Source organism: Vagococcus elongatus, from assembly GCF_003987645.1.
Taxonomy (GTDB): Bacteria; Bacillota; Bacilli; order Lactobacillales; family Vagococcaceae; genus Vagococcus_A; species Vagococcus_A elongatus.
The window spans coordinates 57,672-102,375 of the sequence record NZ_NGKA01000010.1 but is presented as its reverse complement, the minus strand read 5'-3'; the positions used below and the strand labels follow the sequence as shown (position 1 = coordinate 102,375).

The 44,704-nt window shown below is 37.9% G+C and carries 49 protein-coding genes (1 of these 49 running past the window's edge); 40 read left to right on the top strand and 9 right to left on the bottom strand.

The annotated features are described in order from the left end of the window. Window positions 1-278: 278 nt before the first annotated feature. The 5 genes from CBF29_RS08050 to fdhF all read left to right on the top strand — a co-directional run bounded on the left by CBF29_RS08050 (window position 279) and on the right by fdhF (window position 6,084). On the top strand, window positions 279-848 hold the full coding sequence (locus CBF29_RS08050) for a molybdenum cofactor guanylyltransferase (RefSeq protein WP_245987314.1): 570 nt from the start codon (window positions 279-281) through the stop codon (window positions 846-848). Window positions 849-989: 141 nt separating this feature from the next. Further along, window positions 990-1,541, top strand: a complete 552-nt coding sequence (locus CBF29_RS08045) for a hypothetical protein (RefSeq protein ID WP_126809241.1) — start codon at window positions 990-992, stop codon at window positions 1,539-1,541. Between the two features lie 26 nt (window positions 1,542-1,567). Further along, window positions 1,568-2,056 (top strand): NADH-quinone oxidoreductase subunit NuoE family protein, encoded by a 489-nt coding sequence (locus CBF29_RS08040; RefSeq protein WP_126809240.1) that lies wholly within the window; start codon window positions 1,568-1,570, stop codon window positions 2,054-2,056. Window positions 2,057-2,067: 11 nt separating this feature from the next. Further along, on the top strand, window positions 2,068-3,366 hold the full coding sequence (locus CBF29_RS08035; RefSeq protein WP_170170025.1) for a complex I 51 kDa subunit family protein: 1,299 nt from the start codon (window positions 2,068-2,070) through the stop codon (window positions 3,364-3,366). Next, window positions 3,367-6,084: a formate dehydrogenase subunit alpha gene (gene fdhF, locus CBF29_RS08030; protein ID WP_126809239.1), complete on the top strand. Its 2,718-nt coding sequence runs from the start codon at window positions 3,367-3,369 to the stop codon at window positions 6,082-6,084. It abuts the gene before it with no gap. Between the two features lie 229 nt (window positions 6,085-6,313). Here fdhF and CBF29_RS08025 read toward each other — a convergent pair whose 3' ends face one another. Genes CBF29_RS08025 through serC form a run of 3 tightly spaced genes read right to left on the bottom strand, consistent with a single transcriptional unit; the run spans window position 6,314 to window position 9,857 of the window. Continuing rightward, window positions 6,314-7,576 carry a DUF1015 domain-containing protein gene (locus CBF29_RS08025; protein ID WP_126809238.1) on the bottom strand — a complete coding sequence of 421 codons (1,263 nt, stop codon included), beginning with the start codon at window positions 7,574-7,576 and terminating at the stop codon, window positions 6,314-6,316. Window position 7,577: 1 nt separating this feature from the next. Then, window positions 7,578-8,768, bottom strand: a complete 1,191-nt coding sequence (locus CBF29_RS08020; RefSeq protein WP_126809237.1) for a phosphoglycerate dehydrogenase — start codon at window positions 8,766-8,768, stop codon at window positions 7,578-7,580. Beyond that, window positions 8,769-9,857, bottom strand: coding sequence for a 3-phosphoserine/phosphohydroxythreonine transaminase (gene serC, locus CBF29_RS08015; RefSeq protein ID WP_126809236.1), 1,089 nt, complete (start codon window positions 9,855-9,857; stop codon window positions 8,769-8,771). A gap of 253 nt (window positions 9,858-10,110) precedes the next feature. Between serC and CBF29_RS08010 the strand changes: the two genes are divergently transcribed. The 3 genes from CBF29_RS08010 to CBF29_RS08000 all read left to right on the top strand — a co-directional run bounded on the left by CBF29_RS08010 (window position 10,111) and on the right by CBF29_RS08000 (window position 13,644). Further along, on the top strand, window positions 10,111-10,452 hold the full coding sequence (locus CBF29_RS08010) for a cysteine desulfurase (protein WP_126809235.1): 342 nt from the start codon (window positions 10,111-10,113) through the stop codon (window positions 10,450-10,452). A 481-nt stretch (window positions 10,453-10,933) separates the two neighbouring features. After that, complete coding sequence (locus tag CBF29_RS08005; protein WP_425469893.1) at window positions 10,934-13,375, top strand: glycyl radical protein; 2,442 nt, start codon at window positions 10,934-10,936, stop codon at window positions 13,373-13,375. A 44-nt stretch (window positions 13,376-13,419) separates the two neighbouring features. After that, complete coding sequence (locus tag CBF29_RS08000) at window positions 13,420-13,644, top strand: beta/alpha barrel domain-containing protein (RefSeq protein ID WP_126809233.1); 225 nt, start codon at window positions 13,420-13,422, stop codon at window positions 13,642-13,644. Between the two features lie 152 nt (window positions 13,645-13,796). Here the strand turns inward: CBF29_RS08000 and CBF29_RS07995 are convergent, their stop codons facing one another. Beyond that, window positions 13,797-14,276: a DUF1307 domain-containing protein gene (locus tag CBF29_RS07995; RefSeq protein ID WP_170170024.1), complete on the bottom strand. Its 480-nt coding sequence runs from the start codon at window positions 14,274-14,276 to the stop codon at window positions 13,797-13,799. A gap of 232 nt (window positions 14,277-14,508) precedes the next feature. Between CBF29_RS07995 and mnmA the strand changes: the two genes are divergently transcribed. From mnmA to sufB, 8 genes are all read left to right on the top strand, one after another. Then, a complete protein-coding gene (mnmA, locus tag CBF29_RS07990) occupies window positions 14,509-15,636 on the top strand; it encodes a tRNA 2-thiouridine(34) synthase MnmA (protein WP_126809231.1) in 1,128 nt (375 codons plus the stop codon). 316 nt (window positions 15,637-15,952) lie between these two features. Then, window positions 15,953-16,495, top strand: coding sequence for a GNAT family N-acetyltransferase (locus tag CBF29_RS07985; protein WP_126809230.1), 543 nt, complete (start codon window positions 15,953-15,955; stop codon window positions 16,493-16,495). Window positions 16,496-16,966: 471 nt separating this feature from the next. Then, a complete protein-coding gene (locus CBF29_RS07980; protein WP_126809229.1) occupies window positions 16,967-18,652 on the top strand; it encodes a peptide ABC transporter substrate-binding protein in 1,686 nt (561 codons plus the stop codon). Window positions 18,653-18,910: 258 nt separating this feature from the next. Next, a complete protein-coding gene (gene sufC / locus CBF29_RS07975) occupies window positions 18,911-19,678 on the top strand; it encodes a Fe-S cluster assembly ATPase SufC (protein ID WP_126809228.1) in 768 nt (255 codons plus the stop codon). 47 nt (window positions 19,679-19,725) lie between these two features. Continuing rightward, window positions 19,726-21,015, top strand: a complete 1,290-nt coding sequence (gene sufD, locus CBF29_RS07970) for a Fe-S cluster assembly protein SufD (RefSeq protein WP_126809227.1) — start codon at window positions 19,726-19,728, stop codon at window positions 21,013-21,015. Window position 21,016: 1 nt separating this feature from the next. Then, window positions 21,017-22,252, top strand: a complete 1,236-nt coding sequence (locus CBF29_RS07965; RefSeq protein ID WP_126809226.1) for a cysteine desulfurase — start codon at window positions 21,017-21,019, stop codon at window positions 22,250-22,252. After that, the gene (sufU, locus tag CBF29_RS07960; protein WP_126809225.1) at window positions 22,239-22,715 is read left to right on the top strand and encodes a Fe-S cluster assembly sulfur transfer protein SufU; all 477 of its coding nucleotides are present in this window, start codon (window positions 22,239-22,241) and stop codon (window positions 22,713-22,715) included. Before CBF29_RS07965 ends, sufU begins: the two co-directional genes overlap by 14 nt. Before the next feature lie 7 nt (window positions 22,716-22,722). Then, window positions 22,723-24,135, top strand: a complete 1,413-nt coding sequence (gene sufB / locus CBF29_RS07955) for a Fe-S cluster assembly protein SufB (RefSeq protein ID WP_126809224.1) — start codon at window positions 22,723-22,725, stop codon at window positions 24,133-24,135. A 40-nt stretch (window positions 24,136-24,175) separates the two neighbouring features. On the opposite strand, the gene CBF29_RS07950 is transcribed toward sufB, so the two are convergent. The 4 genes from CBF29_RS07950 to CBF29_RS07935 all read right to left on the bottom strand — a co-directional run bounded on the left by CBF29_RS07950 (window position 24,176) and on the right by CBF29_RS07935 (window position 26,785). Next, window positions 24,176-25,414, bottom strand: a complete 1,239-nt coding sequence (locus tag CBF29_RS07950; protein WP_126809223.1) for a tyrosine-type recombinase/integrase — start codon at window positions 25,412-25,414, stop codon at window positions 24,176-24,178. A 106-nt stretch (window positions 25,415-25,520) separates the two neighbouring features. Then, on the bottom strand, window positions 25,521-25,958 hold the full coding sequence (locus CBF29_RS07945; RefSeq protein WP_126809222.1) for a hypothetical protein: 438 nt from the start codon (window positions 25,956-25,958) through the stop codon (window positions 25,521-25,523). Window positions 25,959-25,976: 18 nt separating this feature from the next. Further along, a complete protein-coding gene (locus CBF29_RS07940; protein WP_126809221.1) occupies window positions 25,977-26,399 on the bottom strand; it encodes an ImmA/IrrE family metallo-endopeptidase in 423 nt (140 codons plus the stop codon). Between the two features lie 5 nt (window positions 26,400-26,404). Next, on the bottom strand, window positions 26,405-26,785 hold the full coding sequence (locus CBF29_RS07935) for a helix-turn-helix domain-containing protein (RefSeq protein WP_126809220.1): 381 nt from the start codon (window positions 26,783-26,785) through the stop codon (window positions 26,405-26,407). 301 nt (window positions 26,786-27,086) lie between these two features. Between CBF29_RS07935 and CBF29_RS07930 the strand changes: the two genes are divergently transcribed. The 15 genes from CBF29_RS07930 to CBF29_RS13855 all read left to right on the top strand — a co-directional run bounded on the left by CBF29_RS07930 (window position 27,087) and on the right by CBF29_RS13855 (window position 36,167). Next, the gene (locus CBF29_RS07930) at window positions 27,087-27,284 is read left to right on the top strand and encodes a helix-turn-helix transcriptional regulator (RefSeq protein ID WP_126809219.1); all 198 of its coding nucleotides are present in this window, start codon (window positions 27,087-27,089) and stop codon (window positions 27,282-27,284) included. Then, window positions 27,285-27,548 carry a hypothetical protein gene (locus tag CBF29_RS07925; protein WP_126809218.1) on the top strand — a complete coding sequence of 88 codons (264 nt, stop codon included), beginning with the start codon at window positions 27,285-27,287 and terminating at the stop codon, window positions 27,546-27,548. Window positions 27,549-27,558: 10 nt separating this feature from the next. Continuing rightward, entirely contained in the window at window positions 27,559-27,864 is a 306-nt protein-coding gene (locus tag CBF29_RS07920; protein ID WP_126809217.1) for a hypothetical protein, read from the top strand. A 23-nt stretch (window positions 27,865-27,887) separates the two neighbouring features. After that, window positions 27,888-28,676 (top strand): helix-turn-helix domain containing protein, encoded by a 789-nt coding sequence (locus CBF29_RS07915; RefSeq protein ID WP_126809216.1) that lies wholly within the window; start codon window positions 27,888-27,890, stop codon window positions 28,674-28,676. Between the two features lie 110 nt (window positions 28,677-28,786). Further along, the gene (locus CBF29_RS07910; protein ID WP_126809250.1) at window positions 28,787-30,115 is read left to right on the top strand and encodes an AAA family ATPase; all 1,329 of its coding nucleotides are present in this window, start codon (window positions 28,787-28,789) and stop codon (window positions 30,113-30,115) included. Beyond that, window positions 30,115-31,170, top strand: a complete 1,056-nt coding sequence (locus CBF29_RS07905; RefSeq protein ID WP_126809215.1) for an ATP-binding protein — start codon at window positions 30,115-30,117, stop codon at window positions 31,168-31,170. Before CBF29_RS07910 ends, CBF29_RS07905 begins: the two co-directional genes overlap by 1 nt. A gap of 12 nt (window positions 31,171-31,182) precedes the next feature. After that, complete coding sequence (locus CBF29_RS07900; protein ID WP_126809214.1) at window positions 31,183-31,734, top strand: hypothetical protein; 552 nt, start codon at window positions 31,183-31,185, stop codon at window positions 31,732-31,734. Continuing rightward, on the top strand, window positions 31,734-32,003 hold the full coding sequence (locus CBF29_RS07895) for a DUF3850 domain-containing protein (protein WP_126809213.1): 270 nt from the start codon (window positions 31,734-31,736) through the stop codon (window positions 32,001-32,003). Before CBF29_RS07900 ends, CBF29_RS07895 begins: the two co-directional genes overlap by 1 nt. Continuing rightward, complete coding sequence (locus tag CBF29_RS07890; protein WP_126809212.1) at window positions 31,982-32,392, top strand: replication terminator protein; 411 nt, start codon at window positions 31,982-31,984, stop codon at window positions 32,390-32,392. Before CBF29_RS07895 ends, CBF29_RS07890 begins: the two co-directional genes overlap by 22 nt. A gap of 9 nt (window positions 32,393-32,401) precedes the next feature. Continuing rightward, the gene (locus tag CBF29_RS07885; RefSeq protein ID WP_126809249.1) at window positions 32,402-33,139 is read left to right on the top strand and encodes a hypothetical protein; all 738 of its coding nucleotides are present in this window, start codon (window positions 32,402-32,404) and stop codon (window positions 33,137-33,139) included. A 16-nt stretch (window positions 33,140-33,155) separates the two neighbouring features. Then, complete coding sequence (locus CBF29_RS07880; RefSeq protein WP_126809211.1) at window positions 33,156-34,733, top strand: DEAD/DEAH box helicase; 1,578 nt, start codon at window positions 33,156-33,158, stop codon at window positions 34,731-34,733. 69 nt (window positions 34,734-34,802) lie between these two features. Next, window positions 34,803-35,081 (top strand): hypothetical protein, encoded by a 279-nt coding sequence (locus tag CBF29_RS07875; protein ID WP_126809210.1) that lies wholly within the window; start codon window positions 34,803-34,805, stop codon window positions 35,079-35,081. A gap of 125 nt (window positions 35,082-35,206) precedes the next feature. Next, entirely contained in the window at window positions 35,207-35,539 is a 333-nt protein-coding gene (locus CBF29_RS07870) for a YopX family protein (protein WP_245987311.1), read from the top strand. Beyond that, window positions 35,536-35,763 (top strand): hypothetical protein, encoded by a 228-nt coding sequence (locus tag CBF29_RS07865; protein WP_126809209.1) that lies wholly within the window; start codon window positions 35,536-35,538, stop codon window positions 35,761-35,763. The genes CBF29_RS07870 and CBF29_RS07865 overlap by 4 nt, the downstream gene beginning before the upstream one ends. A 62-nt stretch (window positions 35,764-35,825) precedes the next feature. Then, window positions 35,826-36,167: a hypothetical protein gene (locus CBF29_RS13855; RefSeq protein ID WP_211334261.1), complete on the top strand. Its 342-nt coding sequence runs from the start codon at window positions 35,826-35,828 to the stop codon at window positions 36,165-36,167. 48 nt (window positions 36,168-36,215) lie between these two features. Here the strand turns inward: CBF29_RS13855 and CBF29_RS07855 are convergent, their stop codons facing one another. Further along, a complete protein-coding gene (locus tag CBF29_RS07855) occupies window positions 36,216-36,653 on the bottom strand; it encodes a hypothetical protein (protein WP_245987309.1) in 438 nt (145 codons plus the stop codon). Between the two features lie 151 nt (window positions 36,654-36,804). Here CBF29_RS07855 and CBF29_RS13765 point away from each other — a divergent pair, with 151 nt between their 5' ends. The 9 genes from CBF29_RS13765 to CBF29_RS07815 all read left to right on the top strand — a co-directional run. Further along, window positions 36,805-36,972: a hypothetical protein gene (locus tag CBF29_RS13765; RefSeq protein WP_170170023.1), complete on the top strand. Its 168-nt coding sequence runs from the start codon at window positions 36,805-36,807 to the stop codon at window positions 36,970-36,972. A gap of 50 nt (window positions 36,973-37,022) precedes the next feature. Further along, window positions 37,023-39,281, top strand: coding sequence for an AAA family ATPase (locus CBF29_RS07850; protein ID WP_126809208.1), 2,259 nt, complete (start codon window positions 37,023-37,025; stop codon window positions 39,279-39,281). Window positions 39,282-39,510: 229 nt separating this feature from the next. Next, window positions 39,511-39,924, top strand: coding sequence for a RusA family crossover junction endodeoxyribonuclease (locus CBF29_RS07845; RefSeq protein WP_126809207.1), 414 nt, complete (start codon window positions 39,511-39,513; stop codon window positions 39,922-39,924). Next, window positions 39,924-40,142 carry a hypothetical protein gene (locus CBF29_RS07840; RefSeq protein WP_126809206.1) on the top strand — a complete coding sequence of 73 codons (219 nt, stop codon included), beginning with the start codon at window positions 39,924-39,926 and terminating at the stop codon, window positions 40,140-40,142. Before CBF29_RS07845 ends, CBF29_RS07840 begins: the two co-directional genes overlap by 1 nt. A gap of 7 nt (window positions 40,143-40,149) precedes the next feature. Then, the gene (locus CBF29_RS07835) at window positions 40,150-40,668 is read left to right on the top strand and encodes a hypothetical protein (protein ID WP_126809205.1); all 519 of its coding nucleotides are present in this window, start codon (window positions 40,150-40,152) and stop codon (window positions 40,666-40,668) included. Between the two features lie 237 nt (window positions 40,669-40,905). Beyond that, a complete protein-coding gene (locus tag CBF29_RS07830) occupies window positions 40,906-42,168 on the top strand; it encodes a site-specific DNA-methyltransferase (protein ID WP_126809204.1) in 1,263 nt (420 codons plus the stop codon). Between the two features lie 192 nt (window positions 42,169-42,360). After that, on the top strand, window positions 42,361-42,567 hold the full coding sequence (locus CBF29_RS07825) for a hypothetical protein (protein WP_126809203.1): 207 nt from the start codon (window positions 42,361-42,363) through the stop codon (window positions 42,565-42,567). A 46-nt stretch (window positions 42,568-42,613) separates the two neighbouring features. After that, window positions 42,614-43,477 carry a phage terminase small subunit gene (gene terS / locus CBF29_RS07820; protein ID WP_126809202.1) on the top strand — a complete coding sequence of 288 codons (864 nt, stop codon included), beginning with the start codon at window positions 42,614-42,616 and terminating at the stop codon, window positions 43,475-43,477. Beyond that, window positions 43,461-44,704 carry the 5' portion of a PBSX family phage terminase large subunit gene (locus CBF29_RS07815; RefSeq protein ID WP_211334260.1) on the top strand. It continues 79 nt past the right edge of the window, so only the first 1,244 of its 1,323 coding nucleotides appear in the window; it begins with the start codon at window positions 43,461-43,463; the stop codon falls past the right edge of the window. Before terS ends, CBF29_RS07815 begins: the two co-directional genes overlap by 17 nt.

Below are 44,704 nucleotides of genomic sequence, written 5' to 3'. Positions count from 1 at the left end.
TGCCTCCATAATGAATAAAAGTGCAAGGGATTCGGCCACCTGCCGAGAAAAGTCCTGCACTTATTATACCAAAAAAATATAACAGATACTGTTAAATCAACGAAGATATAGTAATCAGCAGGCATTAGATAGCCAAGATTTATGAAAAGTTGTTGACTACCCACTAAGATAGTCTATAATATAAATAAAAGTTTGGCAGAAAAAATATTTTTTAGCATAAAGGAATCATTGGTTTTACGAAGATTTAAATAACACTTTTAAAAAAGCGGGTGAGAAAATTGGAACCATTGATCGAGGCAACGGCTGCCATCTTATGCGGCGGTAAAAGTTCTCGAATGGGGTTTGACAAATCCCTTTTAAAAATTAGAGGAAATTATGTTTTGCTAGAAACTGTTAAACAGCTAAGACTGCTCTTTAAGGAGGTCATATTGATAACCGATAATAAAGGGAAGTTTCCAGAAGAATTTGGAGATTGTCTTATCTGGGAAGATGATTACATTAATTGCGGACCTCTAGGGGGATTAGTGACTGCTTTAGAGAAAAGCAAGTTTTCCAGCGTGTTTTTGGTTGCTTGTGATATGCCCAAGTTGGATTCCGCTTTGATTAGACAAATGGCGAAAGAAAGATTGGCTTTTGATTTAGTTATCTATGAACATGAAAGGCAACTGGAACCTTTATTTGCTTTTTACCGCAAAACGTGTTTGTCGCTGCTTAAAGAACAGATTTTAGCTGGCGACTATCGAATAAAAAGCAACTTTTCGAAATTATCACAAAAAAAAATCGTTTCCAGCCAAAAGATAGAAATTAAAAATGTCAACTATCCTGAAGACGTTTGTGACTGGTATTGAACACCAAAAAATAGATGATGTTTTATCATATTTTTTTAAAAAGAGTTGGTAGCGATTACATAAATTGTTGTTGATTACTGACTAGCACTAGTTTTATGGTTTAACAAAAAAGTACATCAAAAGGGGAATGGTGGTGAAAAGATGAGAGAATTTGAACATCCGTTGATGATTCAAATAGGTTCCACAGGACGAAATAGCGGAAAGACGACCATGGCAAAAAAAATTATTGAGCGTTACAAAAGTCAACTGCCCATTTATGGCTTGAAAATCATTACGATCAGTGGTGCCAAAGGAACCTGTCAGAGGGGAGTGAAAGGCTGCGGCATTTGCACAAGTATTAGTGAAGGTTATGAATTAGTCGAGGAAACAGAAACTGAAGGGAACAAGGATACGATGCAGCTGCTGAAAGCTGGTTGCGAGAAAGTCTTTTTACTAAAAGTTTTCCAAGGGTATTTGGAAGAAGCTTTTCAAGAGTTTATTTTTGCTATTCCTAAAGAAGCTTTACTTATTTGCGAATCTAATTCTTTAAGAAACGTGATACAACCGGATATGTTTATTATGATGGATAATCAAAGGAAAATTAAACCCTCAGCAGCAGATGTTATCAAAAAGGCAGATAAGATATTAAATCATCCTCTCATTTCAAAAGATATCGAATCACTGATAGAAATGAAAACGGTTCAATTGACTTGATTAATAAATAAAGGAGACTTGAGTTTATGGCTTCATTAAATTTAGCAGAAAAAGAGGCAATAATTTTAGAACATGAATCTGATCCTCAACGCATTTTGAATATTTTGTTGGAGCTTCAATTTCGTTCGGAAGAGGGATATATTGACGAGGAAACAGCAAAGCTTGTTGCTGATAGATTGCATCTTTCTGAAGCGCGGGTCTATGAGATTTTGACTTACTATGCAATCTTAAAAACTAAACCCCAACCGACGTATGTCTTAAAAGTCTGCAACAGCAGCCCATGTCATTTTTCCGGCGGGACGATGGTCATGGAAGTTTTGGAGAACACTCTAGGTGTACCTGTAGATGAGCCAACTGAGGACGGGATGTTTATGTACAATAAAATACCATGTGTAGGAGCTTGCGATAGCAGCCCAGTCATTAAAATCAAAGACACTGTGTTTGGCAATTTAACAGAAGAATCTATTATCCAACTATTAGATGATTTGCGCGCCGGACACTATGAAAACTTATAAGGGGGAGAAGAATGCTGGAACGAAATCAACCGGTCTTATTAGAGCGAGTCTATAATATGACGAATGCTGTCGATGTAGAAGAGTATAAGAAATTTAAAGGATTTGAAGGTCTGGCGAATGCCATAAGCATGGACAACGAAGCTATCTTGGATGAACTGGACATTGCTCATTTGCGCGGACGTGGGGGAGCGGCCTATCCTTTAGGGAAAAAATGGCGTCATATGTATCATTCTAAGGGAACGCCAAAGTATATCGTCTGCAATGCTGATGAAGGAGAACCCGGGACGTTTAAAGACAAGGCCTTATTAGAAAAAGATCCTCTAAGTGTCATTGAAGGAATGCTTATCGCTGGCTATTTGTTCAAGGCACAAACGGGTTATATATACATGCGAGGAGAGTATCGCCAAATTCAAAAAATATTTCAACAAGCAATTGACAATGCCACAAAAGCAGGGTATTTAGGAGAAAATATACTAGGTATTCAAGGGTTTAATTTTAAAATACTGGTCATATCCGGTGCCGGTGCCTACGTTTGTGGGGAAAATTCAGCTTTGTTAAATTCGATTGAAGGAAAAACAGGCAGACCAAGGGTTAAACCACCCCATCTGGCAGACGTTGGCTTATATTTAAAACCTACGCTAGTGAATAACGTTGAGTCTTATGCCGGGATACCAGTTATTTTAAGAGAAGGCGGTCAAGCGTTTCTTGATTTGGGAAGTGAAGACGGGGGCGGAACAAAGCTTGTCTGTCTATCTGGTCACATTAAAAATCGGGGTCTTTTTGAGGTTAATCTTGGAACACCTTTGTATGAACTTATTTTTTCAGAAAAATATGGCGGAGGTTCTTCCACCAGCAATCCCCTAAAATTCATTCATTTTGGTGGTCAGTCTGGTCCAATCGGTGCTGTGGATGAATTAGAAGATTGTATTTATTCTTACGAAGGTTTATGGGACAAAGGCTTATCTGTGGGTTCCGGAGCCGTGGTCGTTATGGATAATCAAGTAAGTATGATTGATTATCTAGTCAATGTGGCTGAATTTTTTGTTCATGAGTCGTGCGGAAAATGTACTCCTTGTCGCCTGGGCACCACTCGTCTGATGGAACTGCTGAAAAAGTTTCAAGAAAAGAGAGCTCAAATTGGTGACATTGAGCGGCTGGAAAAAATGATGACCCATGTCACACATTTGTCTGCTTGTGGGCTGGGACAGTCTGTCGCCAATTCAATGAAAAGCGGTTTAAAATTATACCCAGAAGAATTTCTTGCGGGTATTGGAAAAGAAGTTAGAAAACTAGAGGAGGTGAGCTGGTAAATGACAGAATTAGTTGCTAAAACGTCAACGGTCACACTGACAATCAATGATCAAACAGTTTCAGTCCCCAAAGGAACTACACTTCTAGAAGGGGCTCGTCAATTAGGACTGAAAATTCCCACTCTGTGCCATTTAAAAGAACTGGCTCCAGATGGGTCATGTCGAATGTGTGTCGTTGAAGTCGAAGGAGGACGCAAAGGCGGTCTCGTAACTGCTTGTACCGCTCAGTGCAAAGACGGCATGGTCATTTATACTGATTCTGAGAGAGTCCATGACTCACGTCGTTTTGTGTTGGATTTACTTTTGAGCAATCACAAAATAGATTGTTTTGCCTGTGTTAAAAACGGAGATTGTCAACTGCAGGACTATTGTATGGATTATGGTGTTGAACGCACAAGTTTCACAGAAGGAAAAAGAATGCCTTGTTTTCAAGAAGATCTGTCTAGTCCCTTTTTCGATTATGATCCGGAAAAATGTATCATGTGCCGCCGTTGTTCCAGAGTTTGTCAATTACGCCAAGGCCGTGATGTGCTCAGTCTTGCCAACCGGGGCTTTGATACAAAAATGACTCCTAGCTACGAGTCTTCATTTGACCAGTCTATTTGTGAGTCATGCGGGAATTGTGTCGCAGTTTGTCCTACCGGGGCTTTATCTGAAAAAGACCATAAATATTACCGGAAATGGGAAACTAACCGTGTGCGAACCACTTGTCCGCATTGCGGAACGGGCTGCCAAATGGATTTGATTATAAAAGGAAATAAATTAGTAGGTGTAGAACCGGCTGACGGTGCCGCCAATAAAAATTTACTTTGTGTCAAGGGACGCTTTGCTTCTTATAAATTTGTCGGAGCGAAAGATCGGCTGACTGACCCGCTGATTAAGCGCAATGGAGTTTTCGAAAAAGCAACATGGGAAGAAGCTTTGGATTTAATAACGAAAAAATTTACCGGGATAAAAGAAAACTATGGTGCAGATGCGTTGGCAGGTTTTTCCTGTTCCCGTGCTACAAATGAAGACAATTATGTGTTTCAGAAAATGGTTCGTACGGTCTTTGGGACCAATAATGTAGATAATTGCGCCCGGGTCTGCCATTCTGCTTCTGTTCACGGATTAGCTCATACCTTAGGTTCAGGAGCGATGACAAATCCGATAGAAGATATTACAACGGATGTGGATATGATCTTGCTTGTGGGTTCCAATCCAACAGAAGCCCATCCAGTCATTGGTGCACAAATTCGGCAAGCCATCCAAAAGGGAACTAAAATTGTCGTTGTCGACCCAAGAAAAATCGATTTGGTGAAAGATAGTGATATCCACTTACAGATTCAAGCAGGAACCAATGTGGCATTTGCTAATGGAATGATGCATGTGATTATAAAAGATAATCTGATGGATCAACAATTTATTGAAAATAAAACTGAAGGGTATGAAGCTCTGAAACAAATGGTGGCAGATTACACCCCTGAAAAAGTGGCAGAGATTTGCCATATCAATCCCGATGATTTGAGGCAGGCCGCAAGAATGTACGCAAAAGCAGAAAAAGCACCGATTATTTATTGCTTAGGTGTCACAGAACACTCTACTGGGACGGAAGGGGTTATGAGCATGTCTAATCTGGCCATGTTAGTAGGTAAAATCGGGAAATCTGGTTGCGGTGTCAATCCATTAAGAGGACAGAATAATGTCCAAGGCGCCTGTGATATGGGCTGTATGCCTTATGATTTTCCAGGTTATCAAAAAGTCAATCAGCCGAAAGTCATTGAAAAGTTTGAACAAGCATGGGGCGTATCACTGAGTCGGAATAAAGGGATGACTTCCACGCAAGTATTGCCGGCAGCTGCTGAAGGAAAAGTAAAAGGAATTTATATTTTCGGGGAAGACCCAATCGTGACAGATCCGGATACAGGTCATGTACGAGCAGCTTTAGAAAATCTTGATTTTCTTGTGGTTCAGGAGTTGTTTATGACAGAAACTGCCGCCTATGCAGATGTTGTCTTGCCGGGCATCAGTTATGCTGAAAAAAATGGGACGTTTACAAATACGGAGAGAAGGGTCCAGCGAGTGCGTAAAGCGGTGGAACCTATGGGACAGGCACGAGAAGATTATGAAGTATTTTGCGACGTGATGACTCGTATGGGCTACCTGAGTCAATATGACTCTGCTGATGAGATTATGGATGAGATAGCTTCTTTAGTTCCTTCCTTTGGAGGTATCAATTACGCTAGACTGGAAGAGGGTGGATTGCAATGGCCATGTCCGACGGCGGATAGTCCGGGGACTTACATCATGCACGTGGGACAATTTACTCGCGGTAAAGGATTGTTCATGGCAATCCCTTATAAAGAGGCCAAAGAGCTTCCTGATGAGACCTATCCATATCTAATGTCAACTGGACGGATGCTGTATCATTACAACACGAGGGCAATGACTGGGAGAACGGAAGGGATTAATCAAATTGCTAACCGTTCGTATATCGAAATTAATTATCAGGATGCTGAGAAACTTGGGATTAAGGAAGGAGACAAAGTTAAAGTCAGCTCAAGAAGAGGAGAAATCGAAACCTATGCTGCTGTAGGAGATCGAGTCTTTCCAAATGAAGTCTTTATGACTTTTCATTTTCCAGACGGCAACGTCAACGAAATCACAAATGCTGTTTTTGATGACATTGCGATTATCCCAGAATATAAGGTGTGCGCAGTAGATATTTGTCCAGTATAGCTGAAAAGTATATCAATCTTTTGAGAATTGAAAGGTGTGAATGAATAATAGAATCATTTGCTGTTAACTGTGAACACCAATAAAATCAGATGGATAGGCACAGTTTTCTCAAATGAAAGATGACAGACTTTTGATGTAAGACTTGCTTGAAAAATAATTAAAACCCCTATGAGATGGGATACGTTGCATCTCATAGGGGTTTTTTGTATTTAAATGATGAATAAAAAGATTAATTTTTACTGGTCATTTTTTCTGTTTCCAAATCGTGCAGGAATAGACCACTTAAGAGTTTGGGTTCAAACCAAGTTGATTTTGGCGGCATAATCTCACCTTGGTCAGCTACTTCCAGTAATTCAGACATTAAAGTAGGATGGAGTGAAAAAGCTAGATTAAATTCACCGCTTGTGACCAATGTTTCTAACTCTTTTAGTCCACGAATCCCTCCAACAAAATCAATCCGATGATCTGTACGGATATCAGTAATATCAAAAATTGTTTCAAAGACATTTTTTTGTAAAATGGAAGCATCCAGTGTTTCAATAATAGGGGCATCTTCCGAGACGGATGTTGCTTTCAAACGATACCAAGTGCTATCAAAAAACATTCCAAAATTCAGCTTTTCTTCTGGTTTGTATGGTTTCGTACCGACTTTTTCCACGACAAAATTATTTTCCAAAAGTTCTAAAAAGTTTTCAGGTATGTCGACTTTTAGTACCCGATTGTAATCATAGATAGTCAGTTCTTCTTCAGGAAAGATGACAGATAAAAAATAATTGAATTGTGCTTCGGCCGGGGCAAGAGGAAACTGTTTTCGTTTCTCTAAGCCTACTTTCACTGCTGATTCTGTACGGTGATGACCATCTGCAATATAAAGACTGTCCACTTCTTTTGCGAAAATATTTTCTAATTGCTGGATGGTTGCAGAGCAGTCCACCAGCCATAACCGATGATGGGTGTCATAAAAACTTGTAAAATCATACATGGGCTCGTGCTCTTTTTTCCAACGGTGGATGATAGTGTTGATGGTTTCCTTTCCGCGATAAGCTAGAAAGATTGGACTGGTGTTAGCATCACAGGTTCTCACGTGACGAATGCGATCCAGTTCTTTTTCATGGCGTGTCAATTCGTGCTTTTTTATTTTTCCGTCAAGATATTCTTGAATGGCAGTGCATGCTACAATCCCTGTTTGGCTTTTTCCGTTCATGGTCAGTTCATATAAATAGTAGACATTTTCATCTTCTTTGACTAGCCATCCCTGATCTAAGAAATACTGCAGATTCTTTTTCGCTTGCAAGTAGACAGCATCATCATAGGGTGATATATCGGAAGGCAAATCAATTTCGGCTTTATCGATATGCAGATAAGAATAGGGGTTGCCTGCTGCCATTTTTCTGGCTTCTTCACTATCTAAGACGTCATAAGGCAGTGATGCCACTTGACTAACTAATTTTTTGTCGGGACGAATTCCCTTAAAAGGTTTGATGACAACCATATTAATAATCCTTTCGCTGAAGATTTTTTATGTGGCGCACGCGAATCACATGGGAAAGACTCTTTAATTCTTCTGCTAGTTCCTGAGCTTGATCTTCAGTCACATGGTCTAAGTCAATCAGTGTATATGCCACATCGCCACGACTGCGATTGCTTAGATTATCGATATTGTATTTTGCATCAGCAATGATGTTGGAGATGGCACCAATCATATTAGGCACATTTTCATGGAAGACTGCTAGACGAAACTCAGTATTAAAACTCATTTCCACGGTCGGGAAATTGACTGAACGTTTGATATTCCCTGTTTCCAGATAATTTTTTAAAGTTCTGACTGACATTCTGGCACAATTGATTTCAGCTTCTTCTGTTGATGCACCCAAATGAGGCAAGACGGTGATTTTTTCATGTCCTAACAGACTTTTTTCAGCAAAATCGGTGATATATCCGGCAATTTCTTCATCTGCCAAGGCTTGTAAAACAGCATTATTATCCACTAATTCTCCTCTAGAAAAATTAAGCAGTACGGCTTCAGGAGCCATTTTTTTAAGTTCTTCGGTTGAAATCAAGTGATGCGTTTTTTCCATCAGTGGCACATGGAGACTGATGTAATCGGAAGTTGACAGTAATTCATCCAAATCAGTCACACGTTTGACTCGCCGAGAAATATTCCAAGCGGTGTCTACGGAGACATAGGGATCATATCCCATAACTTCCATCCCTAAACGGTAAGCATCATTGGCCACCATGGCACCTATCGCCCCTAAACCAATCACACCAAGTTTTTTACCTTCCAATTCTGTCCCCACAAATGATTTTTTTTCAGCTTCTACGATTTCTTCCACATTGTCATCGGTAATCGTTTGAACCCACTGGGCACTTTTCAAAATCGGACGGGCAGAAAGGAGAAGATTGGCTAAAACAAGTTCCTTTACTGCGTTTGCATTAGCTCCTGGTGTGTTGAAGACCACGATACCATCCTTAGTGCAGCGGTCAACGGGAATATTATTAGTTCCCGCTCCGGCACGTGAAATCGCAATCGTATGTTCAGAAAATGTCATGTCATGCAATTTTTTACTTCTCAATAAAAGCGCATCAGGATTTTGCGTTTGATTGATTGTGTAAAGAGAATCGTCAAATTGCTTCAACCCTTCTTCAGAAATATTGTTAAAAACTTTAATATCAAAAGTCATTTATTTTCCTCCATGTTCTTTCTCGAATGTTTCCATAAAGTTTACTAGTTTTTCTACACCTTCCATCGGGAATGCATTATAAAGGCTGGCACGCATGCCTCCCACTGAGCGGTGTCCCTTGATATTTACCAAGCCTAAAGCCTCTGCTTCACTGACAAATTTGCTGTCTAGTTCTTTATTGCCAGTTAAGAAAGGAATATTATTAATCGAGCGGTCTTTCTGAGCAACAGGTGAGGTGAAAAGTTTAGAGTGGTCGATAAAATCATAGAGTAAGCCTGATTTTTCTTTGTTCTCTTTCACGATTTCAGGAATTCCTCCCTTTGCAAGCAGCCATTCAAAACCTAATTTAGCCATATAAATGCCAAATGTGTTAGGTGTATTATAAAGAGAATTATTTTTCACATGGATGCGGTAATCCAACATATTACTGATATTGATGTGATCTTTCAATAAATCATCACGAATAATCACCAATGTTAGTCCTGCAGGGCCGATATTTTTTTGAGCGCCTGCATAGATTAAACCAAAGTCATTGATATCATAATCATTGGATAAAATATTTGATGACATGTCAGCCACTAGCGGCACGTCTTTAAAATGCGGCAAGGTTTGGAAACTCGTACCTTCGATAGTGTTGTTAGTCGTGATATGAACATAAGCGGCGGTTGACGGAACGGAGTTTTCATCAATTTCCGGTATATAGCTGAAATTTTTATCTTCACTGCTTGCCAGTTTACTAACAGTCACATGAGGTATTTTTTTTGCTTCACTGATTGCTTTTTTAGACCAGCTGCCAGTGTCTACATAATAAGCCGTTTGGTTTTGTGTAAGATTAAGAGGTACCATAGTAAACTGCAGACTGGCACCGCCTTGCAGAAACAAGAGGTGATAATTTTCTGGTATCCCCATCAGCTGTCTTAGTGCAGTTTTTGCATCTTCCAATATATTTTCAAAAATAGAGGAACGGTGACTCATTTCCATCACGGACATGCCGCTTTCCTGATAATTAAGAAACTCTGACTGAGCTTTTTCCAAAACTTCTTGCGGCAATACTGCCGGACCTGCTGAAAAATTATAAGTTTTTGTCATTCATTCTTCTCTCCTTTTATTACTCTTAAATATCTATTCTTCCCTAGGACGTTGATATATCACGAATAAAAATAGATCGAGGATAAATCAATGTCTCAGGTAATGTTCTCCATTATATCAAAAGTCTAAGATTAAAAAAAGATTAAAATGATTAAAAGTGTTTAATATTGCAAGAAAATAAAAGATACTAGAGTTATGACACTTTTTTTACTATAATTAGTAAGAGAGCAGAAAGATGATAGGAGTGAATAAAATGGCATTTGATCAAGTATCAACGATTAAAGGATCCTCTGTGCAGTATAAAATGAGTGATCAGGCAAAAAAATATACGTTTAGAGACTTAGGTTTTATTGAAACTAAGCAGGGCAATCTACAGTATGATCGTCCTCTAGATATGACGGTGAGCAAGTCAGGTCCACGTCTGAAAATTACGGTGGCAAAAGATTTGAAAACTTTAAAGATGAGTGTCACTACACCTAATGGTTTACGTCAAATCAATATTTTTGAAGACGACTCATTTAAAGACTTACAACAAAATTTTGATTTTATTTTATCGGAAATGGTTAAGAGAGGCTGTTTTGATATCGTAGATTAAACAGAGCAGGCTATCTGAATCAAAATAAGATACCATTTTACAGTATTATGGTTGCTTTGAGATTGAAAGACAGAAGATTTTGAGAGTTTGATAACGATAAAAGCAGGATATATTTAATAAAAATGTGTCTTGCTTTTTTGGATGGTCTACTTTTAAATGAAGTATTGACATTTTATTTAAAATACACAATACAATGAAACCATATTGCATGAATTTTTTAGTTACGTTCGAAAATTAAACTTTTTCTACTATCAATACATGATACATGAGAAAGCTTAATAATCCTTTTGAAATATGATCATTTATTTCTTGAATTAAAATAAAATTGAAGTAAGCGTTGGCTAGAAATTGCACATCCGTGCAGTTTCTTTTTTTATTTAAAAACGTCTACTTAATATTGACTTTTGTTGGATAATCATGTTAATATTATTACGTAGGAAGCATTAAATGTTTACGAACGAAAAAAACAGGAGGAATGACGATGAGTATTCAAGTCAAAGAAAGAAAAAATATGGAAAGTAAACCGTATTTTGGTCACCTAACCAACCGTATGAACGAATATCGTGAGTCAGTATTAAATAAAAAGCCTTATATTTGTGCGGAGCGGGCATTGTTGGCAACTGAAGCTTATAAAGAAAATCAAAATCAACCGAATGTGATGAAGCGTGCATTGATGCTAAAGAATATTTTAGAAAAAATGTCAATCTATATTGAAGACGAAACAATGATTGTAGGTAACCAGGCCGCTTCAAATAAAGATGCACCGATTTTTCCTGAGTACACCCTGGAATTTGTTTTGGATGAATTAGATTTATTTGAGAAGCGTGATGGAGATGTCTTCTATATTACTGAGCAAACAAAAGAAGACTTGCGATCAATTGCGCCATTTTGGGAAAATAATAACTTGAGAGCAAAAGCAGGGGCATTGTTACCTGATGAAGTATCGGTATTTATGGAAACTGGTTTCTTCGGAATGGAAGGCAAGATGAACTCTGGAGATGCTCACCTAGCTGTCGATTATAAAACAGTGCTGGAAGTAGGTCTTGAAGGTTATAGAGAACGTACATTGAAAGAAAAAGAAAATCTAGATTTGACAGAGCCTGAAAGCATCAATAAATATCAATTTTATAATGCGATTTTAATTGTGCTAGATGCAGTCAAAACTTTTGCAGAACGTTACTCACGCTTAGCTGCCGAGATGGCCGAAACTGCAAAGCCAAAACGGAAAGCAGAATTATTAGAAATCAGCCGTGTGTGCGCTAAAGTGCCTAATCAGCCTGCCGAAACCTTTTTAGAAGCTATTCAATCTGTTTGGTTTATCCAACTGATTTTACAAATCGAATCTAATGGACACTCACTGTCTTACGGTCGTTTTGATCAATATATGTATCCTTACTTGGAATCTGATTTGGATAAGGGAAATATTACTGAAGAAAAAGCCGTTGAGTTGCTAACGAACCTATGGATTAAAACATTAACTATTAATAAGGTTAGAAGTCAAGCACATACATTTAGCAGTGCCGGCAGTCCACTTTACCAAAATGTGACCATCGGCGGACAGACGAGAGACAAAAAAGATGCAGTCAATAAATTATCTTATCTAGTGTTGCGAAGCGTTGCGCAAACAAAATTGCCACAGCCAAACTTGACTGTTCGTTATCATTCAGGACTGGATAACCAATTCATGAATGAATGTATTGAAGTAATGAAACTTGGTTTTGGTATGCCTGCGTTTAATAATGATGAGATTATCATTCCATCATTTAAAAATATCGGTGTGTCAGAAGAAGATGCTTATGACTACAGTGCTATCGGCTGTGTTGAAACTGCCGTCCCCGGAAAATGGGGTTACCGTTGTACGGGTATGAGCTATATGAACTTTCCAAAAATCTTGATGATTGCAATGAATGACGGTATCGATCCTGTTTCTGGCAAGCGTTTTGCAAAAGGTTACGGACATTTCAAAGAGATGAACACGTTTGAAGACCTCCAAAAAGCTTGGGATAAAACAGTGCGTGAGTTGACTCGAATGAGTGTGATCGTGGAAAATGCCATTGATTTAGGACTGGAGCGTGAGGTGCCTGATATTTTATGTTCAGCATTGACAGAAGATTGTATTGGACGCGGAAAAACCCTGAAAGAAGGGGGAGCGGTCTATGATTTTATTTCAGGACTTCAAGTGGGGATTGCCAACTTGGCAGACTCGCTGGCAGCCATCAAGAAATTAGTTTTTGAAGAAGAAAAAGTGACCCAAGAAGAACTGTGGGAAGCGTTGATGACGGACTACGCAAGTGAGCGCAGCAAAGAAATTCAGCAGATGATTATCGAGGATGTGCCTAAGTACGGCAATGACGATGATTACGTGGATCAGCTGGTGACTGGAGCTTACGATAGTTATATTGAGGAAGTCAAAAAGTATCCAAACACTCGTTTTGGTCGGGGGCCTATTGGCGGCAAACGTTATTCTGGGACTTCGTCAATCTCTGCAAACGTTGGCCAAGGAAAAGGAACAATGGCAACACCAGATGGACGTAATGCTTGGGTGCCTTTAGCAGAAGGATGCTCACCGTCTCATAATATGGATAAAAACGGACCGACTTCTGTGCTGAAATCTGTTTCTAAGTTGAGAACAGAAGAAATCATCGGCGGAGTGTTACTGAATCAAAAGGTCAATCCGCAAACATTGGCAAAAGAAGAAGACAAACAAAAATTGATTATGCTGCTTCGGGCATTTTTCAATAAATTACATGGCTACCATATCCAATATAACGTGGTGTCAAGAGAAACTCTAATCGATGCACAGAAGCATCCTGAAAAACACCGTGATTTGATTGTTCGAGTTGCTGGTTACTCAGCTTTCTTCAACGTCTTATCAAAAGCAACCCAAGATGATATTATCGAACGAACAGAACATGTCCTATAAATGAAAGTTTGTCTGGGGGGAGAAATCCTCTCAGACAATTTATGGTGGCGAACATTTTAGGAAATTGTCAAACTAAAATATTGGCTGCAAGTTTTAAAAATGTTGGACAAGACAATATAAGCTTTAGAAAATGGCACTCATTTTGCAACAATGGGCGCAGATATCATCTCACAAACGCTAGAATGCTGGCTGTTGAAAAAGCAGTGATTGGTTTTACCTCTGACCGGGAGTCGATCTTTGATAAAGGAACGATTATTTTTTCTCTGTGATGACCGAACTATTTTTTTAGTCAGTAAAAGTTGGAAAATATGTTTTAAGACATCAAGGAAACATGGGAAGTTTAAGACCAATAGAAATTATAAAGCTCCTGAAGGCAGATTGTTTAATCTAACCTTAGGAGCTTTTAAGTGTATCAAGAAATTTAATTCACTAACTTGAATCCAAGCTTTCGTAATTGTTTGTCCGCAGCTTTAGCGCTGATATAATCGTTCTCGGAATGAGGCTGCTTAAAGTCGAGATCTTTGATGGCTGCTAAAGCATTCAAGTTTACTTTTTGATAATCGAGTTCGACGGTTTCTACAAGATGTTCGTCTTTGAAGCTGATCTGATAGCTGACTCCTTCAAGTGCATCTAGTACGTCGTTTTTTTTCAACATATCATTTTTTAATGAGGTCAAGTCTGCTGCAGACAACTTTTCCGTCTCGGTTAATTCTGCCAATTTATCAAATGATGTGCGCGTGATTTGTTTTTGATGGCGGACATCATCATTTTCAATCGTGAGGATTACTTGTACCTCTGAACCGTCAACTGATTGTTCATATGTGGCTATTTTTTCTGAAGAACAAGCGGTCGTGAACACACATAAAATTGTCAGTATGCAGAAACTCAGTATCTTTTTCAATGGTATCCTCCTTTGGAAGTATAAAAATTGTAACACAAAATGATTACGCATATCAAAAAAATGTCGATCATTTTTTAGATTTTCAAGGGAAGGATTAGTTTTAAAGTTCACTAACGATGTAGTTTCAATAGATGAAATTCTACTGGGAAAAGTATATAATAGAAACACTGAAATTTCCGACCTTCAAATCGTAGATAATTTTCAGAATCTAATTAGAAATGATGGTGATTGCATGGCAGACAACAGTCGCATTAGAGTGGTTGTCGGCATGAGCGGAGGAGTGGATTCCTCTGTGACAGCTCTTTTGTTGAAAGAGCAAGGGTATGATGTTGTAGGAGTGTTTATGAAGAATTGGGATGATACGGATGCAAACGGTGTGTGTACGGCAACGGAAGATTATAAAGATGTTGCCAAAGTTGCAAACCAAATCGGGATTCCCTATTATTCTGTAAATTTTGAAAAAGAGTACTGGCAGCGGGTGTTTGAGTATTTTCTATCAGAATATCGGTTAGGGCGTACACCTAATCCAGATGTGATGTGCAATAAAGAAATAAAATTCAAAGCATTTTTGGATTATGCTTTAGCTCTCGGTGCAGATTATGTGGCAACAGGGCATTACGCCCAAGTGGTTCGGGATGACAAAGGCAACTCCCACTTGCTTAGAGGAGCAGATAATTCTAAAGATCAAACTTACTTTTTAAATCAATTGTCCCAAGAGCAGTTGACTAGGACAATGTTTCCGCTGGGGCATTTGCAAAAATCAGAAGTTCGTGAAATTGCTGAAAAAGCAGGGCTGGCTACGGCGAAGAAAAAAGATTCTACTGGCATTTGTTTTATTGGCGAAAAAAACTTTAAACAATTTTTAAGTCAGTATTTGCCTGCTTCTCCCGGTAAAATGGTGACAGAAGATGGAGAGGTTAAAGGCGAGCATGCTGGTCTGATGTATTATACTATCGGTCAACGGCAAGGACTTGGGATTGGCGGCGGCGGAGGGTCTAACGAGCCTTGGTTTGTGATCGGTAAAGAGTTGGCGACCAACACGTTGATTGTTGGGCAAGGTTTCCATCACCCCAAATTGTACGCTACCCGTTTGGAAGCAAGTGATATCCATTTTACTCAAGAAAACTGGGATAAAATGAATTTCAAATGTACAGCGAAGTTCCGCTATCGTCAGCAAGACACGGGAGTGACAGTCACTTTGGATGAAAATGATCCAACAAAAGGGACGGTGATTTTCGATGAGCCGGTTCGGGCGATTACGCCGGGGCAAGCAGTTGTTTTTTATGATGGGGAGGAATGTTTGGGTGGCGGCCTGATTGACTTAGCTTATCAAGAAGAGAAAGTGCTGCAATATATTTAAGGTAAATTGCTGGGGATTTTGTTAGAATTTCTCTTATGAATAGCTAAAAAATAAAGTTTTTTGATGCAAGCAAGGGCAGATTATGCTTGTGCAGCGTAACTAATTTTAAAAAAAGATTTAAGCTTTTAAGGTCATTGAAGGGCCATCAGGAAATTCGATGACCTTGAAAGTAATCAGATGTTTAAAGAAGGAAAATCAAAAGCTGAATCATAAAATGAACGGCTGAAAAAGCGTCCTTAATAGAGTTTATGGTGTTATCATTAATAATGAAAAGCAAGTACAGGCAAGCAGACTTTCCGAGAAAAGAGGGAATTGATTGGAATTTAGACACGCACTCCTAGAGGAAATGGAAGAAATAGAACAGCTTTACTCTGATGTATCAACAGCTCTTATGGGGAAAGAGCATTCACCGAGATGGGTTGCCGGAGTGTATCCCGCTAAGGAAACACTGTTGTCATCCATAAAGAATAAAACATTATTTGTTTTGACAAAGGATCATCATATAGTCGGCTGTGTCACACTAAACGAAATTCCAACGGCAAATTATAACGAGATTACTTGGAAAGTAAAAGCAACTGAATCAGAAGTACTTTACATACATGGTTTTGCTATTCATCCTTCGTATAATGGCCAAGGACTCGGCTCACAGTTGTTACATGAAGTGAAAAAGCATGCTGAAAGAAATGGCCGCCAATCTATCCGCTTGGATGTCTTTCATAAAAATATTCCAGCAGAAAATCTTTACCACAAGAATGGCTTTCTTTACGTGAATACGGTAAATATTGGAGATGTGGTTATCGCCGAATTAGGTTTGCACGATGTGGATATTTTTCGTCTCTATGAGTATGTATTAGGATAATTGTGTTTCTATTTAAAAATTTGATTATAAATCTTATTTAGCCTGTCAGAGGGCTATTTTTTGTTGTCTTTTTTATCTGTTATGAATAAAAAATGTGCCACGTTTGAAGAGAGATGAAAAAGTAGAATTTCCAACTTGTTTAAAAAAAAAGATACAAAAAAACGTTAGGCGATGAATAATAAATACAAAATAGTTTTAATAAGGAACTTTAAAGGTATCAAATGAATTTTTAGCAAAAGACTAGCGTAGACAAAAGTATGGTATCTAACGGTGACAAGTGTGGGTTCATCACTGTTAGATTCTTGTGGATAATTAGAAAATGATTTAACGTAAAGTCTAATGTAAACAACAGGAGCGGTTATGAAAATTAGAGGAATGTTTGCTTAAGATTAAAAAAAGATTACAAAATGATTGAAAAATACTAATGTATAGCGTAATATAAACATATCTTAATTTAGGGGGATGTTATTTATGAAAGCTAGGAAAAAATTAGCAAGTCTAACATTGCTGTGCATCGCAGCACTAAGTTTTGCCGCTTGCTCGGGAGACGGAGATAAAGAAACGACAGGAACAGGAGAAGCAAATACATCAGGAGAGGAAAAGTTGGCGGCTGAACAGGTCATCACCATTGCCGCTCCTCAAGAAGTTGCTTCAATTGATATTTCTACCGCAACGGACAAGCTGAGCTTTACAGTTTTAAATCAACTTTACGAAGGTTTTTATCGCATTGATGAAAACAATCAGATTATTCCGGCTGGTGCAGCTGAACTGGCAGAAAAAAGTGAAGATGGGCTGACCTATACGATTAAGCTAAGGGAAGATGCTAAGTGGACAAATGGTGATTCTGTGGTGGCGGATGACTATGTTTACGGCTGGCAAAGAACTGCGGACCCAGAGACAGCTTCTGAATATGCCTACCTGTTTGAATCAGTTAAAAACGGTAAAGATATTGTGGCAGGGGAAAAAGATCCTTCTGAACTTGGTATCGAAGCACTGAGCGACTACGAAGTTAAAATCACTCTTGATGTGGCAACGCCTTATTTTGATTCATTACTGGCTTTCCCATCATTTTTCCCTGTGAATAAAAAAGCAGTGGACGAATTTGGCGATAAATACGCTAGTTCAAGTGATACCTCTTATTATAATGGCCCGTTCGTCTTGGAAGACTTTGACGGTGTGGGTTCCGATATCGACTGGACGTATGTGAAAAATAAAGATTACTGGGATGCAGACACAGTTAAAATGGAAAAAATCAAAGCTCAAGTGGTTAAAGAAGCTTCTACCGGTGTCAACATGTATGAAGGCGGTGAAGTGGATGATGTTATTTTGACTGGTGAATTAGCACAACAGTATCGTGATAATGAAGACTATGTGACCGATAAAGAAGGTCGGACGATTTATTTAGAATTCAATCAAGTTTCCGAGACTATTCCCTTTGATAACGCCAACCTTAGAAAAGCCATTTCACTAGTAGTCGATAACGAATCAATTGTAGAAAATGTTATTGGTGATGGTTCCACCGTAGCCACAGGTTTAATGCCGACGAATCTTTCCAGCAATCCTGATACAGGAAAAGATTTTACTGAAGAAACAAAAGCTAAAAAAGAGTTTGATGAGGCAAAAGCAAAAGAGTATCTTGAAAAAGCTAAAAAAGAAACGGGTAAAGACACATTTGAATTTGATATACTAACAGACGACAATGAATCAACTAAAAAAATTGCTGAGTATCTGCAAGGGACATTTAAGGATGTTTTAGGGATTGAAACTACTGTGACCGCTGTGACCAAACCAATTCGGCTGGATCGTACCAATAAGGGAGATTTCGATTTTGTTGTGACCGGTTGGGGAGCAGACTACAATGATCCAAGTTCATTTATGGATTTATTCAAAACCGGCAACTCCTATAACCGCGGCAAATATTCTAACACTGCTTACGATAAGCTGATTGAAGAGGCGGCAACGACGAATGCAACAAATCCGGAAGCACGCTGGCAGAATTTCTTGGATGCTGAAGAAATTTTGATCAATGATGATGCGGCTGTCGTTCCGGTCTATCAGATGGCAGAAGGACATTTGCGGAATCCAAAATTAAAGGGCATGATTGCTCACACAGCAGGTGCTTCTTACGAATACAAATATATGTATTTGCTCGAGTAGAAAGACGGATTTCTAGAGCAGAATAATATCAAGTTAAATGAAAGTAAGTTAGACTAGACGAAGAGGCTTCGTTTAGTCTTTTTACTATGTTGAAAATTCAGTCAATTTATAATGATTATAAAAAAGGCGAAAATTATTTTGTTAAGATCGTTGATTTTGATTGGAAATTGATGATATTCATTTGAATTTCATCCTCAATTAGACTAGAATAGGACTAGTGATATTTTTTACTTAAACATTTTATTGGAGGGATTTTTGATGTCTGTTTTAGAGATAAAAGATTTGCATGTATCGATCGAGGATAAAGAAATTTTAAAAGGTGTCAATCTGACAATGAATACAGGTGAAATACATGCCATTATGGGACCAAATGGGACAGGGAAATCTACGTTGTCTGCTGCTATTATGGGTAACCCAAACTATGTAGTAACACAAGGGGAAGTCTTGCTGGATGGCGAGAACATTTTAGAATTAGAAGTGGATGAACGTGCCCGAAAAGGAATCTTTTTGGCTATGCAGTATCCTAGCGAAATACCGGGAATCACCAATGCTGAATTTATGCGTGCTTCAATCAACGCAAAACGTGCTGAAGATGATAAAATTTCAGTCATGAACTTTATCAAGAAACTTGATGAAAAAATGGATTTACTTGATATGCCTGAAGAAATGGCAGAACGTTATTTAAATGAAGGATTTTCTGGCGGAGAGAAAAAACGTAATGAAATCCTGCAGCTGTTGATGATGGAACCCACATTCGCTATATTAGACGAAATCGACTCAGGTCTTGATATCGATGCGCTGAAGGTGGTCTCTAAAGGTGTGAATGAAATGCGCAGTGATGATTTTGGTGCACTGATTATAACTCACTACCAACGCTTGCTTAACTACATCACACCAGATGTTGTCCATATCATGATGGATGGAAAAATTGTAAAAACTGGCGATGCAGAGTTAGCGAAACAATTAGAGGCAGAAGGTTATGCCGGAATCAGCAAAGAATTGGGAATTGAGTTAGCTGGAGAATAATAAGTGATAGCAGGCATTTGCCTCAAGAAATGGGAGTGACAAGATAAATGAATGAAACGATAGAAAAAACTTATCTTGACGACGTAAAGGCATTTTCAGTTAGTCAAGGAGAACCATCTTGGATGCTGGAGTTGCGTTTGGCAGCCTTGAATAAAATAGATGAATTGGCGCTGCCGGTCATCGAACGGGTAAAAATGCATCGTTGGCCGCTGACCAAAGTCAACGGACTGGTTTTTGATGGGGAAGATAATCTAGATGAGTTTGAATTGCACGAAAAAGAGTCAAATCATCCGATGTTTGCCCAATTCTACAACCGAACAATCAAGGAACAGCTGCCACAGAAGTTGGCTGACCAAGGAGTTATTTTCACAGATATTTTTACAGCCCTGAAAGAACATGAAGAATTAGTTAAAGAAGCATATATGCAGTTAGCAGTAAAATATGATGAAGACAAATTAACAGCTTTTCATGCGGCATTTATGAATAGCGGAATGTTTTTATATGTTCCAAAGAATGTCGAAATCGAAGAGCCGATGGAAGCGTATTTCTATCATAGTGCTGCTTCTGAAGTGAATTTTACAAAACATGTTTTGATTTTAGCTGATACTAACAGCTCAGTGAGCTATTTGGAAAAGTTTGAGACCATAGGAGACGGGGAAGCAAAATCAACGGCAAGTATCGTGGTTGAAGTGATTGCAAAAGAAGGAGCAAAAGTAAAATTTGCTGCTATTGACCAATTGGGTAAAAATGTAACCACTTATTTTAACCGCCGAGCACACATCTTAAGAGACGGCAGTGTGGATTGGGCAATTGGAGTCATGAACGACGGCAATGTGGTTGCCGATTTTGATTCTGATTTGGTTGGTGAAGGTTCTCATTCGGAAGTTAAGGCAGTAGCCATCAGTGCAGGTCGTCAAGTACAAGGTATCGATACTCGCGTGACCAACTACGGACGTCATTCTGTCGGACATATTTTACAGCACGGTGTCATCCGTGAACGGGGCACGTTGACTTTTAACGGTATCGGACACATCATCAAAGGGGCAGTCGGTTCAGATGCCCAACAAGAAAGCCGTGTCATGATGCTTTCAGACAAGGCTAGGGGAGATGCAAACCCGATTTTATTAATTGATGAAAATGAAGTAACTGCCGGACATGCAGCCAGTGTCGGCCGAGTAGACCCTGAGGAAATGTATTATCTGATGAGTCGGGGACTGGAGAGAATTGAAGCAGAACGTTTGGTTATTCGAGGATTCTTAGGTTCGGTCTTAACAGCTATTCCCGTGAAGGCAGTCCGTGATGAATTGGCAGAAGTTATTGAAAGGAAGTTAATCTAATATGCTGAATGTTGATAAATTACGGCAAGATTTTCCGATTCTGCATCAAGAAGTCAACGATGAGCCTTTGGTTTATTTGGATAATGCGGCGACCTCACAGACACCTAAACAGGTATTGGAAGTCTTGAAACATTACTATGAACATGATAATGCTAATGTCCACCGAGGTGTTCACACTTTGGGGGAACGGGCTACCTCAGCTTATGAAGGTTCCAGAGAGAAAATCCGTCAGTTTATCAACGCAGCCTCTTCAAAAGAAGTGCTGCTTACAAGAGGCACGACCACGAGTTTAAACTGGATTGCCAGAAGCTACGGAGATGCTAACGTGTCCGAAGGTGACGAAATCGTTATTTCATATATGGAACATCATTCGAATATCGTTCCTTGGCAGCAGTTAGCGCAAAGAAAAAAAGCCGTGTTGAAATATATTGATTTGACTGAAGACGGTGAATTAGATATGGCGGATGCTCGAAAGAAAATCACAGAAAAAACTAAAATTGTGGCATTGAACCATGCATCTAACGTGATGGGGGTCATCAATCCTATTGAGACCTTGATCGAATTTGCTCATGATGTTGGTGCAGTGATGGTGGTGGATGGTGCACAATCTGCCCCTCACATGTCTATAGATGTGCAAAAATTAGATGCTGATTTTTATACGTTCAGCGGACATAAGATGTGCGGTCCCACAGGCATTGGTATTTTATACGGCAAACAATCCTTACTTGAAAAAATGGAGCCTGTGGAATTCGGCGGAGAAATGATTGACTTCGTTTATCTGCAAGAGAGCACCTGGGCGGATTTGCCGTGGAAGTTTGAGGCAGGGACGCCAAATATTGCCGGCGGTATCGGTTTAGGTGCGGCAGTTGATTACTTGACAGAAATAGGAATGGATAATATTCACGCGTATGAACAATCTATCGTCGAATATGTCTTGCCGAAACTTCAAGCGATTGAAGGCGTTGTGATATATGGTCCTAAAGATCCGAAAAAACGTTCAGGTGTGATTGCTTTTAATATTGAAGGTGTGCATCCCCATGATGTGGCTACGGCTATGGATATGCAAGGAGTAGCGGTCAGGGCAGGTCATCATTGTACGCAACCGTTATTACAACATTTAAATGTCCAATCCACTGCACGTGCAAGTTTTTATTTTTATAATACCGAAGAAGAAGCGGACAAGTTTATTGAAGCAGTCATTGCAACAAAGGAGTTTTTCAATCATGGCACTATCTAGATTAGACAATTTATATCGTCAAGTGATTTTAGATCATTCAAGTCATCCTCACCATTTTGGTTTAGAAGAAGGGCTGACGCATGAAATAGAATTAAACAACCCGACATGTGGAGATGTGATTCAGCTGCAATTAAAAATCGAAGACGGGTTGGTAAAAAATGCTCGTTTTGCTGGAAGCGGCTGTTCGATATCTATGGCCAGTGCAAGCATGATGACAGACGCTGTGATCGGCAAAACAGAGGAAGAAGCACTGGAACTTGCTGAAGATTTTTCTCAGCTTGTTCAAGGAAATGAAGTGACTGATTTAGATGCACTTGGTGATGCTGCTATTTTGCAGGGAGTCTCTAAATTTCCTGCACGAATAAAATGTGCAACGTTGGCATGGAAAGCTTTGGAAAAAGGCATTAATGAGAAAGAAGCACTTGCCACCGAATCTCAAGAACATTGCGAGAATAAGGAGTGAAAGTAATATGACTGACATACCAGAAATTGAAGATGTACCTGTAGTTGGCGAATATCAATATGGATTTCGCGATGATGTGAAGCCGGTTTATAGTACTGGCGAGGGATTGACAGAAGAAGTCATCAGGGAGATTTCCCGTGTAAAAGAAGAACCAGAATGGATGTTGGATTTTAGACTAAAATCTTTTGAAGCATACAACAAAATGCCTATGCAAACTTGGGGTCCAGATCTTTCTGACCTGGATTTTGATGGTTTGACGTATTATAAAAAATCAAGTGACGAACCTGTTCGGGACTGGGAAGATGTACCTGAAAAAATCAAAGAAACTTTTGAGCGCTTGGGGATTCCGGAAGCAGAACAAAAATATTTGGCCGGGGCTTCTGCACAGTACGAATCAGAAGTTGTCTACCATAACATGAAGGAAGAATTTCAAAAACTTGGCATTGTGTTTACAGATACAGATTCTGCGTTGAAAGAATACCCAGAACTGTTCAAACAGTACTTTGCTAAATTAGTTCCACCGACTGACAATAAATTAGCGGCACTAAATTCAGCTGTATGGTCTGGCGGAACATTTATCTATGTTCCCAAGGGAGTAAAAGCAGATGTTCCCCTTCAGACGTATTTCCGGATCAATGACGAAAATATGGGACAGTTTGAGCGTACCTTGATTATTGTTGATGAAGGCGCAAGTGTTCATTACGTGGAAGGTTGTACAGCACCAACTTATTCCTCAAACAGTTTGCACGCTGCTATTGTAGAAATCTTTACCTTGAAAGATGCTTATTGTCGTTATACGACGATCCAAAACTGGTCTGATAATGTCTATAACTTGGTAACGAAACGTGCCAAAGCAATGGAAGGCGGAACAGTGGAATGGATAGATGGCAACTTGGGAGCTAAGGCGACGATGAAATATCCAAGTGTTTACCTTGATGGAAAAGGTGCACGGGGGACAATGTTGTCAGTGGCCTTTGCTAATGAAGGGCAGATTCAAGATACTGGGGCAAAAATGATTCACAATGCACCGAATACTTCCAGCTCGATTGTTTCTAAGTCGATTGCCAAGGGCGGCGGCGAGGTTAACTATCGTGGACAGGTAACTTTTGGAAAAAACAGTGCAGGTTCCATTTCACATATTGAATGTGATACGATTATTATGGATGGCTTATCTAAGAGTGATACGATTCCATTTAACGAGATTCATAACAGTCAAGTTGCGCTGGAACATGAAGCCAAAGTATCAAAAATTTCAGAAGAGCAGCTTTATTATTTGATGAGCCGAGGCTTGTCAGAGGAAGAAGCGACAGAGATGATCGTGATGGGCTTTGTTGAGCCGTTTACGAAGGAATTGCCGATGGAATACGCGGTAGAACTAAATCGGTTAATCAGTTATGAAATGGAAGGGTCTGTCGGATAGGGAATAATAAAGTCTTGGGAATGTTGCTATATCAATATTCCTAAGACTTTTTTTCTTTTGATATAGAAGGCGTTGCACCAGATATTGCACCATTAGAGGAAAATTCATCCAGTTTTAACACTGGGGTCTGTTTCCGATTTTCTGATAAATGGGTATAGATATCCATGGTTGTTTTTAGATTTTTATGTCTTAGTCTATACTGTGCATCTTTTGGATCGACACCTAATTCAAAAAGAAGAGTAGCTTGGGAGTGCCGTAATCCATGAGGACTGATTCTGTGTAGACCTCTTTTTTTCAGAGCCTTATCGTTTCTATCAAAGAAATTTTTTAACCAATCATTGGGAGCAGATCGGTGATAGTGTCTGCCTGTTTTTGGACTTACGAACAAATATTTTGATTTGGTTAGATACGTTAGATTTCCATACGTGTCGTAAGAATTGCGATTATTTATAAGTTCAATCACATAGTTATATGTATCGTCATCAAGATAGACTAAGCCATTAGATGTTTCTGTTTTTGGAGTATGAGCTAACATATCCTTCCCTTGCGCATCTTCTGTCAAAGTCTTGGTTACTTTGATTGCTTTTTCTTCTCTTAAAACATCGGATTCAAAAAGAGCTAAAGCTTCGCCACGACGTAATCCTGAAAAAGCTAACAGTCTAAAATATACAAATTTTTGAAATTCTTCTACTTCTTTATAGGCTTCCAAAAAAGTCATTAATTGTTCTGGAGTGTAAAAATTTTCCGATGAATCTAATCGTCTTTTTTTGTACCGTAAATCTGTTTTACTTACCAGTACATACTCCATGGGGTTAGAATCAATATACTGTTTAGTAATTGCAAAGTCTAAAACAGTTTTTATTTGATTTTTTATTTTCCTGTGGTCTTTTCGATATTTTTTTAATTGATCGTATGCTTTTTGGCAATCGTTAATATCAATTTTTTGGATATAAATATCACCTAATATTGGTAGAGCATAGCGTTCCATTTCATCCTTGAATTTTTTATAAGTACCAGGTTTTATACCGCTGTTTTTGTAGTATTTTAAAAATTGTTCTAAAAGTTCCTCAAAACGGATATCACCATTATGTTGTGCTTTGCTTTTATTTTTTATTTGTTCAATTTTTCTTTCATAGTGAAGTTTTGCTTCGGCTCTTGTTGTAAAACCTCGTCCTCTAGGTTGGATCTTCTTACCTGTTTTGTCATCAAAACCGTAATAACCACTATACTTCCACAACTCCTTTCCTGACGCTGTTTCGTATTTTTGATACTTTACCATTCCTTTTTCTCCTTTCTATGCTAAAATAGGTATAACTAAATAAACCTATTGCATAGGTTTTTTATATGAACACGCCGATATCTGCCAGGATAGGGGGCGTGTTTTTTTATGTTTTTGTTTCAAAAGTGTACCCACATTTTTTACAATGCCACTTTTCATTCCCTTTTTTTCCGGTAAATCCAGCTAGACTACCTACGGATCCGGTCAAAGCAACTCCTGCGACTGCTTTACCAGCTGAAAAGTTTTTTTTATCATTCCCCATATACTCAACATCTACACTATTGCAATTAGGGCATTTTATTATTTTAGAATCTTTTTCTTGCTGTGATATTTCGTCAAAATATTCCTTAGCTCTTTGCGGTGCTTTATTATAGTTGTCTAAAATAGTTTCAAATTCTATTTTTTTAATATCTGGAAAAGAAGCATTAGCTCCATATCCTGCCTGTATAATACATTGCCGACAAATTGTTTTACCATCAGTAGAGTGGTATTTAAAATTTAAAGGTCCTAGCTTTCTATAGCATATTTCACAGTGTTTTGACATTTTTTCCTCCAATTCCAACTATAAATATTCAAGCATGTCTTCGCCAATACCATAAATAGATAGTTCTTTATAGTACGTAGCATGACGACCGTGTTCTTCGAAGTACAAACATTTTAAAAGTTCAACCGAAAATCCATTAGCTTCATCTTCCATTTTACCTTTTGTGACTCCATTGATCGAATAATAACTGGCAATATCTTGATGGCTAATCCCATGATAAATTTCATGGCCACAAACTAGAAATCTTTTGTTTGAATTTTCCAATGACTTATCCATAAGAATTATTGTCTGCCCCATCACAGTTGAACAATGACCCAGAGGTGATCCTTTGAAGTCATGATAACTGATTTCAAAATTATATTTTTCCGCAATCACAAAAGGATTATACGAACCTACTTGTTCCCAAATTTTTTTAAGTGCAATGTGTACATCTTCCCTCAATTACATCACGACCTTTTTTCTTTTTGTAACTTATCCCAAAATATTCCTGTAAGAACATCTTTGACACGTTGCTTCTCTTCATCTGTCAGTGTTTGACCACCGTATGCCATATTGACATTTGAATCAAGCATTTCTTCAAGATCTATTATATCTCGTTCTGTTGCCCATTCAGGGACACTAGCAAGCGCAGGGTTGTCGGTACGACCTAATAAATAGTCTGTTGAAACATTGAAGTAATCAGCAACTTTGTTTAAGCTTTCCCCGTTAGGCACTTTTTTTTTCCAAGAATATAGGGAATTTCTTCCAAAACCAATTTTTTCTTCTAATTCAACAATTGAAATCTTTTGCTTGTCAGCCAACATTTTAACTCTATCAAATACTGTCATAAGAACATTCTCCTTGTTCTTACGGAATTTATTAAACTTTATTCTAGAAATGTGTTGACATCTACTTTAAAGTTTAATATACTATGACCGTAAGCTAATTTAATACGCTAATAAGTGCAACAAATACGACCGATAAAATATACGTTTTTTGCGTTGGGGAACGATTTAAAAAGTATAAATATAGGTTTTGTATGCTTATTTAACTATGGTTATATTCTACATTAAAGTTTAAAATTATTCAAGACTTTATACTAACATTAGCGAATTTTATTAGCTTACAAATTTATTAGGAGGTGAAAAGATGTCAAATGATCTAATCGTTCAGGTAAGAATAAGGCTTGCAGAAATGGGAAAAAGTCAGGCTTGGCTTGCTGAACAACTCGGAATTTCGACTGCTTATATGTCTGATATTATGAATGGTCGACGCAGTCCAGAAGAGCAAATACATAAAATAAAAAAAGCATTGAACATCAAAAAAAACGAAACAGGAGGGGACTAAATGCAAGTGCTAAGTGAAGATTTTTTGCTAAACCTTGCAAGTTCGATTGAAAAAAAAGTAGACCAAACATTGAGGATGATAGAAAAAAAATATGCAATTAGATCTCGGTACTTAAAGAAAAAGAATGCTTGTATATATGCTGATATTAATCCTAGAACTCTTGATAAGTGGTTAGCAAAAGGTTTGGAAATTAGTAAAATTGATGGCTGTTATAGAATCGACACAAAGGACATTGATAGATTTATAAAAAAATACAGAATTTAGGAGATGCAACATGAAAAAAAATTTAATTATGTTAGTAAGGCTAAGAAAGGCTGTAATGGTATCAATAGGTATACAGCTCGTAATGCTTGTGACGTTAGGAGTGTGGGATAGTCTTAACGCAGCGGTACTTGTTATGTCTATTTTAAGTAGTTTGGTAACGGTGATTATCTCGGTTAAAGATTTAAACGTGAACAGAGATAGTCGGAATATTATCAAAAAAATGTATGAGGTAGATAACCGAGTGCAACATAATCTAGCAACTAATCAAGAAGCACTCCAAAAATTTTATGATTGGGTGGGGATTAAGGAAGCGTAAATATTTCGAGAGGTGAACTTCAAATGACTAGAAGGATGTGGACGTCTAAAGAGATCTTGTATGTTAGAAATGCAGCGTTATTGGATACAACTAATCAAGTAGTAAATATAGAAAAGATGGCTAAACATTTAAAACGATCTAAGCCAGCTGTAGCACAAAGAATAAGCAAGTTAAGAAAAGAAGGGAAACTCCCAGCTTATGAACCGACCCTGAAGATTGACTCTAAAGGCAGGCAATATACAGAAGATGAAAGAAAAGAAATTATTAAAATGTATAAAAGGCAAATTCCAATGAAAGTAATTGCTGAAAGGTTTGATCGAACAACTACTGCGATAAGAGGCGTGATTGATAGGGAAAAAAGTAAAGGAAGTCTAAAAAGTAATCTTCCAAATTGGGATGAGGAATCAGAAAAAATCTTAATTGGAAATATCAAATTTGATGAAAATGGTTATGTTTCCAATTATGTAGAACTAAGACGACTATTGCGAAAAAACGATGTGGCATTGTTTAAAAAAGTATCACAATTACGCCAAGTTGGAAAAATCGATGTTCTACCCGATAGAACAAAAACAAGTGTTGCATCAAAAAAAGCACATGATCGATTTAATAAAGCTAGGTTTGCTCATATTCCGAAAAAAGAGGAGGAAAGAAAAGAAGTGGAAAAAGTTATTTCTCAACCTGTGGTAGGTAGTCAAGTAACTTCAAAAGCTGTTCAAGTTATTTTGACAATAACCAAACAGGCAAATGGTGGTGAGTTACATCAGTATTTTTCGTTTGAAGGCTCGTTATTAGCTGAAAAGGTGGTGAAGTGACATTTTAAATTTAGCAACTAAGGCAAGAAAAAAAGCCGATGCTGGCACATCGACTAAGTAAAAATCTTTTCGTGTTTATTGTAACACTAAATAGGAGGAACTGACAATTGATGAAAATAAATAAATTAGAAATCGAGAATGTCAAACGTGTAAAAGCGGTCAGAATTGAGCCGACTGCAAACGGATTGACGATAATCGGTGGACCGAACGGTCAAGGAAAAACAAGCATATTAGATTCCATTGCTTGGGCATTAGGCGGTGATCGATACAGACCTAGTGAGGCGCAGAGACAAGGAAGTATAACACCACCAAACATTCAAATTGTGATGAACAATGGGCTTGTGGTTGAGCGTAAGGGGAAGAATAGTTCTTTGAAGGTGATTGACCCTAATGGAGAAAAAGCTGGTCAGCAGCTCTTAAACAGCTTTGTGGAAGAGCTGGCAATCGACTTACCGAAGTTTATGCAAGCAAATAATAAAGACAAAGCCAATATTTTACTGCAGATCATCGGTGTCGGCCAACAGCTTTTTGAGTTAGAACGGCAAGAAACAGATTTCTATAATCAACGTCGTGCCATTGGTCAAATAGCAGATCAGAAAGAAAAGTTTGCAAAGGAACAGCCGCATTTTCCGGATGCTCCTAAAGAGCTTGTTAGTTTCACTGAATTGGTTACTCAACAGCAAGAAATACTGGCAAAGAATGGCGAAAATCAACGCAAACGTGAACAAGTCAAACAAATTGAATTTAAGCACCAACAAGAAGAATCACAAATAAATCAAGTTCAACAACAAATTCAAGACTTGCAAAATAAATTAGCGGAAATGCAATCAAATCATATTCAAACATCTATGGATCTAAAGACAGCTCAAAAATCAGCTATTGATTTATATGACGAATCAACGGAAGAACTAGAACACAATATTGCGGAAATCGATGAAATCAATCGAAAGGTGAGAGCTAATCTAGATAAGGAAAAAGCAGAAGATGATGCAAAAATTCAGCGTGAAGAATATGGCAAACTAACAACTAAACTGGAAGCTGTCAGACAAGATAAAGTCAATCTTTTAAAAGGCGCTGACTTACCACTTCCTGAACTATCTGTGGAAGATGGAGAGCTAATTTATAAAGGACAAAAGTGGGATAACATGTCCGGTGCTGAACAGTTACGAGTTTCTACTGCCATTGTTCGCCGTTTGAAACCCGATTGTGGTTTCGTGCTAATAGATAAACTTGAACAAATGGATCTCCAAACGTTAGAAGAGTTCGGTAAATGGTTAGAGCAAGAAGGCCTGCAAGCTATTGCGACTAGAGTTTCAACTGGTGATGAATGTTCTATCGTCATTGAGGATGGTTATGTAGTTAAAGAAAAAAAAGAAACTAAATCTACAACCGAATTTATTCCGCCTAATAATGCTTGGACAGGGGAAGGAGCTTTTTAATGAATATTAGTTCAGGAGTTATAGCTAAAGCACAGAAAGTAGTGATCTATGGACCGGAAGGGATTGGAAAGTCAACACTAGCAGCACAATTTCCATTGCCTTTATTTACGGATACAGAAGGCAGCACACATAACATGGATGTTAGAAGATTGGACAAGCCTACTAGCTGGACCATGCTGCTTCAACAAGTTGAATTTGTCAAGAATGCTAGACCGTGTGAAACGTATATTATTGATACCGCTGATTGGGCGGAATTATTATGTATAGAACACATTTGCAAGACGCATAACAAGAAAGGCATAGAAGATTTTGGATACGGAAATGGCTATACCTATCTAGGAGAAGAGTTTGGGCGATTATTAAATAAACTAACAGAGCTGATTGAAGTAGGTATTAATGTAGTGCTCACTGCTCATAGTCAGATCAAGCGATTTGAAAGACCTGATGAAATGGGAGCTTACGACAGATGGGAATTGAAATTAGGAAATAAGAAAACTGTGGCAACAACTGCATCACTTGTAAAAGAATGGGCGGATATAGTTTTGTTCTGCAATTTTCAAGTCACTGTTGTGAGTAGTGGGAATAATTCGAATGCTAAAAAGAAAGGTGTTGGAGGCAAACGAATGATGTATACGACTCATAATCCTGCATGGGATGCTAAAAACAGATTTGGTTTACCTGATCAAATGGATATGAGTTATCAAGGAATCGCACATATATTTAACCGACAAAACGATATAGAAAATCAACAGCCAGTATCACAACAAGCACAAGAACCACAAGAACCAGTCACTCAACAAGAAGAGTTGATAAAGACACCTAGTTTTAGCAGAGAAGCACAAATAGAAATCCCAGGAATTATTCCTGTATCTGTCGCAGATTTAATGAAAAGTAGTCAAGTTACTGTTGAGGAAATCAAAGCGATTATTTACCAAGGTGGATTTATGCCACAGGACACACCACTGGAAAATATTCCACAAGATCTATGGAATTATCTTGTTACTAATTGGGATAAAGCTCTCAATTTATTAAATACACAAATTAGAAAATTTTAGGAGGAAAAATTAATGATGAATCAAGAAAATGAGTTTTTAGGCTGGGGCGACAGTTTCATCGCTGAAGAAAGTAACTTTAAATTATTTCAACCAGGGGAATATCCATTTGTTGTCAAAAAAATGGAGAGAAAAATTTATGACGGACAAAGTACAAAAATTCCAAATGGTGCGCCTTATGCGGAAATCACTATGGAATTTTCCGGAACTGAAGGGACGACGTTAGTGACGGATCGTTTATATCTTATGAAATCTTGGCAGTGGAAGTTGACACAATTCTTTTCCGGAATTGGTCAATCACCAGTTGTTGGACAACCATTCACTCCAAATTGGGGAGCAGTAATAGGTAGTCAAGGAAAAGCTAAACTTGAAATTAACGTTTATACAAGCAAAGGATCAGAACGTAAAAACAATCAAGTAAAAGAATATTTAGAGCATCAAGGACCAGCACAAACGCTTCAACAGCCAGCTCCTAACTATAATCAGGCACAGAATTACCAGCAACAAACACCGAGTTTTCAACAACCAACACAAAACCAACAAAATAGGAACGAGCCAGCATTTTGATGATACATCAATTAAAGGTGCTGCCTGATTATTACCAAGCGGTTATTGATAGAAGAAAAACTTTTGAAATAAGAAAAAATGACCGAGATTTCCAAGTGGGAGATCTTGTGATATTAAAGGAATTCGATGGAGCTGAATTTACAAAAAGAAATGCTAAGGCTCAGATCACATATATTTGTGATTATGCACAGAGTGAGGACTATGTCGTCTTTAGCATTAAATTAATTGAAATAGGAAGTGGTAGAGAATGTCAAAACGTATTGACTTAGATTTATCCAATATAGCCGAAGGTGGACTGCAGGAAAAAGTAGACATGGAAATGGCTAAGGTATTTGAAAATATTCATGATCTAAACACTAAGGCAACGACTAAACGGAAGTTAACCATCACCTTAGAATTGGAACCTGATGAAAATAGAGAAGTAGTCAAAGTTAACAGTACAGTCAAATCTAATTTAGCACCGCTGACGGATGTTTCCACAACAATCCTAACGGGAATAAATGATTCCGGAGAGGTGGAAGCTAACGAGTTACGTTCCGGTGCAAAAGGACAAACTTTTTTTGATCCGGACGACGGTAAGTTCAAAGATGATAAAGGAACACCGGTTGAAGAAATTGAAAATCAAGGCAAGGTCATTGACCTACAAAAGAGAGGATAAGTGATAGTTATGTTAAGAGAATTCGCAAAGTTTTTACAAGACCAAAGGATTTCACCGGAAGAAAGAATAGTTATCATAAACAATCGTGAATTTGTCGTTGATAATTCGGGAGTTGCCCATGAAATCGAACCTATCAATAATTTGGCTAAAACGCCGTTAGAGATTCAAACATTATCAGGATTGGTTGATTATGTTCAAGCCAATAAAGAGCGACAAAAAGACCATTACTATATCCGAATTATTGACGAGCGAACTGTGGAATTATCTGGTGTCTTGGATTATAAAGGCCGTCGTGAAACATTAGTGCGAGTGGATGCCATTGTACCAAGAATCTATTTTAACGATTATCTAGACATTGAGAATTTGATTATCACACTTCAATCTAAGTTTGTTCCAACTGAAGATAGCAAAAACATTCTAAGGTTAGCCGGGAATATCAAAGAAGAAAACGTTAAAAATACTGGAGACGATGGAGTATCCCAACAAGTTTCCATGAAGACAGGCGTTGCGACAGTCGGCGAAGTCAAAGTTCCTAATCCTGTAATTTTAGCTCCTTACCGCACGTTTATAGAAGTGGAGCAGCCTGAAAGCAGTTTTATTTTCAGAATGAAAAACGGTCCTGTTGGTGCTATTTTTGAAGCAGATGGGGGAGCGTGGAGAAATTCGGCCATTGCAAATATCCATGCTTATCTCCTTGAAGAGTTAGGCGCAGAAATTGAAGCAGGACGTATTACTTTAATAGCGTAATTAGGAGGAGATTCTATTGGAGCTTAGACCATACCAACAAGATTCAAGAGAAGCGATCCAAAAGGAATGGGCTAACGGAAAAAAGAGAACTTTATTAGTTTTACCAACCGGGACAGGCAAAACTATTGTTTTTTCAAAAGTCATTGAAGATCGTGTGAGATTGGGCGAGCGAGTGCTCGTCCTCGCTCACAGGGGTGAGTTATTAGATCAAGCATCTGAAAAATTAGAAAAGGCAACAGGGTTAAAAACATCATTAGAAAAAGCTGAAAATACAAGTATTGGAAGTTTTTTCCGAGTAGTCGTCGGATCGGTCCAAACACTGCAGCGTGAAAAACGTTTAAGCCAGTTTCCTCCAAATTATTTCGACACAATTGTAGTAGATGAAGCTCATCACGCAATATCTGATGGTTATCAACGAGTGCTGAATCATTTTGAGGAATCAAATGTATTAGGAGTGACTGCAACACCAGACCGGGGTGATATGCGTAATTTAGGGAGTTACTTTGAATCACTGGCTTATGAATACAAGTTGCCTGCTGCTATCAAAGAAGGTTATTTGTCGCCCGTCAAAGCGCTGACATTGCCAGTTAAGGTTGATCTAACTTCAGTTGGTCAACAAGCTGGAGATTTTAAAACTCGTGATCTAGGCACTGCATTGGATCCTTATCTCGAGTCAATTGCAGAGGAAATGGTGGAGCACTGTCAAAACAGGAAAACAGTCGTGTTTTTACCGTTAGTGAAGACTAGTCAGAAATTTAAAAAGATACTCAACTCTAAAGGGTTTAGAGCTGCAGAAGTTAATGGTGAAAGTAAGGATAGGGCAGAAATCTTAGAAGATTTTGAAAATGATAAATACAATGTTCTTTGCAATTCAATGCTATTGACTGAAGGATGGGATTGTCCGTCAGTGGATTGTATAGTGGTCCTCCGTCCGACTAAAGTTCGCAGCCTTTACAGTCAAATGGTAGGACGTGGGACTAGATTGCATCCAGGTAAAGAATACTTGCTTTTATTAGATTTTCTTTGGCACACAGAAAGACACGAGCTTTGTCATCCGGCACATTTAATTTCTGAAAATGATGAAGTGGCTAAAAAAATGACAGAAAATATTGAAGAGGCAGGCATTCCCATTGATATTGAAGATGCGATTGAACAAGCAACGGAAGATGTTGTTTCTCAGCGTGAGGAAGCTCTAGCGCAACAGTTAAAAGAAATGCGACGTCGCAAAAAGAAACTAGTGGATCCGCTGCAGTTTGAAATGAGCATTCAAGCTGAAGACTTATCAAGTTACGTTCCTGCATTTGGATGGGAAATGGGGCCACCTACTGAAAATCAAGTCAAAGCATTAGAAAAACTCGGAATCCTTCCTGATGAAATTGATAATGCTGGCAAGGCTACTAAGTTATTAGAACGACTAAACAAACGTAGAATGGAAGGTCTAACGACACCTAAACAAATCAGGTTCTTGGAACAAAGAGGTTTCCAGCACGTTGGGACATGGCAATTTGAATCAGCACGTAAGCTAATCAATCGAATTGCATCCAATGGATGGAGAATACCATTTGATATAAATCCGGCGGAATATAAGGGATAAACATAGACAATTACGTCTATGTGATAGATATATAGACGAAAATATCTATATTTTAAGGAGGAACTACAAGTGAATGAGAAAAATATTCAGAAGATAATTGATGATATACAAGAAGTGTATTTTATGGCGCAAAAAACATTTAATTCAGCTTTTAGTGCGGATGCGCTACTTAAAACAGCAACAGCTGTTGTTCTTGAAGATAGAAAAAATAAAGAGCTCCAAGCTATTGTGAGTAGCAAGGAGCAGAGCATCACCGTCTGCATTGATGGTAAAGCTATTGCAGCAGAGGTGAACCATTTGATTGATAAAGCTAGTCGTCGGAATCAACGTCTACAAGGGAGTAGGTAAAAAGACTGCAAAACATAAAAACTGATTATTCAATGTAATCGGCAGAAAGGGTGATTAATATTTTACCTAAATTTAGAGCATGGGATAAAGATAGTAAAGTTATGCGATCTTGGGAAGAATTAATCATGGAAAAAGATGATGGGGACGATTTTTGGTTAATCGGCTATAGAGAAAGTAGAAATATTGTTTCTTACGATCACGACCAAATCCTCATGCAATCCACTGGCTTGAAAGATAAAAATGGTGTTGAGATTTATGAGGGAGATATTGTTAAGTTTGAGGACGGAGCGTACAGCTATGCAGGTACTGTGGAAAAAGATGATTACTATTTTTATATTCAAGGAATTTATCCAGAGACCGCATATAGTTTCAATGACGTTGCTGATACGAGCAATCATACAGCCGATTTAGTCGTCATCGGCAACATCTACGAAAATCCGGAACTACTGGAAAAATGATGACTACTGTATCTAATCGAAAGGAAAAAATAATGGAAAATAAATTAAATTACGAACAGGCATATAACGATTTGGTTGAACAAATAAATATTATACACGGGGCGAATCAAATGATGATAAAAGGTTTTAAGGACGGCAAATATACAGGTGTTACTGCACTACAAGCGTATGAGGACTTCGAGTTTGCGTTGAAATATATATTTTCTGATATTTTAGAAAAGTAACGATAACTATAACAATATAGGCAAATACCGATAACTTAGAATAATAGAAAGGTAAAGGGGAAATGAGCGATTTAAAAAAATGTTGGAATTGTGGAGAGAAATATCACCCTACAAGAAGCGACCAAAAGTATTGCTGTAAATGGTGCCGACTGGAAGATTATTCAGATAGAAAAAAAGCTGTACGAGAAGTCGAAAAAGAAAGCATGACAAAATGTCCTCATTGTGGTTCCGAGGAGTATTATGTGAAAACTAGAATTTATGGAAAATGTGACCATTATCGCAGATTTGATGGTAAGGAAACAGATAATAGCGGAATGCACGATAATTTAACTTACGTTGATGGTACGATTGCTTATTGTGCTGAATGTAAAAAAAGATTATTTAGGTTAGAGGAAGAATGCTGATAACTATAACTAATCAAGAGAGAATAGATTGATTTATCAAACAGAATTCTATTCAGCAACTAGTAGTAAATGACTCTTTAAACTATCTAACTCTTTATCTTTTTTAATGACAAAGTTTTCTTTGCCTATGTCCACGTTATTTCTGTTTGAAATTTTAATTTCTTGAACAAGTTTGTCTTTTTTATAAAAATTTATATGGTATTCAAATTGATCCCTTTGTTCTGGCGTCAGTTCCATATCGAAACGTTGAGCATTTTCATCAGATTCATCAAACAAAAGGTTTATGTTTCCCAATAATGTTTTTAAGAAGTTTTGGTCTTGAGCTGTCCATTTCCGTTCTTGATCTTCATTGTCTTTAACCAAAATAATTGCTTTATCAACTTCATCTATAGAAACAACAGTATTGGTACTTTGTTTGCAAGCAACCAGAAACATAAAGCTAGCAATTGACAAAATCGTCATAACAAAAAAATTACTTTTTTTCATTTTTATCACTCCTTATTTGGATTTTTTCCTCAATAACATTATACAATATCTCGAAAAAATCTGCTTACTGTAGTGATAAGTTAGAGCACAAAAGATTTAAATGGTAAAAATAAATGATTATGTAACGTAATAAGCAGAAAGGAAGAAAATAATGGAGCAAATAATTAAGTCTTTACAAGAATTAGTAGATATTCAGGGAAAAGATGGTACATGGAATCATAACGAATATATGTTAGGTATGTTCAATGGCATGGAACTCATGTTGGCAACAGTTGAAGAGCGAGAACCTAAGTTTAGAAAATTGCCATCAAAGGAATGAGATTTTGCCGATAATACAGAGTAATAAAAAGCAAACAGAAAGGATCTTACATGGAAAACAAATTAGACCTAACAGCATTATTAGAATATGTGGATCCGTCAACACTTAACTATCAAGAATGGGTCAACGTAGGTATGGCCCTCAAAGAAGAAGGATATTCAGTTGCCGATTGGGAAGAATGGAGTAGTCGAGATCCTAGGCGTTACCATGATGGTGAATGCTTTAAAAAATGGGAGTCTTTCCAAGGGACAGGCTCACCAGTGACAGGAGCTACTATCACACAGTTAGCTAAGGAAAATGGCTGGAAAAGTAAATGGGCAGATGCCGATGATACATTCTTTGATTGGAATGACAGCTTTATTCCAACAGCTGTAGATAAAGACTATAAATTAGTCAATACAGATTGGGTACTTGGTCAAGAAATAGCTGAGCCTAAAAACTGGAATCCATCGAAACAGATTATTGATTATTTGGAAGCAGTATTCAATCCAGGGGATATTATTGGCTACGTGAATGACGGTTATCTCCACACTAATGGCGAGGTTGAAAAATGGATCCCTAAAAGTTCAGGTGTCTATACTAAAACTGCAGGAGATATTATCCAAGGGTTGAAAAACTCCGGCGGAGACATCGGTGCAGTTATGGGGGATCCCAATCCTGACTCTGGAGCATGGATCCGATTTAATCCGCTAGATGGCCAAGGCGTTAAAAACACGAATGTTTCAGAATTTAAATATGCTCTAGTTGAATCAGATAATATGAGCATCGAACAACAAAATGAGATTATCCGGGAGCTGGAACTGCCAGTAGTTGCTTTATCATTTAGTGGCAGCAAAAGCCTTCATGCCATCGTAAAAATTGATGCAGTGAACTATCCTCAATATCAGGAACGAGTAGATTACCTATATAAAATCGTTGAAAAAAATGGCTTGAAAGTGGATAAGCAAAATAAAAATCCTTCTCGTTTAACTAGATTGCCGGGGTTTGTCCGTCAAGGAAAAAAACAATTTTTAGTTGATACTAATATCGGGAAATCTTCTTGGGAAGAATGGCAAGAATACATTGAGGATATGAATGATAATTTGCCTGATCCTGAAAACTTAGATGATTTGTTTGAACAAAAAATCGAGTTGGCTCCTGAATTAATTAAGGGAATGCTGAGACAGGGTCACAAAATGCTAATTGCTGGACCTTCAAAAGCAGGGAAGTCTTTCTCGTTGATGCAATTAGCGATAGCTATTGCTGAAGGCCGTGAGTGGTTTGGCTTTCCATGCGCACAGGGGAAAGTTTTATATGTGAATTTAGAGTTGGATGGCAATTCTGCAAAAATGAGATTCATTGAAATCTACAACAAATTAAACAAAGGGCATGAACATGTATCTAATATTGATATTTGGAATTTGCGTGGGAAAACGAGTCCAATGGATAAATTAGCACCTAAATTAATCAGGAGAGCACAAAAACAAAACTATATTGCAGTTATCATCGACCCGATTTATAAAGTGTTGACTGGAGACGAGAACAGTGCCCATGAAATGGCTAACTTTACCAATCAGTTTGATAAGATAGCGACTGAATTAAATTGTGCAGTAATTTACTGTCACCATCATTCAAAGGGTAGTCAAGGCGGGAAAAATTCGATTGACCGTTCAAGTGGATCCGGAGTATTCGCCAGGGATCCCGATGCAATTTTGGATTTAATAGAATTGCCAGTGACTGAAGATCGCTATGCACAACTTGAAAACCAAGTACAATGCCAGGTTTATGTGAATGCTATCAGAAAATACAATCCTACATATAATCAGATCAGCCAAGATGATGAGTTAAGTTTTAAACAAATGAGCTATCATTTGAATGCTGCCATTACAGGAAAACAAATTAAACAACTGATTGATAAAGAAAGAAGCGAAGCTATGAAATCAGCTCGACTAGCAAGCGCTTGGAGAATTGAAGGCATACTGAGGGAGTTCCCTAGATTAAAGCCAGTCAATGTTTGGTTTAAATATCCGATCCATGAAATAGATGAGTCGCTTCAAGATATTAAATTAGAAGATGATCCAAAAGAGAAATGGAAAAAAGGCACAAAGAAAGCGAATGAAAGTCGTAGTGAAAAAAGTAAAAAAGAATTAGAAGAGGCGTTCAACGTTTTGAGTGATACTGGCGATCCGGTAGATGTAAAAGCAATTGCTGATTATTTAGAAATTGCTAGAAGCGCTGTTTATGCTAGGGTAAAAAAACATAAGAAATTTTTAGTTTCAGATGGAACAATCATTAAAAAAGATGTCAACGAGTCTGTCATATCTAAATAGAGTTGACTGGCGTTGACAGTGCTTATTTATCCGTCTAAGGCTAAATAGAGTTGACTGGCGTTGACAACCCTTAGAAACGTTGTCGTACCGCTGTCCGCCGTTCTTGTCTACTCTCCCTTTTCAAGGGATAGAGTAGACAATAGAACGCAGCGTGACAAATTTTGGAACTGACAGAGAGAAAAAACAAAGGTATATACCACCTTAAAATAACGGAAAAAGAGGTGTTAACATGATTGAGTTTTTTATGGCGATGAGACCGCCGACGACCACTCACCAACAAAAACAAGTGCAGGTAGTTTATGATCATAAAAAAAAGAAACACGTTCCCGTTTTTTATGAAGATGATAAATTGAAAGCAGCACGAAATAAGTTGATGGCTCACTTAGGAAAATATGTGCCGGAAGAAAAAATGACTGGCCCACTTAGAGTGGTAGTCAAGTGGTTGTTTCCTAGAACTGGCAAACGAAAAAATGGTGAGTACAAAGATACAAAGCCAGATTTGGATAATAGTAATAAGCTGTTGCAGGATTGTATGGAAAACTTAGGCTTTTATAAAAACGATGCACAGATTGCCAGTCTCGTTGTAGAAAAATTTTGGGCAGACAAGCCGGGTATCTATATAAAAATTGAAGAGGTGACGTAATGGATTATGACGCATTCTTCAAAGATGTTGCTATGTGGATCAATCAATCTAACCAAAATCAATTAAAATTTGGATTTGGCTCGGATGAGTTTTGGGAATGGGTGATGTTCTCTTCAGGAGAAATTTGTAATAAATACGAAAACAAGCCGATAGTCCTTAAACAATTCAATATGTTGTTATCTTGGCTAGATGAAGCGTATCAAAATTGGAAGAGGTGATTTTATAGTGCGACAACTAACTGAATTGACGGATGAACAATTAAATGTTCTAGCAGAATTAGTGAGTGACAAAGTTGTTAAAAAACAAAAAATTGAGAAGAAAAGAAAAGGAAGTTTAATGTACCACAATACAAAGCTACTTCTTGTAAATTATCATCAGTTAAAAAAACATTGCGAAATCGTTAACGAACAGGTAACGGAGCAACTCGGAAGTTTGTGGAGTGATTGGCGTTTTGATTTGGACACTCTACTAGAGCATAAAGCAAAAACTGCTAAGTTGATGGTCCATGTAGATAAAGCTTTAAAAAAATATCAAGATGATTGTCGAAAAGCTGTTACTACTGAGGAAAGTAAAAGATTTCAGATCTTGCAATTGAGGTATATCAATCAACCTAGAATGAGTCAATTCGATACTGCAGTTGAATTAAGAATGAATAGAAAGACAATTGCAAGGCACGAAGAAGCAGCGATTCATACTCTTTCCGTTTATATGTATGGTTATGAGTACCTAGAGAAATGGACATAGCGTGGACACAAGGTGGACAACCTTTATGTTATACTGCTATTGTGAAATTAAACTCAATAGAACATGCGAACTCCTGAAAATAACAGGAGTTCTTTTTTATGCCGGCAATCGCCCACAGCTAATATTATATTTATTCACATATATCAATTTAAACCAAGAAAGGTGGTGACCCATCCTTTCACTTTCACTCAAAATTATTTAATTGTGGGCGTTTGAAATATATTGGAGGGAATACACTTGAAAATACAATTAATGGAAATCAGCGAGTTAAATCCTGCTGCATATAATCCAAGAGTCGATCTCGAACCAGGAATGCCAGAATACGAAAAACTAAAGGCATCACTCAAGGAATTCGGTTTCGTTGACCCGCCTATTTTTAATCAACAGACAGGTAATCTCGTTGGTGGCCATCAGCGTGTCAAAGTAGCCAAGGATTTAGGTTATACACGATTACATGTTTCAGTTGTTGATATGACAATCGAGAAAGAAAAACAACTCAATATAGCATTAAACAAAATATCCGGAAAATGGGACGAGGAAAAACTTGTCGAATTGTTAACTCAATTTGAACCGGAAGAAATCTCTTTGACTGGCTTTGACGCTGATGAAGTTGATCAGCTGTTAACAAAATATGAATTTGAACAAGATAATGAAAAACTAATTGTTGAAGATGACTTTCCAACAGTTGAAGTATATGAGGCTATTGATGAACCGACAACTCAGCTTGGACAGTTATTTAAATTAGGGAATCATTTTTTAATGTGTGGTGATGCTACTGATGAGAAATGTGTGGCCAAGCTTATGCAAGGCAAACAAGCAGCGCTTGTTGTGACGGATCCGCCTTACAACATAGCCTTGGAAAGTGATAGCGAAGAATTAAAAAGTTCAGGTGCCGACACTATTCTAAATGATAATATGTCCGATGAAGACTTTGACTCTTTTTTATTCTCAACTTTTAAATCTTTTCGAGAGTTGATGAATGATGATGCAGCTATTTATGTTTTTCATAGCTCCTCGTATCAAAGAGCATTTGAAAATGCAATGAATGTCAATGATATTTTCGTGCGGTCCCAATGTATTTGGGTAAAGAACAGTGTGACATTTGGTTGGAGTCAATATCGATGGCAGCACGAACCTTGTTTTTATGCTCATATTAATAAGCAAGCTCCAGCATGGTATGCAGATCGGAAACAATCGACAGTTTGGCGTGATGATTTAACTGAAGATATTCCATCAACGATTTGGGAAGTATCTCGTGGTGATGTTAATAAATATATTCATCCGACTCAAAAGCCATTGTCTTTGTTGGCTATCCCAATTAGGAACAGCTCTAGGCGTGGTGATATCGTTGTGGATTTGTTTGCCGGGTCCGGAAGCACACTGATGACGTGTCAGGAGTTGGATCGGGTCTGTTACACAATGGAATTAGATCCAAAATTTTGTGATGTGATTTTAAAACGTTTTGAGCAGTACACTAGCATCAAGCCAGAATTAATTTAGGTTACAGGCCTTTCCGGAATCTTGCAACGATTTTATTTGAAAGGCTGTGATAAATATAAAAAAGGCCGAGTGCGCTAACACTCGACCGCTCAACGAGGATCGCTCCCCGAAGACACAGCGAATAGACCGACGTCGGTTTTTTAGACACCGCTGTGTCTAACTTCATTTTATATGATAAGGGAGCGGTCTACAATGGTAAAAAATGATGATTTTTTGGAGTATCAGATAGAAAAAGCGCTAGAACGAAGTGAGACTGTTGAAGAATATCAAAAAATAATTAGAATTGCTTTAGGAAAATGGTTGAGTAACCTGCAGTCAGGAGAAATTAAACTGACCAGTGTATCTGATTTAAAAGTATTAATTGAGGCAGATTTGATGCTAAAAGAAATCGAAGAATAGAAAAACAAAACTCAACAAAAAAGATTGTGAGGTGGTGGCATGATGGATGGCTAGGAAAAGAAGTCCTGAAAGAGATAAAGCATACGAAATATTCCGAAAAGCTAACGGGGACATAATGAATCGTGAAATTGCTAAACAGTTAGGAATTTCTGAAAAAACCGTTAGTGGATGGAAGTCTAAAGATAAATGGCTGGATAAATTGAACGGAGTACTCCAATCAAATGAACGGAGTACTCCGAAAGAAAATAAGAATAAAGGCGGAGCACCGCCAGGTAATCAGAATGCCAAGGGGAATAGAGGTAATTCAAAAGCAGCGGCGCCAAAAAGAAATAAAAACGCAGTTGCTACCGGTGAGTTCACAACTTATTATTCTGATTTATTGTCTGAGGAACAATTAGCAATGCTTGAGGAAGACGTAGATTCTTCCTCGATGCTCATTGAAGAGATTAATCTTCTCAGAATACGTCAGAGAGATATGTATTTATTATTAAAAAAAGCGAATGCTGGTTTGACTGACGTAGAAACTCAAAAACTTTATGAGTTACGTGGAAGAAAAAAAGTTGTTGAATCCAAAAAAGATGGCCGGAAAATTAAAGTTGAGACACCGGATATCGTTATGACAGAGTTGAAGCAGAAGTCAGTTCGCAAGATTGATGATATTTTGCGGATTGAGGAAGCTTTGACCAGGGTATCTAAACGGTTATCTGATGCGTTGAAACAATTCAATGATTTATCCACCGATCAGTTGTTTGTTGAGCCGAAGCTGAGAGAATTAGAAGCTAAGGCTAAGATTATTGAACACACGGCTGATAAGTTAGTGTTGGATAAAGAAAAACAATCTCAAGTATTAGATCTAATTGAGATTGGAAAACAGTTAATAGGCGGTGATACCGATGCTACTGCTGAGTGAGAAGCAGAAAGAAAACATCTATACACCACTTCAGGGAATCGAATTTGAAATGAATGAGGGGACGATTCGCTCCGGAAAAACTTTTAGTGATATCCAGAAGATGGCCATTATCTATGCTGCTAGTCCAGATCAAAATCATCTAGTATCAGCTTATAATCAAGAACAAGCCTATCGTATGTTTATGGATGGGGAAGGTTATGGATTGAAGCATATCTTCAAAAACAATGGAGAAATGCGTAGTGATCGACACGGAGATCATCTGTGGTTAAATTTGCCGAACGGTGAAAAAAAGATTTATTACAAAGGCGGCGGTAAAGCCAACAGTGTTGGTGCTATAACAGGGATGTCATTTGGAACAGTTGTTTTCCTAGAGTTTAATTTATTAAATAAGTTATTCATTGAAGAAAGCACGAGACGTACTTTAGCAGCTGAATTTAGATATCATTTAGCCGAACAGAATCCTCCAGCACCAAATCATCCGAATCTTGAAACATTAGAGCCTTTTATAAAAACAAATAAGTATCGTTTCAGACATTGGCGACCTTTTGATAATCCTATATTAACTGGACAAAGGTTAAAAGATTGGAAGGAACAGTGCGAAGTATCAGATTATTTGTATAATCGTGATTGGTTAGGCAATCGGGTCATGCCAGAAGGAGTTATCTATTTCATGCTGGACACGACAAGTGATAAGCCTAAACATATTAAAAACAATATCACCGGCACAATCGTTGAAGTGTATTTCACGGCGGACGGCGGACAGTCTGATGCGACTACGTGTGCATTGAATGCTGTTGTTCTTGATAAAGGAAAGTTTTATTTATATCGTTTGGCAAACTATTATCACAGTGGAGCGTACAGCGGTGATATTAAAGCCATGAGTACTTATGCAATGGAGATTAAGCGTTTCGTGTCTTGGTGTTATGAACACTTTAGTGATTTACCGCACTGGCAATATTTTTTTGTGGATCCGGCTTGTAAATCATTACGAGAAGAATTGCATAAATTAGGGATAGACACTGATAAAGCTGATAATAACAACCGAGACAAAGTGGGATCCAATGGAACGAAAATAGAAGTAGGAATCGAACGCTGTCAAAATGTATTGGCAGAAGGTCGATTCTTTCTTTTAGAAACCAGTCACAAAGATTCGCTGACGAGTCGAGTGTATGATCATTATAATTTTATTCGTGAAGCTGGAATGTACGCTAGAAACGCTAACGGCTA

Bases quoted from the DNA above. Each gene is read 5' to 3' on its own strand.
- CBF29_RS08045 (WP_126809241.1), top strand. From the start codon at position 990: ATGAGAGAATTTGAACATCCGTTGATGATTCAAATAGGTTCCACAGGA.
- CBF29_RS08040 (WP_126809240.1), top strand. From the start codon at position 1,568: ATGGCTTCATTAAATTTAGCAGAAAAAGAGGCAATAATTTTAGAACAT.
- CBF29_RS08035 (WP_170170025.1), top strand. From the start codon at position 2,068: ATGCTGGAACGAAATCAACCGGTCTTATTAGAGCGAGTCTATAATATG.
- fdhF (WP_126809239.1), top strand. From the start codon at position 3,367: ATGACAGAATTAGTTGCTAAAACGTCAACGGTCACACTGACAATCAAT.
- CBF29_RS08025 (WP_126809238.1), bottom strand. From the start codon at position 7,576: ATGGTTGTCATCAAACCTTTTAAGGGAATTCGTCCCGACAAAAAATTA.
- CBF29_RS08020 (WP_126809237.1), bottom strand. From the start codon at position 8,768: ATGACTTTTGATATTAAAGTTTTTAACAATATTTCTGAAGAAGGGTTG.
- serC (WP_126809236.1), bottom strand. From the start codon at position 9,857: ATGACAAAAACTTATAATTTTTCAGCAGGTCCGGCAGTATTGCCGCAA.
- CBF29_RS08010 (WP_126809235.1), top strand. From the start codon at position 10,111: ATGGCATTTGATCAAGTATCAACGATTAAAGGATCCTCTGTGCAGTAT.
- CBF29_RS08005 (WP_425469893.1), top strand. From the start codon at position 10,934: ATGAGTATTCAAGTCAAAGAAAGAAAAAATATGGAAAGTAAACCGTAT.
- mnmA (WP_126809231.1), top strand. From the start codon at position 14,509: ATGGCAGACAACAGTCGCATTAGAGTGGTTGTCGGCATGAGCGGAGGA.
- CBF29_RS07980 (WP_126809229.1), top strand. From the start codon at position 16,967: ATGAAAGCTAGGAAAAAATTAGCAAGTCTAACATTGCTGTGCATCGCA.
- sufC (WP_126809228.1), top strand. From the start codon at position 18,911: ATGTCTGTTTTAGAGATAAAAGATTTGCATGTATCGATCGAGGATAAA.
- sufD (WP_126809227.1), top strand. From the start codon at position 19,726: ATGAATGAAACGATAGAAAAAACTTATCTTGACGACGTAAAGGCATTT.
- CBF29_RS07965 (WP_126809226.1), top strand. From the start codon at position 21,017: ATGCTGAATGTTGATAAATTACGGCAAGATTTTCCGATTCTGCATCAA.
- sufU (WP_126809225.1), top strand. From the start codon at position 22,239: ATGGCACTATCTAGATTAGACAATTTATATCGTCAAGTGATTTTAGAT.
- sufB (WP_126809224.1), top strand. From the start codon at position 22,723: ATGACTGACATACCAGAAATTGAAGATGTACCTGTAGTTGGCGAATAT.
- CBF29_RS07950 (WP_126809223.1), bottom strand. From the start codon at position 25,414: ATGGTAAAGTATCAAAAATACGAAACAGCGTCAGGAAAGGAGTTGTGG.
- CBF29_RS07945 (WP_126809222.1), bottom strand. From the start codon at position 25,958: ATGTCAAAACACTGTGAAATATGCTATAGAAAGCTAGGACCTTTAAAT.
- CBF29_RS07935 (WP_126809220.1), bottom strand. From the start codon at position 26,785: ATGACAGTATTTGATAGAGTTAAAATGTTGGCTGACAAGCAAAAGATT.
- CBF29_RS07930 (WP_126809219.1), top strand. From the start codon at position 27,087: ATGTCAAATGATCTAATCGTTCAGGTAAGAATAAGGCTTGCAGAAATG.
- CBF29_RS07925 (WP_126809218.1), top strand. From the start codon at position 27,285: ATGCAAGTGCTAAGTGAAGATTTTTTGCTAAACCTTGCAAGTTCGATT.
- CBF29_RS07920 (WP_126809217.1), top strand. From the start codon at position 27,559: ATGAAAAAAAATTTAATTATGTTAGTAAGGCTAAGAAAGGCTGTAATG.
- CBF29_RS07915 (WP_126809216.1), top strand. From the start codon at position 27,888: ATGACTAGAAGGATGTGGACGTCTAAAGAGATCTTGTATGTTAGAAAT.
- CBF29_RS07910 (WP_126809250.1), top strand. From the start codon at position 28,787: ATGAAAATAAATAAATTAGAAATCGAGAATGTCAAACGTGTAAAAGCG.
- CBF29_RS07905 (WP_126809215.1), top strand. From the start codon at position 30,115: ATGAATATTAGTTCAGGAGTTATAGCTAAAGCACAGAAAGTAGTGATC.
- CBF29_RS07900 (WP_126809214.1), top strand. From the start codon at position 31,183: ATGATGAATCAAGAAAATGAGTTTTTAGGCTGGGGCGACAGTTTCATC.
- CBF29_RS07895 (WP_126809213.1), top strand. From the start codon at position 31,734: ATGATACATCAATTAAAGGTGCTGCCTGATTATTACCAAGCGGTTATT.
- CBF29_RS07890 (WP_126809212.1), top strand. From the start codon at position 31,982: ATGTCAAAACGTATTGACTTAGATTTATCCAATATAGCCGAAGGTGGA.
- CBF29_RS07885 (WP_126809249.1), top strand. From the start codon at position 32,402: ATGTTAAGAGAATTCGCAAAGTTTTTACAAGACCAAAGGATTTCACCG.
- CBF29_RS07870 (WP_245987311.1), top strand. From the start codon at position 35,207: ATGGAAAAAGATGATGGGGACGATTTTTGGTTAATCGGCTATAGAGAA.
- CBF29_RS07865 (WP_126809209.1), top strand. From the start codon at position 35,536: ATGATGACTACTGTATCTAATCGAAAGGAAAAAATAATGGAAAATAAA.
- CBF29_RS13855 (WP_211334261.1), top strand. From the start codon at position 35,826: ATGAGCGATTTAAAAAAATGTTGGAATTGTGGAGAGAAATATCACCCT.
- CBF29_RS07855 (WP_245987309.1), bottom strand. From the start codon at position 36,653: ATGAAAAAAAGTAATTTTTTTGTTATGACGATTTTGTCAATTGCTAGC.
- CBF29_RS13765 (WP_170170023.1), top strand. From the start codon at position 36,805: ATGGAGCAAATAATTAAGTCTTTACAAGAATTAGTAGATATTCAGGGA.
- CBF29_RS07850 (WP_126809208.1), top strand. From the start codon at position 37,023: ATGGAAAACAAATTAGACCTAACAGCATTATTAGAATATGTGGATCCG.
- CBF29_RS07845 (WP_126809207.1), top strand. From the start codon at position 39,511: ATGATTGAGTTTTTTATGGCGATGAGACCGCCGACGACCACTCACCAA.
- CBF29_RS07840 (WP_126809206.1), top strand. From the start codon at position 39,924: ATGGATTATGACGCATTCTTCAAAGATGTTGCTATGTGGATCAATCAA.
- CBF29_RS07825 (WP_126809203.1), top strand. From the start codon at position 42,361: ATGGTAAAAAATGATGATTTTTTGGAGTATCAGATAGAAAAAGCGCTA.
- terS (WP_126809202.1), top strand. From the start codon at position 42,614: ATGGCTAGGAAAAGAAGTCCTGAAAGAGATAAAGCATACGAAATATTC.